The organism is Ewingella sp. AOP8-B2-18, from assembly GCF_052376015.1.
Classification (GTDB): Bacteria; Pseudomonadota; Gammaproteobacteria; order Enterobacterales; family Enterobacteriaceae; genus Ewingella; species Ewingella allii.
In genome coordinates, this window is record NZ_JBQSVB010000013.1 from 57,672 (window position 1) to 110,011 (window position 52,340).

A 52,340-nucleotide genomic window follows, 5' to 3' on the forward strand; every position below is an offset into this window, starting at 1 on the left:
GGTTCAATGCGTCGCAGATTGAACTGCCAGTAGAGGCCGGTGAGGGTGATCAAGCCGACAATCGCCAGTAAGAACCACGGCAGCTGAGGCAGTTCCAGCGCGCGCCCGGTGTCGTACATCCAGCCGCCGCCGGTATAGCCAATCACGCCGCCGAGAGCCAAACCTAAACGGCTGAAACCCATGTAACTGCCGCGTGCGCGGGCGTCGGCCAGCGAGGCGCCCAGCGTTTCACGCGCCGGTTCGGCAATGATTGAGCCGATATAGAAAAAGCCAATCAGCATCAGCAGCGGGTTGATAGAGGTCACCATGCCCACGGGCAGCAGGCTGAAGGTCATGATCAGCAGGCCGAACATCAAGCGCTGCTCGAGGCGAAAACGCTTTTCGCTCCAGCGAGCAATCGGGTACAGCAGGGTCAGCGACAGCACGGCCTCAATGGCGTACATCCATTTCACCGCCGACGGGCTGCCCGCAATGTCATTCACGGCAATCGGCAGCATCAACATTACCTGCACGGTCAGCATGTAATAGCCGGTCAGGGTCAGCACGTAGGCCACAAAGCGGCGGTCGCGCAGCACGCGCATCATGCCTTCACGCATCGGCGTGCGCATGGTGGAGATTCGGTAGGCGGGCAGCAGCCAAGCGTTACATAGGGCCGCCAGCACAAACACCGCGGCCCCGGCCCAGCAGACGTAGTGGAAGTCATACTGCAACAGCCAACTGCCGATCAAGGCCCCAATAACGGCACCCGCGCTGTCTTGCATCATCAATAAAGAGTAAAAGCGACTACGCTCATGAGGACGGGTGAGTTTAATGACCAGCGCGGTGCGCGGTGGGTCAAACAAGGTGCCGCCGAGGCCGGATAAGATGCAGGAGCAGACCAAGATCCACGGCGCGTCGGCCATCGCCATGGTGGCGAAGCCGGAGGCGCGCAGCAGCATGCCGGTGACAATCATCGGTTTGGCACCAAAGCGGTCGGCAATCGCGCCGCCAAAGATGCCCAGACCCTGTTGGGTCAGTTGGCGCACGCCCAGTGCTAATCCGACGGCCATCGCGGCCCAGCCTAGCTGGTCTACAAAGCGAATCGAAATCAGGGGGAATACTAAAAAGAAGCCTAGAATAACCAGTGCATTATCTAATAATAGGAAGTATTTACCCAAGCTCCGAGCTTGCGAGACCAATGACATGCTTCACCTGAAAGGTTGTGGGCACCCGATCCGACAGGTGCTGCGAGGGGGAAAGAAGACCGTTCAATTCTGAACCTCAAACGGGCAATTGGATAGGGTGCTATAGATAATATTTTTTTATCGTCAAGCCGCGCTCAGACTGGCAGAATTGACGTTTAATCGGCGGATTATTCATCCGGCTTATGGTTTCCTATCAATACTTCTTATCGACCCATGCGGACTGTGGAGGGAAGGGATGTTTGGCTATAAATCTGCCACACCAAGAGTGCGGCTTACCACTGACCGAATGGTATTGCGTTTAGTGCACGAACGCGACGCGCACCGTATGGCTGATTACTATGTTGAGAACCGCGCGTTCCTTAAACCCTGGGAACCGGTGCGCGATGAAAGCCACTGTTATCCTTCCGGCTGGCAGGCGCGTCTTGGGCTGATAACTGAGATGCAAAAGCAGGGCAATGCCTATTACTTCATCCTGCTCGACCCGGACGAGAACCACGTGCAGGGCGTGGCGAACTTTAGCAACGTGCTGCGCGGCTCCTTCCACGCCTGTTTTCTCGGCTACTCGCTGGGTGAAAAATGGCAGGGCCAAGGGTTGATGTTTGAAGCACTGCAATCGCTAATTCGCTACATGCAGCGCCAGCAAAAGATGCATCGCATCATGGCTAATTACATGCCGCACAACCAGCGCAGCGGCGCGTTGCTGCATCGCCTCGGCTTTGAGCGCGAAGGTTATGCGAAAGATTATCTCTTGATCGACGGCAAGTGGCAGGATCACATCCTCACCGCTTTGACCTATCAGGATTGGACCGCGTCACGTTAAGGAAGCAGCATGAAACATGAATTAAGCGCCAAAGAGGCCCGCGTGGTGGGCTGTTTGCTGGAAAAACAGCTGACCACGCCAGAACAATATCCGATGTCGCTCAACGGCCTGACCACCGCCTGTAATCAGAAAACCAACCGCGAGCCGGTGATGGAACTGAGCGAAAGCGACGTGCAGCAAACGCTGGATTTACTGCTGCGTAAGCACATCATCCGCACCCTCAGCGGCAGCCGCACCATGAAGTACGAGCACCGCTTCTGTAACTCCGAGTTCGGCAATTTGAAGTTCTCGCCGCAGGAAGTGGCCGTGGTTACCACTCTGCTGCTGCGCGGCGCACAGACGCCGGGCGAGCTGCGCACTCGCACCAACCGCCTGCATGATTTCGCCGATGTTAGCGAAGTTGAGCAAACCCTGACTGACCTCAGCCAGCGCGAAGATGGCCCGTTCTGCGTGCGTCTGGCGCGCGAGCCGGGCAAACGCGAAAGCCGCTACATGCACCTGTTCAGCGGCGAAGTGAGCCACGTGGCATTGGCTAGTGAAGATGAGCCTTTTAGCGCCTCAGCCGCCGACAGTTCAGCACTGGAAGAACGCGTTGCCGCGCTGGAAAGCGAAGTGGCGGAGTTAAAACAGCGCCTTGAGCATTTACTCGAACGCTTGGCAGACTAGGAGTCGCGCGTGACAAAATTACGTATTGGCGTGGTGGGGTTAGGTGGCATAGCGCAGAAGGCCTATCTGCCCATTCTTAGCCATGCCGAACAATGGAACTTAGTGGGCGGCTTCTCGCCGAATCAGCAGAAAGCGCAGGCCGTTTGCGACAGCTATCGCATGACCTGTTTTTCGCGGCTGGATGAGCTGGCCGCGCAGAGTGACGCAGTGTTTGTTCACAGCAGCACGGCGAGCCACTTCGAGGTGGTCAGCCAACTGCTCAAGGCCGGGGTGCATGTCTACGTGGATAAGCCGCTGGCGGCCGAGTTAGATCAGGCCGAGCAGTTGATTGAACTGGCTGATAAAACCGGCAAAAGCCTAATGGTGGGGTTCAACCGCCGCTTTGCACCGCGCTACCGCCAGCTGCATCAGCAGTTACAGCAGCAGCCCGCGGCCTCGCTGCGTATGGACAAACACCGTTCCGACAGCGTAGGGCATAACCTGCGCTTCACACTGTTAGACGATTACCTGCACGTGGTAGACACCGCCCTGTGGCTTGCGGGTGGCGACGCCAAGTTGCTCAGCGGCCAGATCACAGCAAACGCCGAACAGCAGATGATTTACGTCGAGCACCATTTCAACTGTAACGGCAGCATCATCACTACCTCGATGCACCGCCGTGCGGGCAGTTCGCGTGAAACCGTGCAGGCGGTGACGGATGGCGCGGTCTATCAGCTGGCGGATATGAAACAGTGGCAGGAAGAGAAGCACGACCTGCTGACTCAACTGCCGGTTGCCGGTTGGCAGACCACGCTGGCCCAGCGCGGATTCGAAGGGGCGATTCACCATTTCATTGAAAGTATCAGCAATCACACCGCGCCGGACACCAGCGGCGAGCAGGGGATTTACGCCCAAAGGCTGATTGAGAAGATGTTAGAAAGTGACGTTGTCACCATCTGATGACTGACAGGTAATATTATATAACAACTGCCAGTAGCTATTGCGTTTCGGATGCGTAGACTATGGCGCACGTTAGAGCTCTGCCAGTTCTTACCTCCCACGCCTGCTGCCGCAGGCGTGGCTGTTTAGCCGCTGGCAAATAAGAAAATTGATATGAATCTACTGAAATCTTTGGCCGCCGTCAGTTCAATGACGATGTTTTCCCGTGTATTAGGTTTTGCTCGCGACGCCATTGTCGCGCGGGTGTTTGGCGCAGGAATGGTGACGGACGCCTTCTTTGTGGCTTTCAAACTGCCTAACTTGTTACGCCGTATCTTTGCCGAAGGCGCGTTTTCGCAGGCTTTTGTGCCGATCCTCGCCGAGTACAAAACGCAGCAGGGCGAAGAAGCCACTCGCACCTTTATTGCTTACGTTTCTGGCCTGCTGACGCTGGTGTTGGCCGTGGTCACCGTGCTGGGGATGATTGCCGCGCCTTGGGTTATCTACGTCACTGCGCCGGGCTTTGTTGATTCTCCAGACAAATTTGCCTTAACCAGCGCGCTGCTGCGTATCACTTTCCCCTATATTTTGCTTATCTCGCTGGCGTCACTGGTGGGGGCGATACTCAATACCTGGAACCGTTTTTCCATTCCGGCGTTTGCGCCAACCTTCCTTAACGTCAGCATGATTGGCTTTGCGCTGTTTGCCGCGCCTTACTTCCACCCACCGATTTTAGCGCTGGCATGGGCGGTGGTGGCCGGGGGCCTGCTGCAACTGGGTTACCAACTGCCGCACTTAAAGAAGATCGGCATGCTGGTATTACCGCGCCTGAACCTGAAAGATGCCGGTGTCTGGCGGGTGATGCGCCAAATGGGGCCAGCCATACTTGGGGTTTCCGTTAGCCAAATTTCGCTGATCATTAACACCATTTTTGCCTCATTTCTGGTGTCTGGCTCGGTGTCGTGGATGTATTACGCTGACCGCCTGATGGAGTTCCCGTCCGGCGTGCTGGGTGTGGCGCTGGGCACCATCTTGCTGCCATCGCTGGCGCGCAGCTTCTCCAGCGGCGACCATATGCAGTACAACCGCCTGATGGATTGGGGCCTGCGCCTGTGCTTCCTGCTGGCGCTGCCAAGCTCGGTGGCGCTGGGGATTCTGGCGAAGCCACTGACCGTAGCCCTGTTCCAATACGGCAAATTTACCGCCTTTGATGCCTCTATGACCCAACGCGCGCTGATAGCCTATTCCGTTGGCCTGATGGGGTTGATCGTGGTCAAGGTGCTGGCTCCGGGCTTCTATTCGCGTCAGGATATTAAGACGCCGGTGAAGATTGCCATTATCACGCTGGCGATGACTCAGGTAATGAACCTGGCCTTTATCGGGCCGCTGAAGCATGCCGGTCTGTCACTGTCGATTGGTCTGGCTGCCTGCCTTAACGCCGCGCTGCTCTACTGGCAACTGCGCAAACAGGATATCTTCCAGCCGCAGCCGGGCTGGCGCATCTTCCTGCTCAAACTGATTCTGGCGGTTGTGGCGATGTCCGCCGCGCTGCTCGGCATGCTGTACGTGATGCCCGCGTGGGACGTCGGCGGCATGGCTTATCGGCTGGCGCGCCTGATGGCGGTGGTCGTGGTCGGGGTGATCGCCTACTTCGGCGTGCTGGGGCTGTTAGGCTTCCGCGTCAAAGAGTTCGCTCGCCGTCTGGATTGATTTCCAGCCCGCCAATAACCAAGCAATAACAAAAAGGCCAGCATCAGATGCTGGCCTTTCTTATGGCGCGGAAAACGCGAGAATTACATGCGTTCTACGGTTTCAATACCCAAGGTATCCAGACCGGTTTTCAGCGTTCTTTGGGTCAGCAGGGCCAGTTTCAGGCGGCTTTGGCGGCTGGTTTCGTCAGCAGCGTTGAGAATTGGGCAGTGCTCGTAGAAGCTAGAGAACAGGCCAGCCACGTCATACAGGTAAGCACACATGGTGTGCGGTGTACCTTCGCGGGCCACGGTAGTCAGCACTTCTTCAAATTGCAGCAGGCGAGTGGCCAGCAGGGCTTCGCGCTCTTCGCTGATAACCATCGGCTGAGTCAGGCTGTTAACGTCAATATCCGCACGCTTGAAGATGGACGCCACGCGGGTGTAAGCATACTGCATGTAAGGCGCGGTGTTGCCTTCAAAGGCCAGCATGTTGTCCCAGTCGAAGATGTAGTCGGTGGTGCGGCTTTTCGACAGGTCAGCGTATTTGATCGCGCCGATACCGACGGCGTTAACCAGATTTTCCAGCTCTTCGCCGCCCAGCTCTGGGTTCTTTTCGGTGATCAGCTTGCGCGCGCGCTCAATGGCTTCGTCCAGCAATTCGGACAGCTTGATGGTGCCGCCAGCGCGGGTTTTGAACGGCTTACCGTCTTTGCCCAGCATCATGCCGAACATGTGGTGCTCTAGCGGCACAGACTCTGGCACATAACCGGCTTTACGCACGATGGTCCACGCCTGCATCAGATGCTGGTGCTGGCGGGAGTCGATGTAATAGAGCACGCGGTCTGCGCCAAGGGTTTCGTAGCGGTATTTCGCACAGGCGATATCCGTGGTGGTGTACAGGTAGCCGCCATCCTTTTTACGGATGATGACGCCCATAGGCTCACCTTCTTTGTTCTTATATTCGTCGAGATAAACCACGACCGCGCCTTCGCTATCCACTGCCAGACCTTTCTCTTGCAGGTCAGACACGATGCCCGGCAGCATGTCGTTGTACAGGCTTTCGCCCATGACGTCGTCGCGGGTCAGGGTGACATTCAGACGGTCATAGGTGATCTGGTTTTGTGCCATGGTGACATCAACCAGCTTGCGCCACATCTGGCGGCAATACTCATCGCCGCCTTGCAGCTTGACCACGTAGTTACGCGCGCGTACCGCGAACTCTTCGTCTTCGTCATAGTTCTTTTTCGCTGCGCGATAGAACTCTTCGAGGTCGGAAAGCTTCATCTCACCGGCGTTTTCGTTCTGCACTTTTTCCAGATAGGCAATCAGCATGCCGAACTGGGTGCCCCAGTCGCCGACGTGGTTGGCGCGGATCACTTTGTGGCCGAGGAATTCGTTGGTACGCGCCGCAGCGTCGCCAATGATGGTGGAACGCACGTGGCCGACGTGCATCTCTTTTGCCACGTTTGGCGCAGAGTAGTCGATAACAATGGTTTGCGGCTCAACCGGAGAGATACCCAGTTTGGCATGTTGCAACGCGTTGTCGGCATTCGTCGCCACAAAGGCGCGGTCGAGAAAAATATTGATAAAGCCCGGACCGGCAATCTCGACTTTAGAGGCAATTCCGCTCAGGTCTAACAGCTCAACCACTTTCTCTGCCAGTTGTCGTGGGGCCATGCCCAGCTTTTTCGCCACGGACATCACGCCATTCGCCTGATAGTCACCAAATTGCGCTTTGGCTGACTGACGGACTTGCGCTTCGCTATCAGCAGGCGCGCCTGCTGCAGTCAACGCCTGACTGACTTTATCTGAAAGGAGAGCCTGTATATTCACCGAGTTACCTTTTGAATCAATACCCTTCACCTTCGCAGATGAGTTTGGGTAGGAGTTTGATGGTTTGCTGTTCACCTAACGCAGATGAACCAAAAATGATGCGTGTTTATATCATATAAGCCCCGCGGCGTCAGTATTGGCGCACGTTTGCCGCACAGCAAACGCGCAGAATGCGGGACGTATCTGGCAACGGCATGAAACCCTGTGTAAATTAGCCGCCGACAGAGATTAATTTTAAGGAAATAGCTACCATGCTGAACATGAAAGATGTCGCCGACTTAGAGGATTTAGTCGCGGACATGCCGCGTTTTGTTACCGCGCTTAGCGCCTTTGCGGAGAAGTTACAGCTCGATTTGTCGGCTTATCATGCTGATCATATTTCATTGCGCTGCCACCAAAACACCACGGCGGAACGCTGGCGCAAAGGCTTCGAGCAGTGCGCGTCGTTGCTCAATGAGACGGAGATCAATGGCCGCCCAATCTGCTTATATTCCTTGAACCAGCCGCTGGAGGTCGGGCCGCTGCGCATCGATTTGGTTGAACTGCCTTATCCGGGCGAAAAGCGTTACCCGCACGAAGGTTGGGAGCATATTGAAATTGTGTTGAGCGGCGGCGAAGAGATTTTTTATGCCCGGGCTTTGGCAGAGCTGGCCGATGAAGCCCTGACCGCGCCGGGCATTAAATTAAAACAGAGTTCGCCAAAGGGGGAGCACGAGCGTTTACCTAACCCGACGCTTGCCATCACTGACGGCACGGTGACCATTAAGTTTCACCCGCACAGTTTGCGGGATATTGTTGCCAGCGAAAAAGAGTAAGTTCTAGCCGTTCAAGGTTGCCAGCGCCTGTTCCATTCTCACCAGCGCCTTTTCCAGCAAGGCGCGCTGGCAGCCCAGATTGATGCGTACAAACTTAGGCGCGCCGAAAGCCAGCCCTGAGGTAAAGCCCACTCCAGCATCCACAAAGAAGCGATACGGGTTATTCAGCGGCAGGGCGGAGGCATCAATCCAGCCAAGATAGGTGCCTTCAATCGGCAACATTTTCAGCCCCGGCATGGCGTTGATCCTTTGGGTAGCGAGCTGCTGATTGCCCCGCAGATAAGCCAACTGCTGCTCCAGCCAGTCGTCGCCATGCCTATAGGCGGCGGTGGCGGCGACATAGGCTAAAATATTGACGTGTGGCACGATGCCTTCGGCGGTTTTCTCAAACTTTTTACGCAGTCCGGCATTAGGGATAATTGCCATTGAGGCGCCAAGACCTGCCAGATTAAAAGTTTTCGACGGCGACATCAGCGTGATGCTGCGCTGCGCGGCATCGTCATTCAGCGACGCAAAAGGAATATGCTTAGCCTGCGGGTCAAGCAGCAGGTCGCAGTGGATCTCATCGCTGCACACCACCAAGTCATGCATTTGAGCAAAGGCCAGTTGCTGCATCAACTCATCGCGGCGGTAAACAGTGCCGCCGGGGTTGTAAGGGTTGCAGAGCATCAGCAGGCGTTCGCCGCCGTCCATTTTCAGCTCGGGAGAGTGAAAATCAGCCACCCAGCGTTGGTCAACTTCTCTGACCGGAATGCTTTTATATTGGCGATCTTCCGACTCTGCGGCCTGAATAAAGGGCGGGTAAATCGGTGACGGCAGCAGGCTGGTTTGATGTTGGCTAACCGTGGCGCGCACCGCGACATTCAGCCCGCAAACCAGGCCGGGCAGTGAAACAATCCATTCAGGTTTAATATTCCATTGGTAACGCTTATTGGCGCGCTCAATGAAAAGTTCGATCAATTCTGGCGGCGTAAAGCCGTAGCCGAAAACCCCTTCGGCGACGCGCTGTTGCAGTTCAGCCACCACTTCTGGTGGTGAAGCGAAGTCAGTATCAGCGACCCAAAGTGGAATGACGTCCTGATTTTTATATTTGTTCCACTTAACGCTATCGCTGTGACTACGGTCTACCCATTGATCAAAATTGAGTGTCATAGTTAGCCTTCCAAAGCAGGCAATTGGGCGGGAGTGCTCATGCTAAAGCCTACGCGACATGGCCCGCTACAGACAAGTGTTGTAGCATGATGCCGTAATCAGGAGAGATCACATGACTAAGTTAGAAGTGTGTTGTTATAGCGTGGACTGTGCGTTAACGGCAGAGCAAGCCGGCGCTGACCGGGTTGAGTTATGTGCCAGCCAGGCCGACGGTGGCGTCACGCCAAGTTACGGCACGTTAAAACTGGCCAGAGAGCAGGTCACTATCCCCGTACATCCCATTGTGCGTCCGCGGGGCGGCGACTTTTGCTACAGCCAGAGTGAATTTAGCATCCTAAAAAGCGACGTCGCCTGTATTCGCGATCTCGGCTTCCCCGGCGTCGTAGTGGGTATTCTGGATGAAGAAGGCCACATTGATATGCCAAAAATGTGGGAAGTGATGGCGCTGTGCGGCAACATGGCTGTGACCTTCCACCGCGCATTCGACATGTGTCTGAACCCGAAAGTGGCACTTGAGCAACTCACTCAATTGGGCGTTGCGCGCATTCTCACGTCGGGCCAGCAACAGAATGCCGAAGTCGGATTACCGATGCTTCGGGAACTCAACGAGCTAAGTCGTGGTCCTATTATTATGGCCGGTGCAGGTGTTCGTTTGACCAACTTGCAGAAGTTTGTCGACATCGGTTTGAGCGAGCTGCACAGCTCGGCCGGGCGTCAGGTTCCGTCGCAAATGCGCTACCGCAAGGCGGGCGTGACCATGAGTTCTGATACCGATTTTGACGAATTTAGTCGTTACTGCGTGGATGGCGATATCGTGGCGGCGATGAAAACGGCATTAGAATTTGGCGATGAGATGTCTCGCACGGCGTAACAGTCACAGATTGCCGGGCAAAGAGAAGGGCGAACTCTTTGCACCACAGATTTAACCGGGCCTTACGGCCCTTATTGCGTCGCCCTGCGCAAGTACCAAGCCCCGTCATTTTGGCGGGGCTTTTTTTATTCTGCGCGCGGCGAATTCGGCGTGGTCAATTTTCATTCATAAGAGAAATTTAACCATAACATCTTTAAGTGCGTTTTCTCTTAAGCCCTATCGCTATTTTTCGCGGCATTGGCTATCTTTATAGAACTGGATTTTTCACTTCGCGGAGATTGCAATAGGCATAGTCCTAATGCACAACAATATGCCGGATATGCAAATTTATTGCGAAAACTGTGGGTCTGATAGATTTACAGTGAGCAAAACCAAACCGATGGATTTGGCGGTAAAAGCGCTGATTTGTCGCGCCTGTGGGACACCCACTCGGGCTGACACTATCGTGGTGTACACCGAGCATACCTGGATAAGCCAAACTCCGATTAATGAAATGGATGAGGATTTCTCAAGGCGGTCGATGTAGCGCTGCGACAGGGTTTTTAACATGCAAAAAATGGCGGATAAGACCGCCATTTTTTATGCCTGCTCTTGGCCATTTTCGGCCTGTTTCACCCCCGCACTAGGGCTTGTTGGCGATCAGCAAGGCGCGCCTTGGAGCCGGATAGCCTTCAATGGTTTTGGTCGGATCCTTAGGATCAAGGAATTCAGCCAGGGACTCGCTGGTCATCCACGGCGTGCGGCGCTGCTCTTCCAGCGTGGTCACGCTGACATCGGCGATGCGCACATTCACAAATCCGCACTTAATCAACCAGCCTTTCAACGCCTCGGCGGAAGGGATGAAATAGATATTATTCATCTGGGCATAACGGTCGCCCGGCACCAGCACTTGCTGGCTGTCGCCTTCCACTACCAGCGTTTCAAGCACCAGTTCTCCGCCATTTACCAACTGATTTTTCAGCTGATATAAATGGTCCAGCGGCGAGCGGCGGTGATAGAGCACGCCCATCGAGAAGACAGTGTCGAAGGCATTCAGCTCTGGCAACTGCTCAATACCCAGCGGCAGAAGATGGGCGCGCTGGTCCCCGCCCAGCAGTTTACGCACGGCTTCGAACTGGCAGAGGAACAGCTGCATAGGGTCGATGCCCACCGCCAGATGAGCGCCCGCGCCAATCATGCGCCACATGTGATAGCCACTGCCACAGCCGACATCCAGAATAGTGCGACCGGCCAGCGAGGAGATGTGCGGCAAGACGCGATCCCACTTCCAGTCTGAACGCCATTCGGTGTCGATTTCCACGTCATACAGTGAAAACGGCCCTTTACGCCATGGCATCAGGTTGCGTAGCAGGTTTTCAATTCCTTCGCGCTGGCCCTGAGGCAGAGGTTCCAGCATATTGGCCGTCACGCTGTGCAGCAGGTCGAGTTTCTCTGGCTGCAACAGCGGCAGGCGATCCACCGCGTTGAACCACATCTTAAATTTGCCGTGCAACGACTCTTTTTGCCACGCGGTCAGCTGGGATGGCAGGGTGTTAAGCCAGGGGCTGAGCGGGCCTTTAGCGATGCGCTGATAGAAGTCACCAAACTCAATCATTCGGCGTCTCCCGCTTTCAGAGCAATCAGCGAGCCGAAGTTAAAGCACTGGAACCACACTTCGGAGTGCTCGAAACCGGCCTGCTTCAAACGGGCTTTGTGGGTTTCCACCGAGTCAGTGAGCATGACGTTTTCCAGCATGCTGCGCTTTTGGCTGATTTCCAGCTCGCTATAGCCATTGGCGCGCTTGAAATCGTGGTGCATGTTGAACAGCAATTCGCCGACGTCTTGATCTTCGAAACTGAATTTTTCGGACAGCACTAGGGCCGCGCCCGGACGCATCCCCTGATACACCTGATTTAACAGGCGCTGGCGATCGGCAGGCTCTAAGAATTGCAGGGTAAAGTTGAGCACCACCATGGAGGCGTTGCTCAGCTCGACGTCGAGAATGTCGGCTTCAATCACGCTGACCGGCGTCTCGGCCCGGAAGGCGTCGATGTGGCGGCGGCAGCGTTCAACCATGGCGGGGGAGTTGTCGACAGCAATAATTTCGCAGCCCGCGACTTTAATATTACGACGCATCGACAGCGTGGCGGCACCCAAGGAGCAGCCAAGGTCATAGACGCGAGAGTCAGGCTGCACGAAGCGTTCGGCCAGCATGCCAATCATCGAAATAATATTTGAATAACCCGGAACAGAGCGTTGGATCATGTCGGGGAAAACTTCTGCGACACGTTCATCAAATGTCCAATCGCCGAGTTTGTCTATCGGTGCCGAAAAAAGAGTATCTTGCTTAGCCATAGTACGAAGTCAGACCAAAGATTGAGGGAGCGTAATTTTGAGGGCAGATTTTAGCAGAGTACGCGTAGAGCAGATACCGATAAAATAGGCGTATTGCTCAGGCGGAGCGGGGAGGCAGAGGTTCCTCCCCGTAAATGCTGGCTACGGAAAACCGTTATGGCGAGAAACCACTACCAGCGAATATTGAGAAACTGCGACCAGGGTAGATAAAAGGTATTGACTCCTACCATGAGGAGTAAAGAAATATAGGTTGCGGCCATGCCGTTGCGACGCCAACCGAATTCCCGATTTTTTAACCCATAGTAATGACAAAGACGGCCCGCAATTAACATCAATCCACAAACGTGAACCATCCAGGCTTCGGCACCGTTCATCTCCATCATGACTAATAACAAGCAGCCAATCGGCAGATATTCAACGGCGTTGCCGTGTACCCGGATCGCGGTCTGGAGTTCATAGGAGCCGCCGTCGCCGGTGGAAATACGGTATTGCGTGCGTAAACGAACCACGTCGAATGACAATTTAAGCAGTAGCACTGCGGCGAGCACGACATATAACGCGCTGATCATTTTACAACCTCGATATTACAGAGTTGGCTTGGGGACTAAGGCAAATAATCCGCAGAAGCCACTGACAATTTTCGAGGCAATGATAACGAGGTAACATTTCAGTGTCTTGATGAATAACGCAAATCGCTAAAAAAAACGCATTAATAGAACAGCTCTCACGCCTCGCGATTTAGAACAAGGAGTCCTGCTCCGGCCAGTCTGGGGCGGGCGGCAGGTCAGGCAGTGTCAGGCGTAATTGCTGCCACAGCTTCTGCGCCTGCTGGGGGGCGTCGCTGCAATCTGGCGTATGAATAAACAGGTAGGGCTGATGCTGATTGGCCTGCCACTGTTTGAGCTTTTCCACCCATACCTTGAAGAAGTGCTGGTTGTCCTCCAGCACGTCGCCGCCGATAAAACGCACTATTGGCCGCTCGGCGGTAACCAGCGCATGCACCGGCAGCACGGGTTTCTTTCTTTGCGCCTCGCGCACGGCTTCGGTCAGCGGCTTGGCGTGATGCACCGGGCGGCTGTCTAAAATCACCCGGCTGATCCCCCGCTGATGCAAACCTTGGTTAAGGGCGCGCTCATCTTCCCCTTTGGCGAAGAAATCCAGATGGCGAACTTCCACTCCGTAATCAAAGCCTTTTGGTAAGGCATCCATAAACTGCCACAGCCGGTCGAGGTCACGCGGGGCGAAGGCGCTCGGCAGCTGTAACCATAACTGACCAATGCGCGAGCCGAGTGGCTCAATCACCTGATAAAACTCGGCAATATCCGCCTCGCAGTCGCGCAGCGCGGCCTTGTGGCTAATTAAGGAAGGGAACTTGAAGCAGAAGCGAAAATCTTCGGGGGTCATATCGCGCCAGCGCATTACGATTTCGGGTTTTGGCAGGGCATAAAAGGTGGTGTTGCCCTCGACACAATTGAAGTAGCGTGAGTAATCCGCTAAATCACGCAGACCGATTTTCCCCCACGCGCTGTGGTTCCACTGTGGCAATCCGATATACATTCGCTGGCCTTCCTTAATGAAAACGCCGCCCGGAGGCGGCGTAAAATTTCAATGCCAAACAGACTAACCTTACTGCGGCAGGGCGGCAAGTACCTCGGCGGTAGAACGAACGCGGGAGATGCGCGGGAAGATGTTCTTCACGCTAGACTGGTGGTTGTCATTGTCGTGCGCACTGCAAGCATCTTCGGCGATAACCAGCGAGAAGCCCTGTTCCCATGCGTTACGCGCGGTGGACTCCACGCCAATGTTAGTGGAGATCCCGGCCAGCACGATGGTAGTGATGCCGCGACGGCGCAGTTGCAATTCCAGATCCGTACCGTAGAAAGCACCCCATTGGCGTTTCACCACTTGAATGTCGCTGTCGGTCACTTCTAACTGCTCAGGGAATTCCCACCAAACTGCCGGCAGGCCGCCTTCTGGCGCAGGGGACGGGCGATCCACTTCTTGCTTCAGCGCTTCTGCAAAGGTGTCAGACCAACCGACGCGAACCATCACGACCGGCGCGCCCAGTTTGCGAAAGCGTTTTGCCAAATCGGCCGAATTATCCAGAACCTGCTGTGCACTGTGCGGGCCACCGGCAAACGGCAAAATGCCTTTCTGTAAGTCGATTAATAACAGCGCGGTTGTTTTTGGGTCGAGTTTCATCGGTAAGGCTCCCGAAATGTTAAGTGATGACAATATAGAGAGGGAAAACGTGAATAACGTTGTTGGCTACCTAAAAAGGATGGGGCGAGTTTATGCCAAGGCAGGGGCGAAAATGTGCATAATTTTGTTAAATTATGTGTGTTATAGGTTAACGATGGAATTGCGCGAGCTTGGGCGCGTCTTCGCTCTTATCCTCAAGTGGAAATTCCTTTATACTGACCGCCTTTTTTCGAGCTGTAATAAAACTAATTCCGCGCGCCGCAGCCTTTGCGAGCGGGCGACCAGAGTGAATAACCGTTTCCGTACCCTTTGCTGTAAGGCCGGGTAGTGGGATCAAAAGGATACCGTTATGCGTACTGTATATTGTGGGAAACTGAATGCGTCCAACGTGGGCCAGGAAGTAACGTTGTGTGGTTGGGTTAATCGTCGCCGTGATTTAGGCGGTTTAATCTTCATCGATATGCGCGACCGCGAAGGCATTGTTCAAGTTTTCTTCGACCCGGATCAAAGCGCGGCCTATGAGCTGGCTTCCGAACTGCGTAACGAATTCTGTGTACAAATCACCGGTACGGTGCGTGCTCGTCCTGAGAGCCAGTTCAACAAAGATATGGCAACGGGTGAAGTGGAAGTGTTCGCCAGCGGCCTGAATATCATCAACCGTTCAGAACCTCTGCCGCTGGACTCCAACCACAACAACACCGAAGAAGCGCGTCTGAAATACCGCTATCTGGACCTGCGTCGCCCGGAAATGGCTAACCGCCTGAAGACCCGCGCGAAAATCACCAGCCTGGTTCGCCGCTTCATGGACACCCATGACTTCCTCGACATCGAAACCCCGATGTTGACCAAAGCGACGCCAGAAGGCGCCCGCGACTATCTGGTACCGAGCCGCGTGCACAAAGGTAAGTTCTACGCGCTGCCACAGTCGCCACAGCTGTTCAAACAGCTGCTGATGATGTCTGGCTTCGATCGTTACTACCAGATTGTTAAATGCTTCCGTGACGAAGACCTGCGTGCTGACCGCCAGCCAGAATTCACCCAGATCGACGTCGAAACCTCTTTCATGACCGCCGAGCAAGTGCGTGAAGTGATGGAGAAACTGGCACGCGAGCTGTGGACTGAAGTGAAAGGCGTGGACTTGGGCGACTTCCCAATCATGACCTTCGCAGAAGCTATGCGCCGCTTCGGTTCCGACAAGCCAGACTTGCGTAACCCGATGGAGCTGGTGGACGTTGCTGACCTGCTCAAAGACATCGACTTCAAAGTGTTTGCAGACCCAGCCAATGACCCGAGAGGCCGCGTTGCTGCTCTGCGCGTTCCGGGCGGTGCTCAGCTGAGCCGTAAACAAATTGATGAATACGCCAAATTTATCGAGATTTATGGCGCGAAAGGCTTGGCTTACATCAAAGTCAACGAAATCGCCAAAGGTCTGGAAGGCATTCAAAGCCCGGTGGCTAAGTTCCTTAATGAAGAGTTGCTGCTGGCGCTTGTTGGCCGCACCGGCGCGCAAGATGGCGACATCATCTTCTTCGGCGCAGCCAGCGCGAAAATCGTCACCGACGCTATCGGCGCGCTGCGTCTGAAAGTGGGTCGCGACCTGAAGATCACCAAAGAAGACAGCTGGGCACCGCTGTGGGTCATCGACTTCCCAATGTTCGAAGACACCGACGAAGGCGGCCTGTCTGCCATGCACCACCCGTTCACTGCGCCAAAAGAGATGACCGCAGAAGAGCTGGGCGCTAACCCAACTTCCGCGATCGCCAATGCCTATGACATGGTGATCAACGGTTATGAAGTGGGCGGCGGTTCGGTGCGTATTCACCGCAGCGAAATGCAGCAGACCGTGTTCGGCATTCTGGGTATTAACGAGCACGAGCAGCGCGAGAAGTTTGGCTTCCTGCTCGACGCCCTGAAATACGGCACACCGCCGCACGCGGGTCTGGCGTTCGGCCTTGACCGTCTGGTGATGCTGCTGACCGGCACCGAAAACATTCGTGACGTGATCGCCTTCCCGAAAACCACCGCAGCGGCCTGCCTGATGACCGAAGCACCAAGCTTCGCTAATCCGGCTTCTCTGTTGGAACTGGGTATCGCCGTTGTCGCGAAGAAAGACACCTCGAAAGAAGTGAAGTCGGACACAGATTCAGAGAATAACTGATGAGCCATAAGCGTCCTGAGTCGATACTGTGCGTCATCTACGCCAGCAACACCGGCCGGGTGCTAATGCTTCAACGACGGGATGATGCGAATTTTTGGCAGTCGGTTACCGGCAGTCTTGAAGGCGAGGAGTCCCCGAAACAAACCGCGCAGCGTGAAGTTTTGGAAGAGGTGGGGATTGATATTGCGGGCGAGAGTCTGCATTTAGTTGACTGCCAGCGCTGCGTGGAGTTTGAGCTGTTTGCTCATTTGCGTTATCGCTATGCTCCCGGCGTGACCCGAAACAAAGAACATTGGTTCTGTCTGGCGTTACCCGCAGAGCGGGATGTGGTCATTACCGAGCATCTTGCTTACCAGTGGCTCGACAAATCCGCCGCGGCGGCCTTGACGGTGTCACCGAGTAACCAGCAGGCGATTGAAGAATTTGTAACTATTCAGTCTACGTAGACTATTTGGAGATATTTATGGCAGGTCACAGTAAGTGGGCCAACACTAAGCACCGCAAAGCGGCGCAAGATTCAAAACGCGGCAAAATCTTCACCAAAATTATTCGCGAGCTGGTAACAGCTGCGAAACTGGGCGGTGGCGATCCGGGTGCTAACCCTCGTCTGCGCGCGGCTATCGATAAAGCGCTGGCCAACAACATGACCCGTGACACCCTGAACCGCGCCGTGGCGCGTGGCGTGGGCGGCGATGACGACACCAACATGGAAACCATCATTTATGAAGGTTACGGTCCTGGTGGCTCGGCAATCATGGTGGAATGTTTGAGTGACAACCGCAACCGTACCGTGGCTGAAGTGCGTCATGCCTTCACCAAAACCGGCGGCAACCTGGGCACTGACGGCTCCGTGGCCTACCTGTTCTCCAAGAAAGGGGTGATCACTTTTGCTCCGGGTCTGGATGAAGATGCCGTGATGGAAGCTGCTTTGGAAGCGGGCGCCGAAGACATCGTTTCTTATGACGATGGCGCGATTGACGTCTTCACCGCGTGGGAAAATCTGGGCGAAGTGAAAGATGCGCTGGAAGCCGCAGGCTACAAAGCGGACTCCGCTGAAGTCTCCATGATCCCATCGACCAAAGCCGATATGGATGCAGAAACAGCCCCTAAATTGCTGCGTTTGATCGACATGCTGGAAGATTGTGATGATGTGCAGGAGGTTTACCACAACGGTGAAATCTCCGACGAGATTGCAGAAACTCTGTAATGCTCTTTGCCGCCGGTGGCTCGTTCACCGGCCGGCTATCCGCAGACCCTCTCTGCGGTCTATACTCCCCACTTATGCAAAACGACAACACAAGGCGTTGATTGGCTATGGCTATAATTCTGGGGATTGACCCCGGTTCACGCGTTACCGGCTATGGCATTATCCGCCAGACAGGGCGTCAACTCAGCTATCTCGGCAGCGGCTGTATTCGCACAGTAGTCGACGATATGCCGACCCGTTTAAAGCTAATTTATGCTGGCGTCAGCGAAATTATTACCCAATTTCATCCAGACTTTTTTGCCATCGAATCAGTATTTATGGCGAAAAACCCCGACTCGGCCCTCAAGCTGGGGCAGGCGCGGGGTGCGGCCATCGTGGCGGCGGTGAATCAGGATTTGCCGGTGTTTGAGTATGCCGCGCGGCAGGTGAAGCAGACGGTGGTCGGCACCGGCGCTGCTGAAAAGTCACAGGTGCAGCATATGGTACGTTCATTATTGAAACTGCCCGCTAACCCGCAGGCGGACGCCGCCGATGCCCTGGCGATTGCCATCACCCATTGCCACATGAGCCAAAACGCCATTCGCCTGAGCACGGATAAATTGCAAATGGCACGCGGGCGGATGCGTTAGTGAGCTGAATCGCATTAGGCTGGATATTCATCCAGCCTTTTCTATGATATAAACAGCGCAGCATTTTGAAAATTTGATCCATAAAGGAAGGTGAAAGTGATAGGTCGACTCAGAGGCGTTATTCTGGAAAAACAGCCGCCGCTCGTGCTGTTGGAAACTAACGGCGTGGGCTACGAAGTCCATATGCCAATGACCTGTTTTTACGAATTACCAGATCTGGGTAAAGAAGCTATCATTTTCACGCAGTTTATTGTGCGTGAAGACGCGCAGTTACTCTACGGATTCAACGAAAAGCAAGAACGCGCTCTGTTCCGTGAATTGATAAAAGTGAACGGCGTCGGGCCAAAACTGGCGTTAGCCATTCTTTCCGGCATGTCTGCGCAGCAGTTCGTCAGCGCGGTCGAGAAAGAAGAGATCACCGCACTGATTAAATTACCCGGCGTGGGTAAGAAGACCGCAGAGCGTCTGGTAGTTGAAATGAAGGACCGCTTTAAAGGATTAAACGGCGATCTCTTTAGTAATCATACGGATATCACGCTACCGGCATCGTCCTCACCGACGAAAGAGTCTGATGCCGAAGGCGAAGCCGTCTCAGCCCTGATCTCTCTTGGCTATAAGCCGCCAGAGGCCAGCCGCATGATCAGCAAAATCGCCAAACCGGGTCTGGATTGTGAAACGTTGATTAGAGACGCGTTGCGCGCGGCTCTGTGAGGTAATAGATGATAGAAGCTGACCGCCTGATTTCGCCTGATGTTATCAGCGAAGAAGAAGTCATCGATCGTGCGATACGCCCGAAGATGCTGTCCGAATACGTCGGTCAGCCTCACGTGCGTTCGCAAATGGAGATATTTATTCAGGCGGCCAAGCAGCGCGGTGATGCATTAGACCACTTGCTGATTTTTGGCCCGCCGGGATTGGGTAAAACCACGCTGGCCAACATCGTCGCCAACGAAATGGGCGTTAATCTGCGCACCACCTCGGGTCCGGTACTAGAGAAGGCGGGCGACTTAGCGGCCATGCTCACCAACCTCGAACCGCATGACGTGCTGTTCATTGATGAAATCCACCGCCTGTCTCCCGTGGTTGAAGAGATTCTTTACCCAGCCATGGAAGATTATCAGTTAGATATCATGATTGGTGAAGGGCCGGCGGCGCGCTCTATCAAGCTCGACCTGCCGCCGTTTACGCTGGTGGGCGCGACGACGCGCGCAGGCTCGCTAACCTCGCCGCTGCGCGACCGTTTTGGCATTGTTCAGCGTCTGGAGTTCTATCAGGTCGCCGACCTACAGCACATCGTCGGGCGCAGCGCCAGCTGTCTGGGCTTAGAGCTGTCGGAAGAGGGCGCGCACCAGATTGCTCGCCGCTCGCGCGGCACGCCGCGTATTGCCAACCGCCTGCTGCGACGGGTGCGTGACTTTGCTGAAGTGAAAGGCGATGGCACCATCGGTGGCGATATCGCCACCAGCGCGCTGGACATGCTGGACGTCGATGCCGAAGGTTTCGACTACATGGACCGCAAACTGCTGCTGGCAATTATTGACAAGTTTACCGGCGGCCCGGTCGGCCTGGATAACCTTGCCGCCGCCATCGGCGAAGAGCGCGAAACCATCGAAGATGTGATTGAACCCTTCCTTATTCAGCAAGGTTTTATTCAACGTACCCCGCGCGGCCGCATGGCGACCAATCACGCCTATAAGCACTTTGGCATGACGCGCGAAGAGTAGAACTGCGCTGTTTGCAAATGACAAAAAAGGACGCCTTGGCGTCCTTTTTTTATGCGTCGAGCTGTGTCAGGCGACCTGTTTTTTGCTCAGGCTGAGCATAAACATAATTGCCGCGCTCAGCACCACCGACGGGCCAGCCGGCGTATCGTAGAAAGCCGAGAAAGCCAGGCCGCCGGACACCGCCAGAATACCCACGGCGATGGCGACCAACGCCATTTGCTCCGGCGTCTTAGCGAAGCGGCGTGCCGTGGCGGCTGGAATGATCAGCAAAGAGGTGATGATCAGCGCGCCGACAAACTTCATCGCCAAACCAATAGTCAATGCAGTCACCAGCATCAGCACGATGCGCGAGCGCTGTAGGTTAACGCCGTCAACGTGCGCCAGCTCTGGGCTGATGGTCATCGACAACAGCGAGCGCCACTGCCAGCAGAGCACGGCAATCACCACTACCACGCCAACGCCAATCATCCAGATATCGCTCAGCGTGACGGACAGCAGATCCCCAAACAGGTACGCCATTAAATCGACCCGCACGTTGGACATCAGGCTAACCACCACCAGACCCAGCGACAGCGCGCTGTGCGCCATAATGCCTAACAGTGTATCGACAGCTAGATGCGGCTTTCGCTCAAGGATCACCAGCAGCAGGGCCAGCAACAGGGTAACGGCAATCACGGCGTAGAAGGGATTGACGTTCAGCAGCAGGCCAAAGGCCACGCCGAGCAGGGAAGCGTGCGCCAGCGTGTCGCCGAAATAGGACATGCGTCGCCACACCACAAAGGAGCCAAGCGGGCCCGCAGCCGCCGCCAGCAAAATCCCCGCCAGCCAGCCGGGGAGCAATAATTCAATCATGCGTCACGGCCTCCACTTTTACGCAAAATAACCTTTCCCTTTAAATCGTGACGGTGGTTGTGATGATGGCGGTAAATTGCCAACTGCTCGGCACCGCGATTGCCAAACATGGCGATAAACTCAGGGTGAGTGGACACCACTTCTGGGGAGCCAGAGCAGCAGATATGCTGGTTGAGACACAGCACTTCGTCAGTTTTCGCCATCACTAGATGCAGGTCGTGGGACACCATCAGCACCGCGCAGCCTAGCTCGCAGCGCAGATTGTCGATCAGGTTATAGAGCGCGAGCTGGCCGTTAACGTCGACACCCTGAGTGGGCTCATCCAGCACCAGCAGCTGCGGATTATTCATCAAAGCACGGGCCAGCAACACACGCTGGTTCTCACCGCCGGAGAGCTTTTGCATCGGCTGGTCGAGCAGGTGCGCGGCCTGAACGCGTTTCAGGGCAGGGAGGATGTCGCCGCGCTTCACGCCGGGTTTGAGGCGCATAAAGCGGCTAACCGTCAGCGGCATGGTGGCATCAAGATGCAATTTTTGCGGCACATAGCCGATACGCAGGCCCGGCTCGCGAGTCAGAGTCCCGCTGGTTGGCGGCACTAAGCCCAGCACGACTCGCACCAGGGTGGATTTCCCTGCGCCATTTGGGCCAAGCAGCGTAAGAATTTTACCGGGTTGTAATGTCAGAGAGATATCCGACAGCACGCGTCGATTCCCAAAGGCAACCGAGATTTTATTAAGTGTGGTTAGTGTGGGCATGTCAGTCTTGTCTTGCAGAACAAATCGAATGTTATAATATTGCATTTCCGTGAAAATAACCAGTTTTCACCTTTAAGATGAAGAGGTAATTCCAAATGACAGACCCAAAGAAGACCTTTAAACGGATTTTATTAGCGACAAGTTTGCTGAGTGCATGCGCGGTGACCAGCGCTCAGGCTGACGTCGTGGCTTCGGTCCGTCCATTGGGATTTATTGCCTCGGCGATTGCTGACGGCGTGACGTCGACCGAAGTGCTGCTGCCAGACGGGGCGTCACCACACGATTTCGCGCTTCGCCCCTCAGACCTGAAAAAAATACGCAGTGCCGATTTGGTGGTGTGGGTCGGTCCGGAAATGGAAGCCTACATGACCAAATCTGCCGCCCAACTGGGGCCAAATCGTCAAGTGGAAATTTCGGCATTGCCGACGGTAAAACCGTTATTACAGAAAGGCAATGAAGAGGAAGAAGAGCACGATCACGACCACGCGGACGGCGGCCATGATCATCATCATGGTGAGTACAACATGCACGTTTGGATGTCGCCAGAGATAGCAAAACAGACGGCGATCGCGATCCACGCCAAATTATTGGAACTTATGCCACAAAACAAGGACAAATTAGACGCAAACTTGCGTCAGTTTGAGGACGGCTTGACACAAGTTGACAAAAACCTTGGTAAGATGCTGCAGCCTGTGCAGGGTAAGGGATATTTCGTTTTTCATGATGCCTATGGCTATTTCGAAAAACACTTTGGCCTTTCGCCACTTGGCCACTTTACGGTCAACCCTGAAATCCAACCCGGCGCGCAGCGATTACATCTCATTCGAACTCAGTTGGTTGAGCAGAAAGCAGTCTGTGTTTTTGCTGAGCCACAATTCAGGCCGGCCGTAATCAATGCCGTTGCCCAAGGGACAACAGTGCGTATGGGCACATTGGATCCGTTGGGAAGCGGCATCGCATTGGGTAAGGACAGTTATGTGAACTTCCTGTCACATCTGACTAACCAGTACGTGAGCTGCCTGAAGTAAGATTAAAAGGACCGTATTAAAGTGCAGCTGATAGCCCGCTCTATCGCTCTGGCGTATAACAACCTTCCACGGCCCCACCGCGTCATGCTGGGGTCGCTTACCGTAGTTACTCTCGCAGTAGCCGTATGGAAACCGTTCGTTTACCACCCAGAACAGAACCCTATCGTCAAACATATCGAACTCGACAGCGAGCAAGTACGTTCGCTGCTCCCTGAAGCCAGTGAACCCATCGACCAGCCGCCGCCTGCGGAAGACATTCCACAAGACGATCTCGACGAAAAAGTTGAATCTGAAACGGGCGTGCACGAGTACGTGGTTTCCACCGGTGATACCCTAAGCAGCATCCTCAACCAGTACGGTATCGATATGTCCGATATCTCCGCGCTGGCGTCCACCAACAGCGATTTGCGTAATTTGAAAGTCGGTCAGCAGCTGTCATGGACAGTCAATGACGACGGTGAATTACAGCGCGTGGTGTGGGAGAAGTCGCGTCGTGAGACTTACACGTATGACCGTTCCGGCTCCGGCTTTAAAGCTAGCCTTGAGACGCTCAAAGGTGAGTGGCAAGACAGCGTGCTGAAAGGGCGTCTGGACGGCAGTTTTGTCGCCAGTGCCAAAGCCGCCGGGCTTTCCAGCGGTGAAATCAGTTCAGTCGTCAAAGCCTTGCAGTGGCAGTTAGACTTCAAAAAGCTGCGTAAAGGCGATGAGTTCGCGGTGCTGATGTCCCGCGAAGTGCTGGACGGCAAGAGCGAGCAGAGCCATCTGCAGGGCGTGCGTATGCGCAGCAGCGGCAAAGATTATTACGCCATTCGAGCCGAAGACGGTAAGTTCTACGATCGCAATGGTAGCGGCTTAGCCCGCGGTTTCTTACGATTCCCCACCATCAAGCAGTTCCGCGTCTCTTCTAACTTCAACCCGCGTCGTTTGAACCCGGTCACTGGCCGTATCGCGCCGCACCGTGGCGTCGATTTCGCGGTGCCCGTCGGTACGCCGGTATTGGCCGTGGGCGATGGCGAAGTCATGGTGGCGAAAAACGGCGGTGCGGCAGGTAACTACATTGCCATTCGTCACGGCCGCCAGTACATGACGCGCTACATGCACCTGCGCAAAATCCTGGTGAAGCCGGGTCAGAAGATTAAACGTGGTGACCGCATCGCGTTGTCCGGCAATACCGGGCGCTCTACCGGGCCGCACCTGCACTTTGAAATGTGGATTAACCAGCTGGCCGTCAATCCGTTGACCGCCAAGTTGCCGCGTTCAGAAGGGCTGACGGGTAAAGATCGCGCTGACTATCTGGCTACGGTCAAACAAGTTATTCCGCAGTTGAAGCTGAATTAATTCCGCAAATCAGTTTGTTTCAGCGTCACGCTGACGTTTCAGGCATGCTTTTAGGGCATGCCTGAAGCGCTTTTTGCGTCTTTCTGCTCCGACGAGGTGGTGAGTTTCTTTGCAAAATCATGCACTACACTTATCATTGTCCGAATTATTGTTTTAAGAGCTATGTATTCAGAGCCATCTATGCAGCCAGAGAAAAAATCGAACGTCGAATTTATTCCAGAATTTCAGAAAGCCTTTTACCATCCGCGCTACTGGGGGGTATGGCTTGGCGTCGGTGCTATGGCCGCAATGGCGTATGTTCCAGTCAAAGTCCGTGACCCGATTTTGGGCAGCCTGGGCCGACTGGCGGGCAAGCTCGCTAAAGGCGCGCGCCGCCGTGCTCGAATCAATTTGCTGTACTGCATGCCGGAAGTGCCTGAAGCCGAGCGCGAACACATCATTGATGAGATGTTTGCCGCCGCCCCGCAGTCGATGGTGATGATGGCCGAGCTGGCCTGTCGCGCGCCTGAGAAGGTGCTGAGCCGCGTTAAGTGGCACGGCAAGGAGATTGTCGACCAGATGCAGGCCGACGGCAAAAACGTCATTTTTCTGGTGCCGCACGGCTGGGCGGTGGATATCCCCGCGATGCTGATGGCCGCCACCGGGCAACCTATGGCCGCCATGTTCCATAATCAGAAGAACCCGCTGACAGATTACCTGTGGAACAGCGTGCGTCGTCGCTTTGGCGGCCGCATGCACGCGCGCAATGACGGCATCAAGCCGTTTATCAGCTCAGTGCGTCAGGGGTATTGGGGCTATTACTTGCCGGATCAGGACCATGGCGCGGAACACAGCGAGTTCGTGGATTTCTTCGCCACCTACAAGGCGACGCTGCCAGCGGTAGGGCGTCTGATGAAGGTTTGCCGCGCGTCCATCGTTCCATTGTTCCCGGTGTACAACGGCCACGAGCATCGTTTGGATATCTATATTCGCCCGCCAATGGACGATTTAGCCACCGCCGACGACACTCAGATTGCCCGTCGCATGAATGAAGAGGTTGAACTGCTGGTGGGGCCGAACCCCGAGCAGTACACCTGGATCCTCAAGCTGCTGAAAACCCGCAAGCCGGGCGAAGAAGAGCCGTACTCCCGCGACGAGCTGTTCCCTAAGTAAACTGCCGTGTTACATCCTTGAAGAAAATAAAAAGGCTGAGATCACCTCAGCCTTTTGCTTTCTGCCGTTTAACCTTAGTGACCCGGCTTTTTGCGCGAGGTTAAGAACAGGGTGATCAGCAAGGTTCCCGCCACGCCGCTCAGCAGAGTGAACTGGTTGAAACGAGCATTGCCGTCGGCGAAGTAGAGCAGCTTGGCGACCTCAATCCCCAGCGCAAACACTAAGATAGTGATCAGCCCCAGCGCCGCCGCCACCGTGCCTTTGCCTACGGCGCTTGAGAACAGCGTCAGGCGATATAAGCCTGCATTGACCAATCCTGAACCCATCGCGTACAAGCCCAAGCCGCCGATCACCCAGCCCCATGCGTGAGCAAAGAAGGTGGCGGCCACGGCGGTGATTGCCAGCCCAAGCACGATCGGCACGATGCCCAGCCAAATTGGCGTGGTGACTTTCACTTTGCCGCTGAGCTTAGTCAGCAGCAGATTGCCGATGATCAGACCGGCAAAAATCGGCACTTGCAGCCAGCCATATTGCAGCGGCGACATGCCCGCGTCCTGAATCAGAATCACCGGCGACTGCGCCACCCACGCCAGCAGTGGCAGGGTGATAAGCCCGATAGACAGTGAACCAAACACCACGCTTTTATTGCCCAGCACCTGTCCGTAATCGGCCAGCAGGCGGCGGAAGGAGAACGGCTGGCCGTCGCGCGGCGCGGTTTCCGGCATACTGCGCCATAAGCCCCACCATGCCAGCAGCGACACCAGCGCAAACAGCCCAAACATGGCTTTCCACGGCGCGTAGTGAATAAAGGCCGCGCCCGCCAAAGGCCCGAGCAGAGGCGCGATCAGCGTGACGTTGGCCATCAGCGCCATCAGCTTGATGCTCAAACTTTCGTTAAAGGCTTCCTGAATCGCGGCGTAGCCAACGGCGCCGATAAAGCACAGGCTCATACCTTGCAGGAAACGCATCAAAATAAATTGCTCAATGCTTTGCGTCAGTAAGGTGCCGAGGCAGGTGACGACAAAGAAAGCCACGCCGGTGAGTAATACCGGACGGCGCCCCAGTCTGTCAGACAGCGGCCCGAGCAGCCATTGCAGCATGATGCCGCCACACAGGTAGGCAGTGAGGGAGGCCGATACCCAGTCGGCGCTGGCGCTAAAGTCACTAATGACCTGTAGCATGCCAGGCTGGATCATGTCATGGGCGATATAAGTAGCGAATTCAAATAACACCACCGAGAGCGGAAACAGCCACTGCCGACGGCCAAGCCGTTCTGCGGGTTGAAACACGGACGACATATCAAACTCCATACCCAGTATGTCTGGGTAATATTTTCAAGGTTCCAGAAAACTGAAAAACGCGGCCTGCAAAGGCCGCGCTGAATAACTGCATAAAACGGTGAACGATCAGTTTTTATAGCGAGCAATCGGGTTGTCTAGGGTACCGGCGAATTTCAGGTTTTGCGCCGGGTCCGACAGGTTGATCATCTGCTGGTTATTCGCCAGTTGCAGGCGGTTGAGGCAAGAGTGGGTGAACTCCGCGCCAAACATGTCGTAGCGGGCAAACTTCTCCGCCAGCTCAGGATATTGCTGCTGATAGTCGTGCACGGTGTCGGCGACCACTTTCCAGAAGTCATCGGCAGACATCAGGTTTTGCTCTTCCAGAATGCGCGAGATAAAGCGGAACACTCCGGCGAACACGTCGGTGAAGATAGACAGGATCTTCAGCTGCTCAGGCACGTCCACGGCAAGGCGTTTGGCCTTCTCCGGCAGCTTGGCGTCCGGGTTCATCACCGCAATCTCTTCGGCAATATCCTTCATGTAGGCTTTGACCGGGATATTGTTTTCAAACAGCAGGATCAGGTTTTCGCCGTGCGGCATAAACACCAAATCATAGTGATAGAAGCAGTGCAGCAGCGGGCTGAGGTAAGCCGTGGTGTAGCGTTTGAGCCAGTCGGCGGCGTCCAATCCTGAAGATTTAATCATCTCAACAATCAGCGCATCGCCGTTGAAGTCAGTGTGCAGCAGCGACGCCATGGTCATCAGGCGCTGGTTTGGCTGCAACCAGGCCACCGGGTTTTGTCGCCACAGCGCGGCAAACATCTTCTTGTAAGCACTGTCGCCTTTAATCGCATTCTCGAAATAGTGGTTGTGATAACCGAGGGAGGCCACTTCTTGCAGAATGCTAAAACCGTTGGCTTGCAGATAGGCGTCGTTTTCCACCAATTCGGCCAGCCACTCGTTGATGCCCGGCGTGGTGGCCATGTAGTAAGGCGACAGCCCGCGCATAAAGCCCATGTTCAGGATAGAGAGCGCGGTTTTCACATAGCGATGGGTTGGCTGACTGGCGTTGAAGAAGGTGCGAATCGACTGCTGCGCCAGATAGTCATCTTCCCCTTCACCTAGATAAATCAGGTAATTACGCGCGATATCTGGCGCGAAGACGGTCAGCAGCTTGTTCTGCCACTGCCAGGGGTGAACCGGCATAAAGTAGTAATTTTTCGGGTCGAGGTTGCGCTCTGTCAGCTGCTGAGTGAAAGCCTGAATCTGCTTTTCACCCAACTCTTCGGCGATCAGCTTCTCGTAAGGCAGACCTTCAACGCTGGCGAAGTGCGCCTTGTCGTGATGCACCGCCACCCACACTAGCTTCAGCGGGCTGGCGGCTTCTGGCGCGTAACGCACGTAGTCGGCGGCGTCGAAGCCAATGCGGCCATTGTTGGCGATAAAGCTCGGGTGACCTTCGGTCATGCTTGTTTCCACGGTCTGGAAGTCAGCCTGACTCAGCGATTTGGCGGTGCTGTGGTTGTTTTCCAACTTCCACGCGCTGCCGTACAAGGTGCTGGAAATCTCTTCCATGTAGGTCGGCAGCATAGCCTGCGAAATACCGATTTGTTCGGCAAATTCGATGATGAACTGTAAGGCGTCCAATGGCTGCGGCGCGAGATTGTCGAGACGCTGGATACTGTCGAGATCAATCAGCCAGTCGTTCAGCGGCAGCAGGCGGGCGCGGAAACGGTACTCCACCTCGCTGGCCGGGGCGGCCAGCTGGTACTCGCTCCAGTGCTCGTCGCTCTTCAGCACTTTAGGTTCAATCAGCCGCTCGTGGGCTAACTCGGACAAGCATTTACGCAGCAGCAGGGCATTGGCCTTGGCCCAGTTGGCCGGATGAAGGTGCTTGCCGGTTTGCATGGCGGCAGGGTGTTTCGACATGTTTTGTTCCTTTTGGCGGGCCAGTAAATAGTCTTCACGCTCACAAAAAGCCAGCCACGCGGTTTTATGAGGCAGAGTGATTTGGCGCCGGTATTGGAAACCGGCGCGTTTATTCAGGCGATGGATCTTGTCATTGCGTACGTCCGGCTCCACCACCACGCGCAGCACATCCGGCAGGCTGAACAGGTACTCCATTACGGTGGAGAACACCTGCCAGCTGAAGTCCGGCAGCGGGCGGTCGGCTGGGGCCAGCAGAATGTGCATGCCGATATCACCGGGCTGGACGTCGTAATGCTCGTGCAGCGGGTCTTCCTGCACCGGATAGCACTCAATCAAAAACGCCGGTTTGCCATCGTGCTCGCCCATCAGCGCGGCGTGAGGGTTGCTGGCGGTCAGCTCGCGGTAAAACGTCTCCACGTCGTCGCGGTGGCTGTCGAGCATGCCCCAGAATTTGGCATAGGGCTTGGTCATCCAGCTATGCAGGGTGTCGGCGTCCTGCGGAAATTTCAGCGGTCGCAGCGTCAGGTTTCCGGCATCGCGCGAGCGGGAAAACAGCGGCTTGGGCAGCGTATCAAACATGGTCATGTCTCCTTGATTGGGGGTTATTCACCCAGTTCGCGGGCGCAAAATGTCTGGAACGCGATGGATTTTTCAATCGGATAAATATCGTCACCGAGCATGGCGCGGATGATGCTGCTGTTGCGGTAGCAGGCCATGCCTAAGTCTGGCGTCACGAAGCCGTGGGTGTGCAGCTCGGCGTTTTGCACAAAAATCTGGTTATTGGCGTCAATGCTGTAGTTGCGATTGACCGCAAAACGCCCGGCGTCGTCCCACTGAATGCGCGAGTGAATGCCTTCAATGCACTGCGGCGGCTGGTAGCCATAGCCGGTCGCTAAAATCACCGATTCGGTATTGTGGCGATACTCCTGCCGCTGCTCTTGTTGCAGGAAGGTCATGTCCAGCGTGCCATCAGGGTTGCGGCTCATGGCGGTTAATTCGGAATGGGTGTAGAGATTGACATTCAGCGGGCCGTCGAGCCGCTTGGTGTACATCAGGTCATAAATGTCATTGATTAGGCTGATGTTAATGCCTTTATATAACCCCTTTTGCTCGCGATTAAGCTGATCGCGCTTGCTCATCGGCAGCTGGTGGAAGTAGTCGATATACTCCGGCGAGGTCATCTCCAGCGTCAGTTTGCTGTACTCCAGCGGGTAGAAGCGCGGCGCGCGCGTCACCCACGTCAGCTGGTAGTCATGTTTTTCGATGTCGGAAAGCAGGTCATAGTAGATTTCCGCCGCGCTTTGACCACTGCCCACCACGGTGATGGATTTCGAGCTTTGCACCTGTTCTTTGTTCGGCAAATAGGCGCTGGAGTGGTGAATTTGCTGGCTCACGCCGCGCGAGCAGGGCGGCATCCAGGCCGACGGGCCGGTGCCCAGCACCAGTCGCTTAGCCTGATATACGGCTTTTTCGCTGCTCTGCGTGGACTGGGTGTGCACCAGATAGCACTGCTTGGCTTCGTCCCAGGTGACCATTTCCACGCGAGTAGCGAATTTCAAATTAGACAGTTCGCTGCACACCCACTGGCAGTACTGGTTGAACTCTTTGCGCATCATGAAGAAATTTTCACGGATGTAGAAAGAGTAGATTTTGCCTTTTTGCTTCAGGTAGTTGAGGAAGCTGAAGCGGCTGGTTGGGTCTGCCAGCGTCACCAAATCCGCCATAAACGGGGTTTGCAGCATGGCACTCTCCAGCATCATGCCGGTGTGCCAGTCAAAGCCCGGATTTTGGTCGATAAATAGCCCGTTGAGCTGCTCAATCGGGTCCGTCAGGCAGGCCAGTCCGAGGTTGAACGGGCCGATGCCCACGGCGATAAAATCATAGGTTTGAGTGCTGTTTTGCGTCATAGACATAGTGTGTTCCTTACTCGCCAGTTCCTTGATGAAAAGCTGAGCTAAGCGCTGCGCTGGTCAGCTCTTTGCCATAATGCACAACCAGACCAATCACGTCGGCAATGTCTGCGGCGGTGGTGGCTGGATTGAGCAGGGTAAATTTCAAATACTGGCGTTGATCCACTTTGGTACCGGCGATCACCGCATTGCCCGAGCGGAAAATGGCTTTGCGAATATCGGCATTCACCGCATCAAGCTGCTCGTCGCTCAGCGACTGGCGCGGCACAAAGCGGAACACCAGGGTGCTGAGTTCAGGCTTATGCAGCACCTCGATGTTCGGGTGATTGACCATCTGCTGGTGGCCTTCAACCGCCAGTGCCAGCAGGGTGTCGAAGGATTCGCCCAGCGCCTGCTGGCCCATGATGCGCAACGTCAGCCACATTTTCAGGGCGTCAAAGCGACGGGTGGTTTGAATGCTCTTGTTGACCAAGTTCGGCGTACCTTCCAGCTTGGCGCTCAGTGGATTGAGGTAGTCGGCATACCAGGCCACGTGCTCGAAATGCTTCTGGTCGTTGACGAAGAACGCGCTGCAACTCACTGGCTGGAAGAAGGATTTGTGGTAATCGACGGTGACGGAATCCGCTAACTCAATACCGTCAATGCGCTGGCGGTGCTGCGGCGATACCAGCAGGCCGCATCCGTAGGCGGCATCTACGTGCATCCAGATGTTTTCGCTGCGGCATACCTGCGAGATTTCGTGCAGCGGGTCGATGCTACCGAAGTCGGTGGTGCCGGCGGTGGCGACCACGGCGATAGGGATCAGCCCTTCGGCGTGGCAGCGTGCCATCTCTTGCTTCAAGGCGTCAGCGTCCATGCGGAAAGCGTCATCGCAGGCGACGGGCACTACGGCGTCATAGCCAAGGCCGAGCAGGGCGGCGGATTTTTGGATGCTGAAGTGGCTCACCTGTGAAGTGAAAATGCGCCAGCGGTTGGCGTCAGACGGCAGCCCCTGATATTTGATGCTGTGTTCAGGATGGGTGCGCTTACAGAAGGCGTCGCGGGCCAGCAGCATCGCCATCAGGTTAGACTGAGTGCCACCGCTGGTGAAAATGCCGTCCGACTGCGGGCCGAATTTGATCCGCGCCAGCGTCCAGTCAATCACCTTTTGCTCAATCAGCGTGCCGCCTGCGCTCTGGTCCCAGGTATCCACTGAGGAGTTGATGGCGCTGATAAACAGCTCGGCTAATTGGGCCGGCACTACCGTCGGGCAATTAAGGTGCGCGATATATTTTGGGTGGTGGAAATAGACCGCATGTTGCAGATATAAATCATCTAATTCTTCCAGCGCCAATCGAGTGCCGGGCAGGGGCTGAGTCAGGTCAATATGGCGGAACTGATCGGCTAATTCTGCTGGAGTAATGCCGGAAAAAGGTTTTTCCTTGTTATTAATATGGCCTTTGATTATTTCAAGGCCATTTTCAATGTGTTTTTGCCACTCATCTGTGGAGTGTTGATTGAAAATAAAACCCTGATTTTCATTTACCATTTCGTGGGTAAAAGAGAGTTCGGAATAATTTATTTGGCTCATGAAACATTCCTTTTGCTATCCGTTTGGGCTTGCAGCAGGCGTGGGGAAGCCGCCAGCCTTAGCCGGGATAGTTAAATTAAGTTTATTAGTCATCAGGCACGGGCAAGCGCCGCGCTAATGCGAGTTTAGTATAATGATATTTAGTTAAGGTAAATTATCAGTCTTTTGTCTTGTGTAAATTCCTGTGATTGGCATTTTTTAGGTCATTAACCGATGAAGAACATTATAAATGCAAATCATTATCATTCAATGACAATGATAAACATTCTCATCAAAGTAGCATCGTTAATGATATTTTGTGATCTGCATCACGTTTTTGTGGGGTTTTGGCCGTTCTGGGGCATATTCACATAGGATCTTTCTACATTTGTTATTCCAAATGACGCTTTTAGTCCGGGTTTTAAATAACAAATATGGAATATTATCCATTAATAACATTGTGTCTTTTGATTGTTGCTAGCTAATCCATTATTACAATGTGGAATTATAAAGCACAAAAATAGCGGGTAAATAAAGCGGAATATTAATCTTGAGGTGAATTTATTGTGCATAAAATGAATAGTGCGGAGGGAATAATATGAAAAAGCCGATTCCACAGAATCGGCTTTTTATTACTAGATTATTACTAAGGGGAGGTGACTCCCCTTATGGTTGGACGGGTTATTACTCTACTCGTAATACGCGGCTGGTATTTGTTGTGCCGACGGTACTCATGACATCACCCTGAGTGACGATCACTAAATCACCGGATAACAGATAACCCTTGTCGCGCAGCAGGGTAACGGCGTCGTGCGCGGCGGCCACGCCATCATTATTGCTGTCGAAGAACACCGGAGTAACACCACGGTAGATGGCGGTGAGGTTCAGGGTGTGCTCATGGCGCGACATGGCGAAGATTGGCAGGCCGGAGCTGATACGTGACATCATCAGCGCGGTGCGACCAGACTCGGTCATGGCGATAAGCGCCGTTACGCCTTTCAGGTGGTTAGCGGCATACATAGAAGACATGGCAATAGCTTCTTCAATGTTGTCGAACTCCACGTCGAGGCGGTGTTTAGAGACGTTAATGCTTGGGATCTTCTCCGCGCCCAGACACACGCGGGCCATGGCGGCTACTGTCTCAGACGGGTATTGACCCGCGGCGGTTTCCGCAGAGAGCATCACGGCGTCGGTGCCATCAAGCACGGCGTTAGCCACGTCCATGACTTCAGCACGGGTCGGCATTGGGTTGGTAATCATCGACTCCATCATCTGGGTTGCGGTGATCACGGCACGGTTCAGCTGGCGAGCGCGGCGGATCAGTTTCTTCTGAATCCCTACCAGCTCTGGGTCCCCGATTTCCACACCCAAATCGCCACGGGCAACCATCACCACGTCAGAGGCCAGAATGATGTCATCCATGGCGGCGTCAGTTGCCACGGCTTCGGCGCGTTCTACTTTAGAAACGATTTGCGCGTTGCAGCCTGCGTCACGGGCCAGGCGGCGAGCGTAGTTCAGGTCTTCGCCAGTGCGCGGGAAGGAGACGGCCAAATAGTCGACGCCAATTTTTGCGGCGGTGATGATATCGGCTTTGTCTTTTTCGGTCAGGGCTTCGGCTGACAGGCCACCGCCCAGCTTGTTGATGCCTTTATTGTTGGACAGCGGGCCGCCAACGGTGACTTCGGTAAAGACTTTCATGCCCTGAACTTCGAGCACTTTGAGCTGCACGCGGCCATCGTCGAGCAGCAGGATATCGCCGGGAACCACGTCGGCCGGTAAGCCTTTATAGTCGATGCCGACTTTCTCTTTATCGCCTTCGCCTTTGCTCATGTTGGCGTCGAGCAGGAATTTATCGCCGATGTTCAGGAAGACTTTGCCTTCCTTAAAGGTCGATACGCGGATTTTAGGGCCTTGCAGGTCACCGAGGATGGCAACGTGGCGCCCGAGGCGGGCGGCGATTTCGCGCACTTTGTTAGCGCGAATAATGTGGTCTTCAACGGTTCCGTGGGAGAAATTCATCCGAACTACGTTGGCGCCGGCGGCAATAATCTTTTCCAGATTATTATCACGGTCTGTAGCAGGGCCGAGGGTAGTAACAATTTTGGTTCTTCTGAGCCTTCTGGACATGTATTACTCCGTTGACTGGTGAACATTTGTCGTGCAAAAAACAGCGGTAACCTACTTCGGTGCGGTGTGTGATTTTAAGGCCATTGCGTTTCACCTGCGTTACTCGCCGCGTGTTTGGTTTTAGGCACTTCTGCGCACATTGATGGGTTCATCATTGAGGCTGAGGGTGCCAAACTCCCTAAAAAATGTCTAATTTGTGCGGTCCCAATGTTCAAAATGTGCCTTTTAAGGCGCTTCTATTTCATTCGGTCTACGCTTAGTCAAAAACGCTGGGGACGGGCATACCCTTATCAAAGCGCGATTCTTTCAACGCGTCTTTGACCCGCTTCAGGTTATCTCTAAATTTTGCCCCGCGACGCAGGGTAAATCCGGTGGCGAGTACGTCAATCAGGGTCAGTTGAGCCAGACGCGAAACCATCGGCATATATACGTCAGTGTCTTCAGGGACATCCAGCAGCAGCGCCAGCGTGGCTTCGTTAGCCAGCGGCGTGTTGTGCGAAGTGATGGCAATCACCGTGGCGTCGTTTTCCCGCGCCAGATGGGCCAGTTCTACCAGATTCTTAGTGCGCCCGGTGTGCGAAATCAACACCACCACGTCGCCTTCGGTGCAGTTCATGCAGCTCATACGCTGCATTACGATGTCGTCGAAATAGACCACCGGAATATTGAAGCGGAAGAACTTGTTCATCGCATCATGAGCCACGGCGGCAGAGGCTCCGAGGCCAAAGAAAGAGATCTTTTTCGCCTGAGTCAGCAGGTCAACCGCCCGGTTTACCGCGCCGATATCCAGCGAGTTTTTGACTTGGTCGAGGGTCGCCATGGCGGATTCGAAAATCTTGCCGGTATAGGCATCGGCGCCGTCGCTTTCATCGACGTTACGGTTCACATAAGGCGTGCCGTTAGCCAGACTTTGCGCCAAATGTAATTTAAAATCTGGAAAACCTTTGGTATCGAGGCGGCGACAGAAACGGTTTACAGTAGGTTCACTGACATCGGCCATGCGGGCCAGGGTCGCGATACTGCAATGGATGGCGGTTTGGGGTGAGGCGAGAATTGCTTCTGCGACTTTCCTCTCGGATTTGCTCAGAATGTCCAAATGGCTTTGGATTTTTTCTAATGTATTCATTAGGGTGCCACTCATAGGTTTCAACGATTTCTGTGAAAAGAGGAAATCATGTCGGTTTGGTGAAAATATACTACGAGCTAACTACGGTTGGCAGGAGCAAACTGGTGTAATTCAAGCTTTTATCACCAGAGTATGACCGAGATCTAAATTTCAATCTGGTAAATGGCTATCAGTTTTGTCATAAAATTACATATCTTCGCGTAATTTTTGAACGATTTTAACAACCATGACAAAATATGTGGTTTTAATTCATTTATTAAGGTCTTAGATCGAGGTTTACTGCTTACAACCGATCAGAGTACATTGTGGCTGAAATAAAATTACAATAGATACCCCGAATAAATCGGGTTGTGGGAATCGACCTGCAACATGAATTATGAGGGTGATTCCTGCACTAAGGAGAAGAACATGGCGGTAACCCAGACAGCCCAGGCGTGTGACCTGGTTATTTTCGGTGCTAAAGGCGATCTTGCGCGCCGTAAACTGTTGCCTTCCCTGTATCAATTAGAAAAGGCTGGCCACATCCATCCTGACACCAAAATCATCGGTGTAGGTCGCGCGGAGTGGGACAGAGCTGCATATGTAGAAGTTGTTAAAGAAGCTTTGACGACCTTTATGAAAGAAAAAATGGAGCCAGAGCTGTGGGAAAAACTCAGCGCTCGTTTCGAATTCTGTAACCTTGATGTCAACGACCTCAAGCACTTCAAAGTGTTGGGCAAAATGCTCGACCAGCAGAACCGCGCCACCATCAACTATTTCGCCATGCCGCCAAGCACCTTTGGTGCCATCTGCCGTGGTCTGGGTGAAGCCGGTCTGAACAAAGAGCCATCGCGCGTCGTGATGGAGAAGCCGCTCGGCACCTCTTTGGAATCCTCCCAGGTTATCAATGACCAAGTCGCAGAGTATTTCAACGAATCTCAGGTCTACCGTATTGACCACTATCTGGGTAAAGAAACCGTTCTGAACCTGTTGGCCCTGCGTTTTGCCAACAACCTGTTTGCCAGCAACTGGGATAACCGCACTATCGACCACGTGCAGATCACCGTGGCGGAAGAAGTGGGGATCGAAGGCCGCTGGGGATACTTCGACAAAGCCGGCCAGATGCGCGACATGATCCAGAACCACCTGTTGCAAATCCTGACCATGATTGCCATGTCGCCTCCGGCTGACCTGAGCACCGACCGTATCCGTGATGAGAAGGTGAAAGTGCTGCGCTCGCTGCGACGCATTGACCAGTCAAACGTGCGTGAAACCACCGTTCGCGGCCAGTACACCGCCGGTTTCGTGCAAGGCAAGAAGGTTCCGGGTTATCTGGAAGAAGAGGGCGCCAACAAGACCAGCGCCACTGAGACCTTCGTGTCTATTCGCGTGGATATTGATAACTGGCAGTGGGCTGGCGTACCTTTCTACCTGCGTACCGGTAAACGCCTGCCAACCAAATGTTCAGAAGTCGTGGTTTACTTCAAGAGCCCGGCACTGAACCTGTTCCGCGACTCTTACCAGCAGCTGCCTCAGAACAAACTGACCATTCGTCTGCAACCGGACGAAGGGATCGAGATCGAAGTGCTGAACAAAGTGCCGGGTCTGGAGCACAAACACCGTCTGCAAACCACCAAGCTGGACCTGAGTTTCTCCGAGACCTTTAACGAGCAGCACATTGCTGATGCTTACGAGCGTCTGCTGCTGGAAACCATGCGCGGTATTCAGGCGCTGTTCGTGCGTCGTGACGAAGTGGAAGAAGCCTGGAAATGGGTAGACTCCATCATGAACGCGTGGGCAGCCGAGAGCGAAGCACCGAAACCTTACCAGTCTGGTACTTGGGGCCCTGTGGCTTCTGTTGCGATGATCACCCGCGATGGTCGTTCATGGAACGAGTTCGAATAAAGGGAAACTGATGGCCAATTTTGTCGAATTTTCCGGCGCGCTGGCGCTGACCCAAAACTTCGCCGGAAAGATTGCGGATGCGCTGCGTGAAGGCATCAAAGCAAACGGCAAAGCCAGTCTGGTGGTATCAGGGGGCCGCACGCCGGTCGACCTGTTCACGCTGCTGGCACGTCAGGAGCTGGACTGGAGCAAGGTGGTGATCACCTTGGCTGATGAACGTTGGGTCAGCCCGGACAATAGCGCCAGCAATGAAAAAACGGTGCGTAACAACCTGCTGCAAGGCCCGGCGCTTGCCGCGACCTTTATTGGCCTGAAGAACGATGCCGCGTCGCCGTTTGAAGGGGCATCCGCCACCGAAGTGGCGTTGCAGCAATTGCCGCGACCTATCGACGTGGTGATCCTCGGCATGGGCGATGACGGCCACACGGCGTCACTGTTCCCCGGTGCGGCAAACCTTGGCGAAGCCTTGGATTTGGACTCGGGGCGCACCTGTCTGGGTATGACCCCGCTGACTGCGCCTCTGGACCGCATTACGCTGACCTTGCCGGTGCTGCTCGACAGTCGCAATATCTATTTGCATCTGAACGGCGAAGCCAAGCGCGATGTCTATGAGCGCGCTGAAAAGGGGACCGACGTGAATGAAATGCCGGTCCGCGCGGTGCTGAATCAACAGCAAACGCCGGTCAGCGTCTATTGGTCGGCTTAACAGCACTCACTAAAACCGTTGCCTATGCAGCGGTTTTTTATTTTGTTTTTTCAGATTTACTATCCCCAATCATTCGGCTGTAAAGTAGCTATGTGGTGTGGTCGGTAACCTGCAAACATGCAGGCCCTGTGGCAGGGGCGCGCCAACAATCACAACGATGCCTGCGGGCATGAACGGAGACAACGATGAAAAACTGGAAAACAAGCGCGGAACAGATCCTGACCACAGGTCCGGTGGTTCCGGTGATTGTGATTAACAAACTCGAACACGCGGTGCCGCTGGCGAAAGCTTTGGTTGCGGGCGGCGTGCGAGTGTTGGAAGTGACTCTGCGCACCGCTTGCGCGGTTGACGCTATTAAAGCTATCGCCAAAGAAGTGCCGGACGCGATTATCGGCGCGGGCACGGTGTTGAACCCTGAACAACTGGCCGAAGTAACCGCCGCTGGCGCGCAGTTCGCCATCAGCCCGGGCTTAACCGAGCCGCTGCTGAAAGCTGCCAATGCTGGCCCAATTCCGCTGATCCCAGGTATTAGCACGGTATCTGAACTGATGCTGGGTCTGGATGCCGGTCTGCGCGAGTTCAAGTTCTTCCCGGCGGAAGCCAACGGTGGGGTAAAAGCGCTGCAAGCCATCGCAGGGCCATTCCCGCAGGTGCGTTTCTGTCCGACCGGCGGCATTACGCCAAACAACTACCGTGACTACTTGGCGCTGAAAAGCGTGCTGTGCATCGGCGGTTCATGGCTGGTTCCGGCAGATGCGCTGGAGTCAGGGGATTACGCGCGGATCACCCAACTGGCCCAAGAAGCCGTAGCGGGTGCCAAGCAGTGATCTGCGGCTGTTTCGCAGCATAAAAAAGCCTCCCGCGGGAGGTTTTTTTGTCTTCATCATTTGGCGCTAAAAGCGAATTAACGCGCGGCGATGATTTTAATTTCAATCTTATATTTTGGGTTCATCAGGTTAGCTTGCACGGTGCAACGCACTGGCGCATTACCCGGAGAAACCCACTCATCCCAAGCTTCGTTCATCGCTTTAAAATCTTCTTTGTGCACCAAGAACAGGGTGGCATCGAGGATTTTGCTCTTATCAGAACCCGCTTCTTTTAACACGGCGTCAATGATAGCCAGTGTCTCAGCCGTCTGCGCTTTGGCGTCGGCGTCCAGATTTTCCGGCACGGCGGTGTAATACAGGGTGTCGTTATGGATCACGACGTCGGACATGCGCGGCTCGGGTCTGATACGTTCGATAGTCATTTAGGTGCTCCTGTTTGGCATCTTTTTTAATGTTGCTAATAGGGTATCACAAAGGCTTATTGCAATGGACCGGCACAAGTCGGTGGTAGAGAGGGGTAAGGATTGGCATAATCACTGCTGATCCGTACAGGTAGAGAGACAGCGTGATAGACGATTTTGCACCAGACGGCGCGTTAGCGCAGAAAATTGAAGGTTTTAAACCCCGTGAACCTCAGCGTCTCATGGCGCAGGCCGTCAGTACGGCTATCAAAAATAAGCAAGGTTTGGTGGTGGAAGCCGGTACAGGTACCGGTAAAACTTACGCTTATCTGGCCCCCGCGCTGCGTTCAGGCAAAAAAGTCATTATCTCCACTGGCTCGAAAGCCCTGCAGGACCAGCTCTATTCCCGCGACCTGCCAAAAGTCGCCACGGCGCTGAAATTCAAAGGCAAATTAGCTTTGCTGAAAGGGCGCTCCAACTACCTGTGCATTGAGCGTCTGGAGCAGCAATCGCTCTCCGGCGGCGAGCTTGCCAGCCAGTCGCTGAGCGATTTAGTGCATCTGCGTAACTGGTCGAGCATGACCGAAGAGGGTGACATCAGCACCTGCTCGGTGGTGGCCGAAGACAGCCATGTCTGGCCGCTGGTCACCAGTACCAATGACAACTGTTTGGGCAGCGACTGCCCGGCCTACAAAGACTGCTTCGTAGTGAAGGCGCGCCGCAAAGCCATGGATGCCGACGTGGTGGTGGTCAACCACCACCTGTTTATGGCCGACATGGTGGTGAAAGAGAGCGGCTTTGGCGAACTGATCCCCACCGCCGACGTGATGATTTTCGACGAAGCCCATCAGATCCCTGACATTGCCAGCCAATATTTTGGCCAGCAGGTGACCAGCCGCCAGCTGCTGGACATGGCGAAAGACATCACTATCGCCTATCGCACCGAGGTTCGCGACTCGGTTCAGTTGCAAAAGAGCGCCGATCGCCTGAGCCAAAGCACCATGGACTTCCGCCTAGCACTGGGCGAGCCGGGCTTTAGAGGCAATCTGCGTGACGTGCTCAATCAGCCCGCCATCCAGCGCGCGCTGCTGTTGCTTGATGACGCGCTGGAGCTTTGTTACGACGTGGTGAAGCTCTCCCTTGGCCGCTCGGCCTTGCTGGACGCGGCGTTCGAGCGCGCTACGCTGTATCGCAATCGCCTCAAGCGTCTGAAAGATGTCTCTATTCCCGGCTACAGCTACTGGTACGAATGCAACTCGCGCCACTTCGTGCTGGCCCTGACGCCGCTATCGGTGACTGACAAATTCAGCGAAATGATGACTGACAAACCGGGCGCGTGGATTTTCACCTCCGCGACGCTTTCGGTGAACGATCAGCTGCATCACTTTACCGAGCGCCTCGGCCTGAACGACGCCGAAACCCTGCTGCTCGCCAGCCCCTTTGACTACGCCAATCAAGCGCTGCTCTGCGTGCCACGCTTCCTGCCTTCGCCCAACGAGCGCGGCGGCTCGCGCCAGCTGGCGCGCATGCTGCGCCCGGTGATTGAAGCCAACAAGGGGCGCTGCTTCTTCCTCTGCACCTCGCACCAGATGATGCGCGAACTGGCCGAAGAGTTTCGTGCCAGCATGACACTGCCGGTTTTGGTGCAGGGTGAAACCAGTAAGGGCCAGCTGCTGGCGCAGTTTGTCGAGGCGGGTAACGCCTTGCTGGTGGCAACCAGCAGCTTCTGGGAAGGGGTAGACGTGCGCGGAGAGGCGCTGTCGTGCGTGATTATCGACAAACTGCCCTTTACCTCGCCGGATGACCCTCTGCTCAAGGCGCGCATTGAAGACTGCCGCCTGCGCGGTGGCGATCCGTTCAATGAAGTCCAGCTGCCGGACGCGGTGATCACCTTGAAGCAGGGCGTCGGGCGTTTGATCCGCGATACCGACGATCGCGGCGTGATGATTATCTGCGACAACCGGCTGGTGATGCGCCCTTACGGCGAGGTATTTTTAAACAGCCTGCCGCCGACGCCGCGCACCCGAGATTTAGACCGCGCAATCCGCTTCCTGCAAGAGTCTCAACAGCAGAAATAGCGCCGCGCTTGTGTTAATATTCGGCCGCGAAAAAGGCCCATAACTTTTCTTTCCCGCCTGAGGTTTGGCATGTCCACACGAATTTTAGCAATTGATACGGCGACTGAAGCCTGCTCGGTTGCGCTTTACAATAATGGCGAAACCCTCGCTCATTTCGAACTTTGCGCCCGTGAACATACGCAGCGCATTTTGCCGATGGTGCAGCAGATCCTGTCCGAAGCCGGCATGACGCTGAATCAGGTTGACGCGCTAGCCTTTGGCCGCGGCCCTGGCAGCTTTACCGGCGTGCGTATCGGCATTGGCGTGGCGCAAGGGCTGGCCTTCGGCGCTGAGCTGCCGCTGTTGCCCGTTTCCACGCTGATGACCATGGCGCAGGGCGCCTATCGCCTGACGCAAGCGACACGCGTCTTAGCGGCGATTGATGCGCGCATGGGTGAAGTTTATTGGGGTGAATACCTACGCGGTGAAAACGGCGAATGGCAGGGCGAGCAGTCCGAAGCCGTGCTGAAACCCGAGCAGCTGTTACCCCGCGCTCAGGCACTGACCGGGCGTTTTGCCACTGTTGGCACCGGTTGGCAGACCTACCCAGATTTGCTGGGTGAATCATCTGCCGTGGAATTATTTGATGGCAAAATGTGTCTGCCGCAGGCCGAAGATATGCTGCCTCTGGCGCTGAACATGTGGAAATCCGGCATTCGCGTCAGCGCGGAGCATGCCGAGCCGGTTTACTTGCGTAATGAAGTGACCTGGAAAAAGCTTCCGGGCCGTTAAGTTTTAGCAACTTGTGAACTAAATCGTGGTCAAAATTGTAGGTATGGTCCAGGAGTTCTCACAATGCGTAGGTGGTCGGCAGTGCAACAGTTTTCTGGTTTTAAATGTTCTGTTTTTCAGTCTAAACGCCTGGCACTCAGCGCCATCGGCTTAAGCGTTTTGTTGCTGTCCGGCTGTGTTACCGTGCCTGCGGATATTCGCGGTACCACGGATACACCGCAGATGAATCTGCAAGTGGTGCAGGGCGCGCCGCAGCTGTATGTCGGCCAAGAGTCGCGCTTCGGCGGTAAAGTGATCAGCGTGACCAATGAGCAGAACAAAACGCGGCTGGAAATCGCCACCGTGCCGCTGGATGACGCAGCAAGGCCGATTCTGGGCGCCGCGTCGCTGGGGCGAATTCACGCCTATGTGAACGGCTTTGTGGATCCGGTCGATCTGCGCGACCAGTTGGTCACCGTCGTCGGGCCAATAACCGGCGCGGAGAAGGGCACCATCGGCCAGACCTCTTACAACTTTGTCACCGTGGACGTTAACAGCTACAAACGCTGGCGCCTGTCTCAACAGGTGGTGATGCCGCCACAGCCGATTGGCCCGTGGGGCTACTACGGCCCGTATAACTCGCGCTGGGGCAGAGGCTTTGGTCCAGGCTGGGGACCGGGCTGGTATGACCCACAACCGGCTCGTGTAGAAACCTTCGTGACCGAATAACTAAGCAGTAGAGTAAGACTTTAAAGGCGACTCTGGTCGCCTTTTTCTTTTTTGGGCCATGGAAGCCCACAACAAATTAGTGACAAGCCTCTCAACCTCAACATTGTTTGAACCGCAACTGGTAAGCTGAGTTAAAATATTGTTACAGGCATGATAAAACTCGTCATATTGAGATGGCAGCAGCACATTATTGCAGGAGTGATACCTTGGAAAAGGTCTGGCTAAAACGTTACCCTTCTGATGTTCCTGAGAACATCGACCCGGATCGCTATAGCTCATTGGTCGAAATGTTCGAAAACGCTGCCCTGCGTTTCGCGGACAACCCGGCCTTTATCAATATGGGCGAGGTGATGACCTTCCGTAAGCTCGAAGAGCGCAGTCGCGCTTTTGCCGCCTACTTGCAAAATGAGTTAGGGCTGAAGAAGGGCGACCGCGTTGCGCTGATGATGCCTAACCTGTTGCAGTACCCGATTGCCCTGTTTGGCGTGCTTCGCGCCGGGCTGGTGGTGGTCAACGTTAACCCGCTTTACACCCCGCGTGAGTTAGAACACCAGCTGAATGACAGCGGCGCATGCGCGATTGTCATTGTTTCCAACTTTGCCCACACGTTGGAAAAGGTGGTCTACAAAACCCAGGTTAAACACGTAATTTTGACCCGCATGGGCGACCAGCTCTCCGCCGCCAAAGGCACGCTGGTTAACTTCGTGGTGAAATACGTCAAAAAGCTGGTGCCGAAATATCATCTGCCAAATGCCATCTCATTTCGCAGCGTCCTGCAACAGGGGCGGCGGATGCAATATATTAAGCCGGATGTTATCAACAGCGATTTGGCTTTCCTGCAATATACTGGCGGCACGACCGGCGTGGCCAAAGGCGCGATGCTGACCCACCGGAATATGCAGGCCAACCTCGAACAAGCTAAAGCCGCCTATTCTCCGCTGCTTAAACCCGGCCATGATTTAGTGGTTACCGCGCTGCCGCTCTACCATATATTTGCACTTACCGTGAACTGCCTGTTGTTTATTGAAATGGGCGGCCGCAGCCTGCTTATCACCAATCCAAGGGATATACCCGGAATGGTGAAAGAGCTGGCGAAATATCCATTCACCACCATCAGTGGTGTGAATACATTATTCAACGCGCTGCTCAATAATGAAGATTTCCGCGAACTGGATTTCTCCACGCTGCGACTGTCTGTGGGCGGCGGGATGTCGGTGCAGAAGTCAGTGGCGGATAAATGGGAAAAACTCACCGGCAAGCATCTGCTGGAGGGTTATGGCCTGACCGAGTGCGCACCGCTGGTGGCGGGCAACCCTTATGATTTGAAACATTATAGTGGCAGCATTGGTTTGCCGGTGCCATCGACAGAGGTGAAGCTTGTCGACGATAATGGCCAGGAAGTGCCTTTCGGCGAGCCGGGCGAGCTGTTAATTCGCGGGCCGCAGGTGATGCTGGGCTATTGGCAGCGCCCCTCAGCGACTGATGAAGTGTTAAAAGATGGCTGGCTCTCAACCGGCGATATCGTTACAGTGGACGAGCAGGGCTTTTTACGCATCATTGATCGTAAAAAAGACATGATTCTGGTCTCCGGTTTCAACGTCTATCCTAACGAGATTGAAGATATCGTTTCCCAGCATGAGAAAGTGCTCGAAGTGGCCGCTATCGGCGTGGAGAGCGAATCATCCGGGGAGATCGTCAAGATCTGCGTCGTGAAGAAAGATCCGTCGCTGACCAGCGAAGAGCTGCTGGCGCATTGTCGACGCATGCTGACGGGTTACAAAGTGCCGAAGATTGTTGAGTTCCGCGATGAACTGCCAAAGTCGAACGTTGGCAAAATTCTTCGTCGTGAGCTCCGTGATGAACATAAAAAACCTAAGCCAGACGCAAAGCAGAGCGCGGCCTAGCGAATTAGGTTCATCATACGCAGATTCCCACGACGCCGGCTAAGTCCGGCGTCGTTACGTTTTACGCAATAATATCCATCCTTCGATTGACAGTCAGAAGGCGGGTATATGATTAAGAGAATCAAAGTTTGAACTATCAGTTGATTACCACCAATGACGCGCTTGCGCAGGTTTGTTTGCAAGCTCAGGCTCATAGCCAGATTGCCCTTGATACCGAGTTCGTCAGAACCCGCACCTACTACCCGCAGTTAGGGCTGATCCAGCTGTTTGATGGTGAAACGCTGACCCTGATTGACCCACTGCCGATCACCGCGTGGCAGCCCTTTATTGACCTGCTGGTGAACCCAAACGTGGTGAAATTCCTCCATGCAGGCAGTGAAGATCTCGAAGTATTCCTCAACGCTTTTGGCGTGCTTCCCGTTCCGCTGATTGATACTCAGATCCTCGCGGCGTTCAGCGGTCGTCCGCTCTCTTGCGGCTTTGCACGTTTAGTGGCGGAAACCACGGGCGTTGAGCTGGATAAAAGCGAGTCGCGCACTGACTGGATTGCCCGCCCGCTGAGCGAAAAGCAGTGCGTATACGCGGCGGCCGACGTGTGGTATCTGCTACCACTGGCCGAGCAGTTGATGCGTGAAACGCAGGAAGCAGGTTGGATGGACGCCGCGCTGGACGAGTGCCTGTCGCTGTGTCGCCGCCGTGCTGAAGTGTTGCAGCCGGAGCAGGCTTATCTCGACATCACCAATGCTTTCCAGCTACGTCCGCGCCAACTGGCCTGTTTGCAGAAGCTGGCGTCATGGCGTTTAACACAGGCTCGCCAGCGCGACCTGGCGGTGAACTTCGTGGTGAGAGAAGAGAATCTGTGGCAGGTTGCGCGCTATCAGCCGACGTCACTGGGCGAGCTGGAAGCATTAGGCCTGAGCGGCCCGGAAATTCGCTACCACGGCCGTACGCTGTTGGCGCTGGTGGCCGAAGCCAATGCTATGGACGAGCAGGAGCTGCCTGCGCCATTGTCGAGCCTGATTGACCAACCGGGCTACCGCAAGGTGTTCAAAGATATCAAAGCGCTTATTCAAACCGTGAGCGAAGAGAGTGGCCTGAGCGTCGAGCTATTAGCCTCAAGACGCCAAATTAACCAGTTATTAAATTGGCACTGGCAGTTAAAAACCAAAGAAAGCGAGCCGGAAATTATAAGCGGTTGGCGCGGTGATTTGTTAAAAACGCGCTTGCTGGAAATCCTCAAAGATTATTAAAACCCAGCGGCTGATAAATAAACAGTCGTGCTTTGAGATAGCGTTTGAGATAAATCACAAATTAAAGAAGGGCAGACCGGTTCTGCTCTTTTTTTATTTATCGAGAAACGTATTTTTAGCGGAATGAAATAAGGGGGGATACTACACGAATTAGGGTCAGCAATTATTGCAGAATAGGGCAAGGTTAAGTGAGTAAGAATGGGACAACTCTCAATCGAATTTTATGGAATATTAACAGCGGACAAGAGTAACTTGTATAAATATACAGTTACCCCCTGACGAACAGGGGGCAGCTATTTTGAAGCAAACGCCTTCAAACAGAACATGTCCATCTCTGTCATTTAGGCGCTTCTTCCGAGTCCGGCAGCGTCACGTTAAGCTCAAGTACCGAGATATCGTCACCTTTCTGTTCAAACTGCACGTTGAGCATTTCAGGGTCAATCTGAATGTACTTACAGATGACCGCTAAAATATCACGCTTCAGATCTGGCAGATAGGCGGGTTCACTGTCCCCGCGGCGTCGCTCTGCTACGATGATCTGTAGCCGTTCCTTGGCTATATTGGCTGTCGGCTTTTTACGGGACAGAAAGAAATCTAACAAGGCCATGGTTTATCCCCCAAAAAGGCGTTTCAGGAAACTCTTCTTCTCTTCCTCAATAAAACGGAACGCACGTTCTTCACCAAGCAAACGGCTGACGGTGTCGTCGTACGCCTTACCTGCGTCAGATTCCTGATCCAAAATGACCGGCTCGCCTTGGTTAGACGCGCGCAGTACAGACTGATCTTCAGGAATAACGCCGACCAACGGAATGCGAAGGATTTCAAGCACATCCTCCATGCTCAGCATGTCACCACGGCTTACACGGCCTGGGTTGTAGCGAGTCAGAAGCAGGTGTTCTTTGATTGGATCTAAGCCTTTCTCAGCGCGGCGGGATTTTGAAGACAAAATACCTAAAATGCGATCGGAGTCACGTACAGAAGAGACTTCTGGGTTGGTGGTGATCACAGCTTCGTCAGCGAAATACAGTGCCATCAGAGCACCGGTTTCAATACCAGCGGGTGAATCACAGACCACGAAATCGAATTCCATGTCGTTAAGGTCGTTAAGAATTTTCTCTACGCCTTCACGAGTTAATGCGTCTTTGTCACGGGTTTGGGAAGCAGGAAGAATGAACAGGTTGTCAGTGCGTTTATCTTTGATAAGCGCTTGATTCAACGTGGCATCACCTTGGATCACGTTAACAAAATCATAAACAACGCGGCGCTCACAGCCCATGATCAGGTCAAGGTTACGCAAACCGATATCGAAGTCGATAACAACGGTTTTTTTACCTTTTTGAGCTAGACCGGTAGCAATGGCTGCGCTTGAAGTGGTCTTGCCAACGCCCCCTTTACCCGATGTAACAACTATAATGCGTGCCATGAAAGGATTCCTTGTCAAAAGGGCTTAGTTTAAAGGTTGTATGGTTAACACGTTATCTAACAGGCTGAGGCGGGCTGCCTGTCCATAATAGTCGGACGGGATTTGGTCACTCAACCAGTACTGCCCTGCGATAGAGACTAGCTCAGCCCCCAGGTGCGTGCAAAATATCTGACAGTTTGCATCACCTGCGGCACCGGCCAGCGCACGGCCGCGCATCATGCCATATATGTGGATGTTACCATCGGCAATAAGTTCCGCACCGGCGCTCACACTGCTGGTCACAATGAGATCGCTGTTACGGGCATAAATTTGTTGGCCAGACCGGATAGGGGTACTAATGATCCGAGTTTTCGCTGGCGCATTGTCTGGTACAACAGGAGCAGGCGGCTCGGCGGCTACGCGTTGGGCACGGCCTTCACTCAGCAGCGGCAAGCCGGTGCGAGAGATGGCGCGCTTTTGGCGCTCGTCTTTACAACCACTGATGCCCACAACGCGAAAACCAGCAGAAGCGACAGCCTGTTGAATGTCTTTCCAGTTCGCTTCGCCAGTCAGCGCAGCGACGTTGATAACAACAGGGGCATTTTTCAGAAAAGCAGGAGCTTGCTCCACTTTTTCTTGTAACGCCTGATAAATAACCTCAGGTTGTGAACTATGTAAATGAACAACCGATAAGGTAAAACTGCTGCCTTTTAGTTCTATTGGCGATTGTGACATCTATCCTGACTCAGTCTCAGCAACTTTAAATCCCCGGAATACCACTCGGGGGGCGATATTCCGATGTACGTTAAGCATGTTATAGTTACAGTTATATCTAGGCAAGCCACCGTTTCAATAAATTAGAGTTAAAAAAATGCTTTGTGCGATCTATAGAAGTACCAAACGTGACCAGACTTACCTGTATGTCGAAAAAAAAGACGATTTCTCTCGCGTTCCTGAAGAATTATTACAAGGTTTCGGCCAACCGCAGTTCTCAATGTCGATTAATCTGGGGCAAAGAGAAAAGTTAGCCACCGCCGATATTGAGAAAGTAAAACAATCACTCCTCGAGCAGGGCTATTATTTGCAAGTGCCACCGCCGATGGAAAGTTTATTGAATATGCATCTGCAAAACGGCGAAAAATAAAGCGAATACTGTCCTTCTGGGTAGGTTTTTGTAAATTCAGAGCTGTCGGGTTGCATTCATCTTCTGGCTCATTCAGGTTGTAAACAACGTGTAAGTGCTTTGATAAAAGGAACAGATTGATGAAATTGTCGGTACTGGCTGTGCTTATTACGAGCGTAACGCTGAGTGGTTGTGCTAAGGAAAGTGTTGCTACCCCCGCGTCTCCGGCGGCCCAAGCCCCTGCGGCTCAGGCTCCTGCCGCAGAGAAGCCTGCGAAAACCACGTTGGCCGAGCAGGGGCGTGACCCGGCTCAATTTCCAGGCTACGTTGAGCAACTGAAAACTCAGGCTCGCCAGCAGGGGATTAGTCAGGCGACTATCGACAGCGCCTTTGCCAATGTGCACTTTATCGATCGGGTAATTAACTCCGACCGTAACCAGCTCGAAAAGAAAATTACCCTCGACGATTACCTCAAGCGCGTTCTGCCTGAAGCCAAAATCGAGCAGGGGCGAATCAACTACCAGCAAAACCTGCCTGCGTTAACTCAGGCCAGCCAGCGTTACGGCGTGCAGCCGCAATACATCGTTGCGCTGTGGGCTATGGAAAGCAACTTCGGCAAGATTCAGGGTAAAGAGGATGTCTTCTCGGCCCTCGCCACCTTGGCATTTGAAGGCCGCCGCGAAGCCTTCTTTACTAAAGAGCTGATGTCGGCATTGAAAATCGTCGATTCCGGCCACGCAACCAGCGACATGATGAAAGGCTCGTGGGCGGGCGCCATGGGGCAGTCGCAATTTATGCCGTCCTCCTATCTAAACTACGGCGCTGATGGCGACGGCGACGGCAAAATCGATATTTGGAACAATACCGACGACGTCTTTGCTTCCACCGCTAACTACCTGTCTACCGAAGGCTGGAAAGCCAATCAGAGCTGGGGACAGGAAGTGAAACTGCCTGCCGGCTTTGATGCCAGCAAAACCGGCCTGAAGAACAATCAGATGCACCCGGCCAGTTATTGGCAGCAGCAGGGCGTGACGCAGGTAGATGGCAGCCCACTGGCTTCTAACGCCACCCGCGCATGGATTATCACCCCGGATGACCTTCAAGGCCGCGCCTTCCTGGTCTATGATAATTTCCGCACAATAATGCGCTGGAACCGTTCGACCTATTTCGCATTGAGCATCGGCATGATGGCAGACGCCGTCACGCAACAATCACAGGCTGCACCAGCTGAGCAAAACTCAGATCCGGCTGCGACCTCTCCGGCGCCGACGGGGCGTAATCCCTTTGGCGGCTGACTGACACTTTCAGGAGCTTCCCATGTATCAACACCGTGACTGGAATGGTGCATTACTTGATTTTCCGGTGAATAAAGTGGTGTGTGTTGGCAGTAACTACGCCGACCATATTAAAGAGATGGGCAGTCAGGTTGCGCCCGAGCCGGTGCTGTTTATCAAACCAGAAACCGCGCTCTGCGATATTCGCCAGCCGATTGCCATTCCGCAGAACTTAGGTTCGGTGCATCACGAAGTGGAATTGGCGGTGCTGATCGGCACGCCGCTCAAGCAAGCCAGCGAAGATCGCGTGGCGAACGCCATTGCCGGTTACGGCGTTGCGCTGGATTTAACCCTGCGTGACCTGCAAGCAGGCTTCAAGAAGGCAGGGCAGCCATGGGAAAAAGCCAAAGGCTTCGACGGCTCTTGCCCAATTAGCGGTTTTATTCCGGTCAGTGAGTTTGGGGACGCCCAGTCGGCTGATCTCCAGCTGATTGTGAATAATGAAGTGCGCCAGAGTGGCAACACGCAGGATATGTTGACTAAGATCCTGCCCCTGATTGCCTATATGAGTCGTTTCTTCACGCTGCGCGCGGGAGATATTATTCTCACCGGTACGCCACAGGGCGTCGGCCCGATGGCCGGCGGCGACACTATCCAAGTCGCGGTTAACGGCAAGTCGGTGACCACTCGCGTTATTTAGCGCTTTCTGATCTACCTCAAGACAGTGGGTCGCCCGGAGATATTTCGGGCGGCTTTACTTGCATCTCTGCACTAAAGTGTTTATATAAGCCCCCTCATTTTATACTTGAACCGGATGCCACCATGACTGAACCCAACTTTTGGCAGAAAAAAACGCTGCCTGAAATGACCGACGAAGAGTGGGAAGCGTTGTGCGACGGTTGCGGGCAATGCTGCCTGCACAAGCTGATTGACGAAGACACCGATGAAATCTATTTCACCAACGTGGCCTGCAACCAGTTAAACATTAAGTCCTGCCAATGCCGTAATTACGAGCGCCGCTTCACGCTGGAGGAGGATTGCATCAAACTCACCCGTGAAAATCTCACCACCTTCGACTGGTTGCCACCAACTTGCGCGTATCGCCTCATAGGTGAGGGTAAGCCGCTATTCCCATGGCACCCGCTGCTGCATAAGTCATCCAAATCCGCCATGCACACCGAGCGAATTTCCGTGCGCTACATCGCCGTACGCGAAGACGACGTCGAGGACTGGCAGGACCACATCTTAAATAAGCCTAGCTGGGCGAAGTAACTAATTGAAGTTATTGAAGAACTTCATCACTGTGATATAGCGCGGGGCATATACGGGGCATCACCCGTAAATCCTGCGTTTAAAATGTCCATCTGATTGCTGTTGTTCTAACTCATACATTTTCCGTAAACGCTGTACACCATCTGCGCTGAAGTGTGCCCCATTTGGTTTGCTACAAAATTGGGGTTCGCCCCGACGCTCAATGCCCAACATGCAAAAGTGTGCTTTGTTTCGTAAGCTTTGCGATGACGAATGCCAGCCTTTTTCAAGGCAAAGTTCCACGTTCCGCTAAACACGCCTGGAGAGTACCATTCTCCACCTTTTCCATTTCTTGCAGATAGGCGAGCGGAGAATACGAAGGTGCAATCATCTTTTCGAATTCTGCCAAATTCTCGAAGGTGAACATCTACCTTTATTTGCTTCCCCATCCTCGTTAAAGCCATTTGCTCCTTCAGCGGCTCGATAGCAGAGTTCGTCAACTTGATAGTTCTGTTGCCGCTCTCTGTTTTTGGTGGCGTGAAGTGATTAACAACGGCCATATTTCTGGTGATGGTTATAGTCCACTCCTTCAGGTCGATATCCTCCCAAGCCAGCGCGCAAATCTCCCCATGCCTCATCCCTGTATTCACCGCCAATCGCCAGATGTTCTTCACCTGAAGTGACGGTGCAACTTCTATAAGCCTCGCATACTCCTCCCTAGTTAATGGGTCTGGCTCTGATTTTGTAGTGGCACACTGAATTTAGCCACCTGAATAGAGGTGATATCATCACCTCATAGTCAAAACAGGTGAAATTATGACCGGACGTAACAGACGCAATTTTAGCCCCGAGTTTCGCCTCGAAGCTGCCCAGCTTGTACTCGATCAGCACTACACCGTTGCCGCCGCTGCCACTGCGATGAATGTCCGCAAATCCACGATGGACAAATGGGTTCGACAACTGAAAGAAGAGCGAGCGGGAAAATCCCCCAAAGCTTCACCCATGACACCAGAGCAGATTGAGATACGTGAGTTGAAGAAAAGACTTCAACGCGTTGAAATAGAAAGGGATATATTAAAAAAGGCTAACGTGCTCTTGATGTCAGACTCCCTGAACAATTCTCATTAGTTGAGAAACTCAGGGCGCGGTTTCCTGTTGCCGTTGTGTGCAACGTGCTTGGGGTTCATCGCAGCAGTTATAAATACTGGCGGCAGCCCAGGAAGCCTGACGCCTCGAGAGTGGCATTACTGAGCCTTGTGCGTGAAGTTTATCGCGAGAGTAACGGCTCAGCAGGAGCACGAAGCATTGCCGCGATGTTCACAACCAAAGGTATAAAACTGAGCCGCTGGCGGGCAACAAAGCTGATGAAAGCGCTCAATATTATCAGCTGTCAGCAACTTGGCCATCGTTATAAGAAGGCGTCTAAGGAACACATTGAGATCCCTAATTATCTGGATCGCCAGTTTGCTGTTACCGAGCCTAATCAGGCCTGGTGCGGTGATGTGACTTAT

Annotated in this window: 48 protein-coding genes and 2 pseudogenes (1 of these 50 only partly in view); 29 read left to right on the forward strand and 21 right to left on the reverse strand. The window is 54.1% G+C overall.

All coding sequences use genetic code 11. The features are described from left to right. Positions 1-1,184: the 5' portion of a multidrug efflux MFS transporter MdtH gene (gene mdtH / locus ACT3RR_RS19960; RefSeq protein ID WP_353502245.1), read on the reverse strand. The gene continues 22 nt to the left of window position 1, outside the view; only the first 1,184 of its 1,206 coding nucleotides appear in the window; it begins with the start codon at positions 1,182-1,184; the stop codon falls past the left edge of the window. 235 nt (positions 1,185-1,419) lie between these two features. Between mdtH and rimJ the strand changes: the two genes are divergently transcribed. From rimJ to murJ, 4 genes are all read left to right on the forward strand, one after another. Then, the gene (gene rimJ, locus ACT3RR_RS19965) at positions 1,420-2,004 is read left to right on the forward strand and encodes a ribosomal protein S5-alanine N-acetyltransferase (RefSeq protein WP_034790769.1); all 585 of its coding nucleotides are present in this window, start codon (positions 1,420-1,422) and stop codon (positions 2,002-2,004) included. 9 nt (positions 2,005-2,013) lie between these two features. After that, positions 2,014-2,670, forward strand: a complete 657-nt coding sequence (locus ACT3RR_RS19970; RefSeq protein WP_496200979.1) for a DUF480 domain-containing protein — start codon at positions 2,014-2,016, stop codon at positions 2,668-2,670. Between the two features lie 9 nt (positions 2,671-2,679). Next, positions 2,680-3,609 carry a Gfo/Idh/MocA family protein gene (locus ACT3RR_RS19975; RefSeq protein ID WP_496200980.1) on the forward strand — a complete coding sequence of 310 codons (930 nt, stop codon included), beginning with the start codon at positions 2,680-2,682 and terminating at the stop codon, positions 3,607-3,609. 153 nt (positions 3,610-3,762) lie between these two features. Then, positions 3,763-5,298, forward strand: coding sequence for a murein biosynthesis integral membrane protein MurJ (murJ, locus tag ACT3RR_RS19980; RefSeq protein ID WP_496200981.1), 1,536 nt, complete (start codon positions 3,763-3,765; stop codon positions 5,296-5,298). 83 nt (positions 5,299-5,381) lie between these two features. Here murJ and argS read toward each other — a convergent pair whose 3' ends face one another. Beyond that, the gene (argS, locus tag ACT3RR_RS19985) at positions 5,382-7,112 is read right to left on the reverse strand and encodes an arginine--tRNA ligase (protein WP_496200982.1); all 1,731 of its coding nucleotides are present in this window, start codon (positions 7,110-7,112) and stop codon (positions 5,382-5,384) included. A gap of 260 nt (positions 7,113-7,372) precedes the next feature. Between argS and ACT3RR_RS19990 the strand changes: the two genes are divergently transcribed. Beyond that, positions 7,373-7,927 (forward strand): VOC family protein, encoded by a 555-nt coding sequence (locus ACT3RR_RS19990; RefSeq protein WP_353503977.1) that lies wholly within the window; start codon positions 7,373-7,375, stop codon positions 7,925-7,927. A gap of 3 nt (positions 7,928-7,930) precedes the next feature. Here the strand turns inward: ACT3RR_RS19990 and ACT3RR_RS19995 are convergent, their stop codons facing one another. Then, on the reverse strand, positions 7,931-9,079 hold the full coding sequence (locus ACT3RR_RS19995) for a MalY/PatB family protein (protein ID WP_496200983.1): 1,149 nt from the start codon (positions 9,077-9,079) through the stop codon (positions 7,931-7,933). A 112-nt stretch (positions 9,080-9,191) separates the two neighbouring features. On the opposite strand from ACT3RR_RS19995, the gene cutC reads away from it, so the two are divergent. Continuing rightward, positions 9,192-9,950, forward strand: a complete 759-nt coding sequence (gene cutC, locus ACT3RR_RS20000) for a copper homeostasis protein CutC (RefSeq protein WP_353502239.1) — start codon at positions 9,192-9,194, stop codon at positions 9,948-9,950. A gap of 361 nt (positions 9,951-10,311) precedes the next feature. After that, positions 10,312-10,476, forward strand: a complete 165-nt coding sequence (locus ACT3RR_RS20005) for a hypothetical protein (protein WP_496200984.1) — start codon at positions 10,312-10,314, stop codon at positions 10,474-10,476. 96 nt (positions 10,477-10,572) lie between these two features. Here ACT3RR_RS20005 and cmoB read toward each other — a convergent pair whose 3' ends face one another. The 5 genes from cmoB to ACT3RR_RS20030 all read right to left on the reverse strand — a co-directional run bounded on the left by cmoB (position 10,573) and on the right by ACT3RR_RS20030 (position 14,486). Then, complete coding sequence (gene cmoB, locus ACT3RR_RS20010) at positions 10,573-11,544, reverse strand: tRNA 5-methoxyuridine(34)/uridine 5-oxyacetic acid(34) synthase CmoB (protein WP_353502178.1); 972 nt, start codon at positions 11,542-11,544, stop codon at positions 10,573-10,575. After that, positions 11,541-12,284, reverse strand: coding sequence for a carboxy-S-adenosyl-L-methionine synthase CmoA (gene cmoA / locus ACT3RR_RS20015; RefSeq protein ID WP_396130614.1), 744 nt, complete (start codon positions 12,282-12,284; stop codon positions 11,541-11,543). The genes cmoB and cmoA overlap by 4 nt, the downstream gene beginning before the upstream one ends. Before the next feature lie 170 nt (positions 12,285-12,454). Continuing rightward, positions 12,455-12,853, reverse strand: coding sequence for an MAPEG family protein (locus ACT3RR_RS20020; RefSeq protein WP_185689958.1), 399 nt, complete (start codon positions 12,851-12,853; stop codon positions 12,455-12,457). Positions 12,854-13,022: 169 nt separating this feature from the next. Beyond that, positions 13,023-13,841 carry a DUF72 domain-containing protein gene (locus ACT3RR_RS20025; RefSeq protein WP_496200985.1) on the reverse strand — a complete coding sequence of 273 codons (819 nt, stop codon included), beginning with the start codon at positions 13,839-13,841 and terminating at the stop codon, positions 13,023-13,025. A 69-nt stretch (positions 13,842-13,910) separates the two neighbouring features. Further along, on the reverse strand, positions 13,911-14,486 hold the full coding sequence (locus tag ACT3RR_RS20030; protein ID WP_496200986.1) for a hydrolase: 576 nt from the start codon (positions 14,484-14,486) through the stop codon (positions 13,911-13,913). A gap of 349 nt (positions 14,487-14,835) precedes the next feature. Between ACT3RR_RS20030 and aspS the strand changes: the two genes are divergently transcribed. The 6 genes from aspS to ruvB all read left to right on the forward strand — a co-directional run bounded on the left by aspS (position 14,836) and on the right by ruvB (position 20,204). After that, complete coding sequence (aspS, locus tag ACT3RR_RS20035) at positions 14,836-16,644, forward strand: aspartate--tRNA ligase (protein ID WP_496200987.1); 1,809 nt, start codon at positions 14,836-14,838, stop codon at positions 16,642-16,644. After that, positions 16,644-17,090, forward strand: coding sequence for a dihydroneopterin triphosphate diphosphatase (nudB, locus tag ACT3RR_RS20040; RefSeq protein ID WP_353502173.1), 447 nt, complete (start codon positions 16,644-16,646; stop codon positions 17,088-17,090). Before aspS ends, nudB begins: the two co-directional genes overlap by 1 nt. A gap of 17 nt (positions 17,091-17,107) precedes the next feature. Then, the gene (locus tag ACT3RR_RS20045; protein ID WP_353502172.1) at positions 17,108-17,851 is read left to right on the forward strand and encodes a YebC/PmpR family DNA-binding transcriptional regulator; all 744 of its coding nucleotides are present in this window, start codon (positions 17,108-17,110) and stop codon (positions 17,849-17,851) included. A gap of 107 nt (positions 17,852-17,958) precedes the next feature. Then, positions 17,959-18,480, forward strand: coding sequence for a crossover junction endodeoxyribonuclease RuvC (gene ruvC, locus ACT3RR_RS20050; protein ID WP_154147776.1), 522 nt, complete (start codon positions 17,959-17,961; stop codon positions 18,478-18,480). A gap of 96 nt (positions 18,481-18,576) precedes the next feature. Beyond that, positions 18,577-19,191 (forward strand): Holliday junction branch migration protein RuvA, encoded by a 615-nt coding sequence (gene ruvA, locus ACT3RR_RS20055; RefSeq protein ID WP_353502171.1) that lies wholly within the window; start codon positions 18,577-18,579, stop codon positions 19,189-19,191. Positions 19,192-19,199: 8 nt separating this feature from the next. Then, complete coding sequence (gene ruvB, locus ACT3RR_RS20060) at positions 19,200-20,204, forward strand: Holliday junction branch migration DNA helicase RuvB (RefSeq protein WP_034790733.1); 1,005 nt, start codon at positions 19,200-19,202, stop codon at positions 20,202-20,204. A gap of 66 nt (positions 20,205-20,270) precedes the next feature. On the opposite strand, the gene znuB is transcribed toward ruvB, so the two are convergent. Together znuB and znuC are read right to left on the reverse strand one after the other, a co-directional pair. Continuing rightward, positions 20,271-21,056, reverse strand: coding sequence for a zinc ABC transporter permease subunit ZnuB (gene znuB, locus ACT3RR_RS20065; RefSeq protein ID WP_485900746.1), 786 nt, complete (start codon positions 21,054-21,056; stop codon positions 20,271-20,273). Next, the gene (znuC, locus tag ACT3RR_RS20070) at positions 21,053-21,811 is read right to left on the reverse strand and encodes a zinc ABC transporter ATP-binding protein ZnuC (protein WP_100937301.1); all 759 of its coding nucleotides are present in this window, start codon (positions 21,809-21,811) and stop codon (positions 21,053-21,055) included. The genes znuB and znuC overlap by 4 nt, the downstream gene beginning before the upstream one ends. Positions 21,812-21,906: 95 nt before the next feature. On the opposite strand from znuC, the gene znuA reads away from it, so the two are divergent. From znuA to lpxM, 3 genes are all read left to right on the forward strand, one after another. Then, positions 21,907-22,839: a zinc ABC transporter substrate-binding protein ZnuA gene (gene znuA / locus ACT3RR_RS20075; protein ID WP_496200988.1), complete on the forward strand. Its 933-nt coding sequence runs from the start codon at positions 21,907-21,909 to the stop codon at positions 22,837-22,839. 21 nt (positions 22,840-22,860) lie between these two features. Next, positions 22,861-24,177, forward strand: coding sequence for a murein DD-endopeptidase MepM (gene mepM, locus ACT3RR_RS20080; protein ID WP_353502168.1), 1,317 nt, complete (start codon positions 22,861-22,863; stop codon positions 24,175-24,177). 180 nt (positions 24,178-24,357) lie between these two features. Beyond that, positions 24,358-25,329, forward strand: a complete 972-nt coding sequence (lpxM, locus tag ACT3RR_RS20085) for a lauroyl-Kdo(2)-lipid IV(A) myristoyltransferase (RefSeq protein WP_353502167.1) — start codon at positions 24,358-24,360, stop codon at positions 25,327-25,329. Between the two features lie 74 nt (positions 25,330-25,403). Here the strand turns inward: lpxM and ACT3RR_RS20090 are convergent, their stop codons facing one another. The 6 genes from ACT3RR_RS20090 to ACT3RR_RS20115 all read right to left on the reverse strand — a co-directional run bounded on the left by ACT3RR_RS20090 (position 25,404) and on the right by ACT3RR_RS20115 (position 35,250). Beyond that, positions 25,404-26,627 carry an MFS transporter gene (locus ACT3RR_RS20090; protein WP_496200989.1) on the reverse strand — a complete coding sequence of 408 codons (1,224 nt, stop codon included), beginning with the start codon at positions 26,625-26,627 and terminating at the stop codon, positions 25,404-25,406. A 108-nt stretch (positions 26,628-26,735) separates the two neighbouring features. Next, positions 26,736-29,117: a GNAT family N-acetyltransferase gene (locus ACT3RR_RS20095; protein ID WP_496200990.1), complete on the reverse strand. Its 2,382-nt coding sequence runs from the start codon at positions 29,115-29,117 to the stop codon at positions 26,736-26,738. Positions 29,118-29,140: 23 nt separating this feature from the next. After that, positions 29,141-30,445, reverse strand: coding sequence for a lysine N(6)-hydroxylase/L-ornithine N(5)-oxygenase family protein (locus ACT3RR_RS20100; protein WP_485900970.1), 1,305 nt, complete (start codon positions 30,443-30,445; stop codon positions 29,141-29,143). A 16-nt stretch (positions 30,446-30,461) separates the two neighbouring features. Beyond that, a complete protein-coding gene (locus ACT3RR_RS20105) occupies positions 30,462-31,976 on the reverse strand; it encodes a pyridoxal phosphate-dependent decarboxylase family protein (RefSeq protein ID WP_496200995.1) in 1,515 nt (504 codons plus the stop codon). 705 nt (positions 31,977-32,681) lie between these two features. Further along, positions 32,682-34,124, reverse strand: a complete 1,443-nt coding sequence (gene pyk, locus ACT3RR_RS20110) for a pyruvate kinase (protein WP_353502162.1) — start codon at positions 34,122-34,124, stop codon at positions 32,682-32,684. 256 nt (positions 34,125-34,380) lie between these two features. Continuing rightward, positions 34,381-35,250 carry a MurR/RpiR family transcriptional regulator gene (locus ACT3RR_RS20115; RefSeq protein WP_353502161.1) on the reverse strand — a complete coding sequence of 290 codons (870 nt, stop codon included), beginning with the start codon at positions 35,248-35,250 and terminating at the stop codon, positions 34,381-34,383. A gap of 408 nt (positions 35,251-35,658) precedes the next feature. Here ACT3RR_RS20115 and zwf point away from each other — a divergent pair, with 408 nt between their 5' ends. The 3 genes from zwf to ACT3RR_RS20130 all read left to right on the forward strand — a co-directional run bounded on the left by zwf (position 35,659) and on the right by ACT3RR_RS20130 (position 38,667). Continuing rightward, positions 35,659-37,134: a glucose-6-phosphate dehydrogenase gene (gene zwf, locus ACT3RR_RS20120; RefSeq protein ID WP_034790717.1), complete on the forward strand. Its 1,476-nt coding sequence runs from the start codon at positions 35,659-35,661 to the stop codon at positions 37,132-37,134. A 10-nt stretch (positions 37,135-37,144) separates the two neighbouring features. Then, positions 37,145-37,840 (forward strand): 6-phosphogluconolactonase, encoded by a 696-nt coding sequence (pgl, locus tag ACT3RR_RS20125; RefSeq protein WP_353502160.1) that lies wholly within the window; start codon positions 37,145-37,147, stop codon positions 37,838-37,840. Positions 37,841-38,025: 185 nt separating this feature from the next. Continuing rightward, positions 38,026-38,667 carry a bifunctional 4-hydroxy-2-oxoglutarate aldolase/2-dehydro-3-deoxy-phosphogluconate aldolase gene (locus ACT3RR_RS20130; RefSeq protein ID WP_496200991.1) on the forward strand — a complete coding sequence of 214 codons (642 nt, stop codon included), beginning with the start codon at positions 38,026-38,028 and terminating at the stop codon, positions 38,665-38,667. 77 nt (positions 38,668-38,744) lie between these two features. Here ACT3RR_RS20130 and ACT3RR_RS20135 read toward each other — a convergent pair whose 3' ends face one another. Continuing rightward, positions 38,745-39,089: a RidA family protein gene (locus ACT3RR_RS20135; RefSeq protein WP_496200992.1), complete on the reverse strand. Its 345-nt coding sequence runs from the start codon at positions 39,087-39,089 to the stop codon at positions 38,745-38,747. Between the two features lie 143 nt (positions 39,090-39,232). Here ACT3RR_RS20135 and ACT3RR_RS20140 point away from each other — a divergent pair, with 143 nt between their 5' ends. From ACT3RR_RS20140 to rnd, 5 genes are all read left to right on the forward strand, one after another. Beyond that, on the forward strand, positions 39,233-41,146 hold the full coding sequence (locus ACT3RR_RS20140) for a DNA repair helicase YoaA (protein WP_353502157.1): 1,914 nt from the start codon (positions 39,233-39,235) through the stop codon (positions 41,144-41,146). Between the two features lie 69 nt (positions 41,147-41,215). Further along, entirely contained in the window at positions 41,216-41,917 is a 702-nt protein-coding gene (gene tsaB / locus ACT3RR_RS20145; RefSeq protein ID WP_496200993.1) for a tRNA (adenosine(37)-N6)-threonylcarbamoyltransferase complex dimerization subunit type 1 TsaB, read from the forward strand. A gap of 63 nt (positions 41,918-41,980) precedes the next feature. Next, complete coding sequence (locus tag ACT3RR_RS20150) at positions 41,981-42,625, forward strand: Slp family lipoprotein (protein WP_496200994.1); 645 nt, start codon at positions 41,981-41,983, stop codon at positions 42,623-42,625. Positions 42,626-42,831: 206 nt separating this feature from the next. Next, positions 42,832-44,529: a long-chain-fatty-acid--CoA ligase FadD gene (gene fadD, locus ACT3RR_RS20155; RefSeq protein ID WP_353502154.1), complete on the forward strand. Its 1,698-nt coding sequence runs from the start codon at positions 42,832-42,834 to the stop codon at positions 44,527-44,529. Between the two features lie 128 nt (positions 44,530-44,657). Continuing rightward, positions 44,658-45,779, forward strand: coding sequence for a ribonuclease D (gene rnd, locus ACT3RR_RS20160; RefSeq protein ID WP_353502153.1), 1,122 nt, complete (start codon positions 44,658-44,660; stop codon positions 45,777-45,779). Positions 45,780-46,116: 337 nt separating this feature from the next. Here the strand turns inward: rnd and minE are convergent, their stop codons facing one another. From minE to minC, 3 genes are read right to left on the reverse strand one after another with little or no spacing between them, the layout of a single operon-like run. Further along, a complete protein-coding gene (gene minE / locus ACT3RR_RS20165; protein WP_353502152.1) occupies positions 46,117-46,386 on the reverse strand; it encodes a cell division topological specificity factor MinE in 270 nt (89 codons plus the stop codon). Between the two features lie 3 nt (positions 46,387-46,389). Next, a complete protein-coding gene (minD, locus tag ACT3RR_RS20170) occupies positions 46,390-47,202 on the reverse strand; it encodes a septum site-determining protein MinD (RefSeq protein ID WP_353502151.1) in 813 nt (270 codons plus the stop codon). A 24-nt stretch (positions 47,203-47,226) separates the two neighbouring features. Continuing rightward, positions 47,227-47,916, reverse strand: a complete 690-nt coding sequence (gene minC, locus ACT3RR_RS20175) for a septum site-determining protein MinC (RefSeq protein ID WP_034790690.1) — start codon at positions 47,914-47,916, stop codon at positions 47,227-47,229. 136 nt (positions 47,917-48,052) lie between these two features. Here minC and ACT3RR_RS20180 point away from each other — a divergent pair, with 136 nt between their 5' ends. The 4 genes from ACT3RR_RS20180 (at position 48,053) to ACT3RR_RS20195 (ending at position 50,850) form a co-directional block, all read left to right on the forward strand. Then, positions 48,053-48,325 (forward strand): YcgL domain-containing protein, encoded by a 273-nt coding sequence (locus ACT3RR_RS20180; protein ID WP_353502150.1) that lies wholly within the window; start codon positions 48,053-48,055, stop codon positions 48,323-48,325. A gap of 119 nt (positions 48,326-48,444) precedes the next feature. Beyond that, positions 48,445-49,599, forward strand: a complete 1,155-nt coding sequence (locus tag ACT3RR_RS20185; protein WP_353502149.1) for a lytic murein transglycosylase — start codon at positions 48,445-48,447, stop codon at positions 49,597-49,599. Between the two features lie 22 nt (positions 49,600-49,621). After that, positions 49,622-50,278 (forward strand): fumarylacetoacetate hydrolase family protein, encoded by a 657-nt coding sequence (locus ACT3RR_RS20190; protein ID WP_353502148.1) that lies wholly within the window; start codon positions 49,622-49,624, stop codon positions 50,276-50,278. A gap of 122 nt (positions 50,279-50,400) precedes the next feature. After that, a complete protein-coding gene (locus ACT3RR_RS20195; RefSeq protein ID WP_034790685.1) occupies positions 50,401-50,850 on the forward strand; it encodes a cysteine cluster protein YcgN in 450 nt (149 codons plus the stop codon). Positions 50,851-50,876: 26 nt separating this feature from the next. On the opposite strand, the pseudogene ACT3RR_RS20200 reads toward ACT3RR_RS20195, so the two are convergent. Next, positions 50,877-51,575 (reverse strand): annotated as a pseudogene (locus ACT3RR_RS20200) (site-specific integrase); the annotation flags it as partial. Between the two features lie 70 nt (positions 51,576-51,645). Here ACT3RR_RS20200 and ACT3RR_RS20205 point away from each other — a divergent pair. Beyond that, positions 51,646-52,340 (forward strand): annotated as a pseudogene (locus ACT3RR_RS20205) (IS3 family transposase); the annotation flags it as partial.

What these genes read in the sequence shown, in the direction of transcription:
- ACT3RR_RS20135 (WP_496200992.1), bottom strand. Translation starts at nt 39,089, where the DNA reads ATGACTATCGAACGTATCAGACCCGAGCCGCGCATGTCCGACGTCGTG.
- znuA (WP_496200988.1), top strand. Translation starts at nt 21,907, where the DNA reads ATGACAGACCCAAAGAAGACCTTTAAACGGATTTTATTAGCGACAAGT.
- ACT3RR_RS20100 (WP_485900970.1), bottom strand. Translation starts at nt 30,445, where the DNA reads ATGACGCAAAACAGCACTCAAACCTATGATTTTATCGCCGTGGGCATC.
- pgl (WP_353502160.1), top strand. Translation starts at nt 37,145, where the DNA reads ATGGCCAATTTTGTCGAATTTTCCGGCGCGCTGGCGCTGACCCAAAAC.
- murJ (WP_496200981.1), top strand. Translation starts at nt 3,763, where the DNA reads ATGAATCTACTGAAATCTTTGGCCGCCGTCAGTTCAATGACGATGTTT.
- minC (WP_034790690.1), bottom strand. Translation starts at nt 47,916, where the DNA reads ATGTCACAATCGCCAATAGAACTAAAAGGCAGCAGTTTTACCTTATCG.
- ruvC (WP_154147776.1), top strand. Translation starts at nt 17,959, where the DNA reads ATGGCTATAATTCTGGGGATTGACCCCGGTTCACGCGTTACCGGCTAT.
- zwf (WP_034790717.1), top strand. Translation starts at nt 35,659, where the DNA reads ATGGCGGTAACCCAGACAGCCCAGGCGTGTGACCTGGTTATTTTCGGT.
- znuB (WP_485900746.1), bottom strand. Translation starts at nt 21,056, where the DNA reads ATGATTGAATTATTGCTCCCCGGCTGGCTGGCGGGGATTTTGCTGGCG.
- ACT3RR_RS19995 (WP_496200983.1), bottom strand. Translation starts at nt 9,079, where the DNA reads ATGACACTCAATTTTGATCAATGGGTAGACCGTAGTCACAGCGATAGC.
- aspS (WP_496200987.1), top strand. Translation starts at nt 14,836, where the DNA reads ATGCGTACTGTATATTGTGGGAAACTGAATGCGTCCAACGTGGGCCAG.
- ACT3RR_RS20020 (WP_185689958.1), bottom strand. Translation starts at nt 12,853, where the DNA reads ATGATCAGCGCGTTATATGTCGTGCTCGCCGCAGTGCTACTGCTTAAA.
- ACT3RR_RS20180 (WP_353502150.1), top strand. Translation starts at nt 48,053, where the DNA reads ATGCTTTGTGCGATCTATAGAAGTACCAAACGTGACCAGACTTACCTG.
- ACT3RR_RS19990 (WP_353503977.1), top strand. Translation starts at nt 7,373, where the DNA reads ATGAAAGATGTCGCCGACTTAGAGGATTTAGTCGCGGACATGCCGCGT.
- ACT3RR_RS20030 (WP_496200986.1), bottom strand. Translation starts at nt 14,486, where the DNA reads ATGAAACTCGACCCAAAAACAACCGCGCTGTTATTAATCGACTTACAG.
- ACT3RR_RS20130 (WP_496200991.1), top strand. Translation starts at nt 38,026, where the DNA reads ATGAAAAACTGGAAAACAAGCGCGGAACAGATCCTGACCACAGGTCCG.
- lpxM (WP_353502167.1), top strand. Translation starts at nt 24,358, where the DNA reads ATGCAGCCAGAGAAAAAATCGAACGTCGAATTTATTCCAGAATTTCAG.
- rimJ (WP_034790769.1), top strand. Translation starts at nt 1,420, where the DNA reads ATGTTTGGCTATAAATCTGCCACACCAAGAGTGCGGCTTACCACTGAC.
- cutC (WP_353502239.1), top strand. Translation starts at nt 9,192, where the DNA reads ATGACTAAGTTAGAAGTGTGTTGTTATAGCGTGGACTGTGCGTTAACG.
- ACT3RR_RS20115 (WP_353502161.1), bottom strand. Translation starts at nt 35,250, where the DNA reads ATGAATACATTAGAAAAAATCCAAAGCCATTTGGACATTCTGAGCAAA.
- ACT3RR_RS20190 (WP_353502148.1), top strand. Translation starts at nt 49,622, where the DNA reads ATGTATCAACACCGTGACTGGAATGGTGCATTACTTGATTTTCCGGTG.
- znuC (WP_100937301.1), bottom strand. Translation starts at nt 21,811, where the DNA reads ATGCCCACACTAACCACACTTAATAAAATCTCGGTTGCCTTTGGGAAT.
- ACT3RR_RS20195 (WP_034790685.1), top strand. Translation starts at nt 50,401, where the DNA reads ATGACTGAACCCAACTTTTGGCAGAAAAAAACGCTGCCTGAAATGACC.
- ACT3RR_RS20185 (WP_353502149.1), top strand. Translation starts at nt 48,445, where the DNA reads ATGAAATTGTCGGTACTGGCTGTGCTTATTACGAGCGTAACGCTGAGT.
- nudB (WP_353502173.1), top strand. Translation starts at nt 16,644, where the DNA reads ATGAGCCATAAGCGTCCTGAGTCGATACTGTGCGTCATCTACGCCAGC.
- ACT3RR_RS20090 (WP_496200989.1), bottom strand. Translation starts at nt 26,627, where the DNA reads ATGTCGTCCGTGTTTCAACCCGCAGAACGGCTTGGCCGTCGGCAGTGG.
- ACT3RR_RS20095 (WP_496200990.1), bottom strand. Translation starts at nt 29,117, where the DNA reads ATGTTTGATACGCTGCCCAAGCCGCTGTTTTCCCGCTCGCGCGATGCC.
- ACT3RR_RS20150 (WP_496200994.1), top strand. Translation starts at nt 41,981, where the DNA reads ATGCGTAGGTGGTCGGCAGTGCAACAGTTTTCTGGTTTTAAATGTTCT.
- tsaB (WP_496200993.1), top strand. Translation starts at nt 41,216, where the DNA reads ATGTCCACACGAATTTTAGCAATTGATACGGCGACTGAAGCCTGCTCG.
- minE (WP_353502152.1), bottom strand. Translation starts at nt 46,386, where the DNA reads ATGGCCTTGTTAGATTTCTTTCTGTCCCGTAAAAAGCCGACAGCCAAT.
- minD (WP_353502151.1), bottom strand. Translation starts at nt 47,202, where the DNA reads ATGGCACGCATTATAGTTGTTACATCGGGTAAAGGGGGCGTTGGCAAG.
- pyk (WP_353502162.1), bottom strand. Translation starts at nt 34,124, where the DNA reads ATGTCCAGAAGGCTCAGAAGAACCAAAATTGTTACTACCCTCGGCCCT.
- cmoA (WP_396130614.1), bottom strand. Translation starts at nt 12,284, where the DNA reads ATGGCTAAGCAAGATACTCTTTTTTCGGCACCGATAGACAAACTCGGC.
- cmoB (WP_353502178.1), bottom strand. Translation starts at nt 11,544, where the DNA reads ATGATTGAGTTTGGTGACTTCTATCAGCGCATCGCTAAAGGCCCGCTC.
- ACT3RR_RS20025 (WP_496200985.1), bottom strand. Translation starts at nt 13,841, where the DNA reads ATGTATATCGGATTGCCACAGTGGAACCACAGCGCGTGGGGGAAAATC.
- ruvB (WP_034790733.1), top strand. Translation starts at nt 19,200, where the DNA reads ATGATAGAAGCTGACCGCCTGATTTCGCCTGATGTTATCAGCGAAGAA.
- ACT3RR_RS20105 (WP_496200995.1), bottom strand. Translation starts at nt 31,976, where the DNA reads ATGGTAAATGAAAATCAGGGTTTTATTTTCAATCAACACTCCACAGAT.
- ACT3RR_RS20045 (WP_353502172.1), top strand. Translation starts at nt 17,108, where the DNA reads ATGGCAGGTCACAGTAAGTGGGCCAACACTAAGCACCGCAAAGCGGCG.
- ACT3RR_RS19970 (WP_496200979.1), top strand. Translation starts at nt 2,014, where the DNA reads ATGAAACATGAATTAAGCGCCAAAGAGGCCCGCGTGGTGGGCTGTTTG.